The 55,849-nt window shown below is 69.0% G+C and carries 49 protein-coding genes, 1 other RNA gene and 3 pseudogenes (1 of these 53 cut by a window edge); 22 read left to right on the top strand and 31 right to left on the bottom strand.

Going from position 1 to position 55,849, the window contains the following annotated elements; translation table 11 throughout:
* From EDC34_RS05090 to sucC, 3 genes are all read right to left on the bottom strand, one after another.
* Positions 1-397, bottom strand: partial view of a nucleoside hydrolase gene (locus EDC34_RS05090; RefSeq protein WP_114959807.1) — the 5' portion only. The gene continues 539 nt to the left of window position 1, outside the view; 397 of the gene's 936 nt are visible here — the first part of the coding sequence; its start codon is at positions 395-397; its stop codon lies off the left edge, out of view.
* Between the two features lie 100 nt (positions 398-497).
* Positions 498-1,373, bottom strand: coding sequence for a succinate--CoA ligase subunit alpha (gene sucD / locus EDC34_RS05085; protein WP_114959808.1), 876 nt, complete (start codon positions 1,371-1,373; stop codon positions 498-500).
* A 22-nt stretch (positions 1,374-1,395) separates the two neighbouring features.
* A complete protein-coding gene (sucC, locus tag EDC34_RS05080) occupies positions 1,396-2,565 on the bottom strand; it encodes an ADP-forming succinate--CoA ligase subunit beta (protein WP_114959809.1) in 1,170 nt (389 codons plus the stop codon).
* A 133-nt stretch (positions 2,566-2,698) separates the two neighbouring features.
* Between sucC and EDC34_RS05075 the strand changes: the two genes are divergently transcribed.
* The 6 genes and pseudogenes from EDC34_RS05075 to EDC34_RS05050 all read left to right on the top strand — a co-directional run bounded on the left by EDC34_RS05075 (position 2,699) and on the right by EDC34_RS05050 (position 10,442).
* Complete coding sequence (locus EDC34_RS05075; protein ID WP_114959810.1) at positions 2,699-4,303, top strand: sensor histidine kinase; 1,605 nt, start codon at positions 2,699-2,701, stop codon at positions 4,301-4,303.
* A 76-nt stretch (positions 4,304-4,379) separates the two neighbouring features.
* Positions 4,380-5,798, top strand: a complete 1,419-nt coding sequence (locus EDC34_RS05070) for a sigma-54-dependent transcriptional regulator (RefSeq protein ID WP_114959811.1) — start codon at positions 4,380-4,382, stop codon at positions 5,796-5,798.
* A gap of 400 nt (positions 5,799-6,198) precedes the next feature.
* Positions 6,199-6,297, top strand: a pseudogene (locus EDC34_RS12305) (prepilin-type N-terminal cleavage/methylation domain-containing protein); the annotation flags it as partial.
* Positions 6,298-6,701: 404 nt separating this feature from the next.
* Positions 6,702-7,028 (top strand): prepilin-type N-terminal cleavage/methylation domain-containing protein, encoded by a 327-nt coding sequence (locus EDC34_RS12520; protein WP_114959813.1) that lies wholly within the window; start codon positions 6,702-6,704, stop codon positions 7,026-7,028.
* Between the two features lie 110 nt (positions 7,029-7,138).
* Entirely contained in the window at positions 7,139-8,995 is a 1,857-nt protein-coding gene (locus EDC34_RS05055; protein WP_114959814.1) for a hypothetical protein, read from the top strand.
* Between the two features lie 205 nt (positions 8,996-9,200).
* Positions 9,201-10,442, top strand: coding sequence for a lipopolysaccharide biosynthesis protein (locus tag EDC34_RS05050; RefSeq protein WP_114959815.1), 1,242 nt, complete (start codon positions 9,201-9,203; stop codon positions 10,440-10,442).
* 2 nt (positions 10,443-10,444) lie between these two features.
* On the opposite strand, the gene EDC34_RS05045 is transcribed toward EDC34_RS05050, so the two are convergent.
* The 5 genes from EDC34_RS05045 to EDC34_RS05025 all read right to left on the bottom strand — a co-directional run bounded on the left by EDC34_RS05045 (position 10,445) and on the right by EDC34_RS05025 (position 15,551).
* Positions 10,445-11,506, bottom strand: a complete 1,062-nt coding sequence (locus tag EDC34_RS05045) for a glycosyltransferase family 4 protein (protein ID WP_165921016.1) — start codon at positions 11,504-11,506, stop codon at positions 10,445-10,447.
* Positions 11,507-11,661: 155 nt separating this feature from the next.
* Entirely contained in the window at positions 11,662-12,492 is an 831-nt protein-coding gene (locus tag EDC34_RS05040) for a glycosyltransferase (protein ID WP_114959817.1), read from the bottom strand.
* Entirely contained in the window at positions 12,489-13,517 is a 1,029-nt protein-coding gene (locus EDC34_RS05035; protein ID WP_240311069.1) for a glycosyltransferase family 4 protein, read from the bottom strand. Before EDC34_RS05035 ends, EDC34_RS05040 begins: the two co-directional genes overlap by 4 nt.
* A complete protein-coding gene (locus tag EDC34_RS05030) occupies positions 13,514-14,692 on the bottom strand; it encodes a glycosyltransferase family 4 protein (protein WP_114959818.1) in 1,179 nt (392 codons plus the stop codon). Before EDC34_RS05030 ends, EDC34_RS05035 begins: the two co-directional genes overlap by 4 nt.
* Positions 14,685-15,551, bottom strand: a complete 867-nt coding sequence (locus EDC34_RS05025) for a glycosyltransferase family 2 protein (RefSeq protein WP_114959819.1) — start codon at positions 15,549-15,551, stop codon at positions 14,685-14,687. The genes EDC34_RS05030 and EDC34_RS05025 overlap by 8 nt, the downstream gene beginning before the upstream one ends.
* A gap of 214 nt (positions 15,552-15,765) precedes the next feature.
* On the opposite strand from EDC34_RS05025, the gene pilB reads away from it, so the two are divergent.
* From pilB to coaE, 4 genes are read left to right on the top strand one after another with little or no spacing between them, the layout of a single operon-like run.
* Positions 15,766-17,490 (top strand): type IV-A pilus assembly ATPase PilB, encoded by a 1,725-nt coding sequence (gene pilB / locus EDC34_RS05020; RefSeq protein ID WP_114959820.1) that lies wholly within the window; start codon positions 15,766-15,768, stop codon positions 17,488-17,490.
* A gap of 11 nt (positions 17,491-17,501) precedes the next feature.
* Complete coding sequence (locus tag EDC34_RS05015; protein ID WP_114959821.1) at positions 17,502-18,770, top strand: type II secretion system F family protein; 1,269 nt, start codon at positions 17,502-17,504, stop codon at positions 18,768-18,770.
* A gap of 18 nt (positions 18,771-18,788) precedes the next feature.
* Positions 18,789-19,652, top strand: coding sequence for a prepilin peptidase (locus EDC34_RS05010; RefSeq protein WP_114959822.1), 864 nt, complete (start codon positions 18,789-18,791; stop codon positions 19,650-19,652).
* Positions 19,653-19,683: 31 nt separating this feature from the next.
* On the top strand, positions 19,684-20,298 hold the full coding sequence (gene coaE, locus EDC34_RS05005; RefSeq protein WP_114959823.1) for a dephospho-CoA kinase: 615 nt from the start codon (positions 19,684-19,686) through the stop codon (positions 20,296-20,298).
* Between the two features lie 46 nt (positions 20,299-20,344).
* Here coaE and EDC34_RS05000 read toward each other — a convergent pair.
* The 3 genes and pseudogenes from EDC34_RS05000 to EDC34_RS04990 form a co-directional block, all read right to left on the bottom strand.
* A pseudogene (locus EDC34_RS05000) lies at positions 20,345-20,725 on the bottom strand (NUDIX domain-containing protein); the annotation flags it as partial.
* Positions 20,726-20,779: 54 nt separating this feature from the next.
* Positions 20,780-23,491, bottom strand: a complete 2,712-nt coding sequence (gene secA / locus EDC34_RS04995) for a preprotein translocase subunit SecA (protein ID WP_114959825.1) — start codon at positions 23,489-23,491, stop codon at positions 20,780-20,782.
* Between the two features lie 147 nt (positions 23,492-23,638).
* Entirely contained in the window at positions 23,639-24,580 is a 942-nt protein-coding gene (locus EDC34_RS04990; protein ID WP_114959826.1) for a M23 family metallopeptidase, read from the bottom strand.
* A 6-nt stretch (positions 24,581-24,586) separates the two neighbouring features.
* Here EDC34_RS04990 and EDC34_RS04985 point away from each other — a divergent pair, with 6 nt between their 5' ends.
* Positions 24,587-25,015 (top strand): DciA family protein, encoded by a 429-nt coding sequence (locus tag EDC34_RS04985; protein ID WP_114959827.1) that lies wholly within the window; start codon positions 24,587-24,589, stop codon positions 25,013-25,015.
* A 132-nt stretch (positions 25,016-25,147) separates the two neighbouring features.
* Here the strand turns inward: EDC34_RS04985 and lpxC are convergent, their stop codons facing one another.
* The 15 genes from lpxC to EDC34_RS04910 all read right to left on the bottom strand — a co-directional run bounded on the left by lpxC (position 25,148) and on the right by EDC34_RS04910 (position 41,979).
* Entirely contained in the window at positions 25,148-26,065 is a 918-nt protein-coding gene (gene lpxC, locus EDC34_RS04980; RefSeq protein WP_114959828.1) for a UDP-3-O-acyl-N-acetylglucosamine deacetylase, read from the bottom strand.
* A 332-nt stretch (positions 26,066-26,397) separates the two neighbouring features.
* On the bottom strand, positions 26,398-27,642 hold the full coding sequence (gene ftsZ, locus EDC34_RS04975; protein ID WP_114959829.1) for a cell division protein FtsZ: 1,245 nt from the start codon (positions 27,640-27,642) through the stop codon (positions 26,398-26,400).
* Between the two features lie 71 nt (positions 27,643-27,713).
* Complete coding sequence (gene ftsA, locus EDC34_RS04970) at positions 27,714-28,949, bottom strand: cell division protein FtsA (protein WP_114959830.1); 1,236 nt, start codon at positions 28,947-28,949, stop codon at positions 27,714-27,716.
* The gene (locus EDC34_RS04965; protein ID WP_114959831.1) at positions 28,946-29,707 is read right to left on the bottom strand and encodes a cell division protein FtsQ/DivIB; all 762 of its coding nucleotides are present in this window, start codon (positions 29,705-29,707) and stop codon (positions 28,946-28,948) included. The genes ftsA and EDC34_RS04965 overlap by 4 nt, the downstream gene beginning before the upstream one ends.
* Positions 29,704-30,669, bottom strand: a complete 966-nt coding sequence (locus EDC34_RS04960; protein ID WP_114959832.1) for a D-alanine--D-alanine ligase — start codon at positions 30,667-30,669, stop codon at positions 29,704-29,706. The genes EDC34_RS04965 and EDC34_RS04960 overlap by 4 nt, the downstream gene beginning before the upstream one ends.
* The gene (gene murC / locus EDC34_RS04955) at positions 30,666-32,108 is read right to left on the bottom strand and encodes a UDP-N-acetylmuramate--L-alanine ligase (protein ID WP_114959833.1); all 1,443 of its coding nucleotides are present in this window, start codon (positions 32,106-32,108) and stop codon (positions 30,666-30,668) included. The genes EDC34_RS04960 and murC overlap by 4 nt, the downstream gene beginning before the upstream one ends.
* Positions 32,105-33,190 carry an undecaprenyldiphospho-muramoylpentapeptide beta-N-acetylglucosaminyltransferase gene (gene murG / locus EDC34_RS04950; RefSeq protein WP_240311070.1) on the bottom strand — a complete coding sequence of 362 codons (1,086 nt, stop codon included), beginning with the start codon at positions 33,188-33,190 and terminating at the stop codon, positions 32,105-32,107. Before murG ends, murC begins: the two co-directional genes overlap by 4 nt.
* Positions 33,187-34,533, bottom strand: a complete 1,347-nt coding sequence (gene ftsW / locus EDC34_RS04945) for a putative lipid II flippase FtsW (RefSeq protein WP_114959835.1) — start codon at positions 34,531-34,533, stop codon at positions 33,187-33,189. Before ftsW ends, murG begins: the two co-directional genes overlap by 4 nt.
* Before the next feature lies 1 nt (position 34,534).
* Positions 34,535-35,623, bottom strand: a complete 1,089-nt coding sequence (gene mraY / locus EDC34_RS04940) for a phospho-N-acetylmuramoyl-pentapeptide-transferase (protein WP_114959836.1) — start codon at positions 35,621-35,623, stop codon at positions 34,535-34,537.
* Positions 35,613-36,998, bottom strand: coding sequence for a UDP-N-acetylmuramoyl-tripeptide--D-alanyl-D-alanine ligase (locus EDC34_RS04935; RefSeq protein ID WP_114959837.1), 1,386 nt, complete (start codon positions 36,996-36,998; stop codon positions 35,613-35,615). The genes mraY and EDC34_RS04935 overlap by 11 nt, the downstream gene beginning before the upstream one ends.
* Positions 36,995-38,470, bottom strand: a complete 1,476-nt coding sequence (locus EDC34_RS04930) for a UDP-N-acetylmuramoyl-L-alanyl-D-glutamate--2,6-diaminopimelate ligase (protein ID WP_114959873.1) — start codon at positions 38,468-38,470, stop codon at positions 36,995-36,997. The genes EDC34_RS04935 and EDC34_RS04930 overlap by 4 nt, the downstream gene beginning before the upstream one ends.
* Before the next feature lie 20 nt (positions 38,471-38,490).
* Complete coding sequence (locus EDC34_RS04925; RefSeq protein ID WP_114959838.1) at positions 38,491-40,329, bottom strand: peptidoglycan D,D-transpeptidase FtsI family protein; 1,839 nt, start codon at positions 40,327-40,329, stop codon at positions 38,491-38,493.
* On the bottom strand, positions 40,326-40,592 hold the full coding sequence (gene ftsL, locus EDC34_RS04920; RefSeq protein WP_425477451.1) for a cell division protein FtsL: 267 nt from the start codon (positions 40,590-40,592) through the stop codon (positions 40,326-40,328). Before ftsL ends, EDC34_RS04925 begins: the two co-directional genes overlap by 4 nt.
* Positions 40,589-41,536, bottom strand: coding sequence for a 16S rRNA (cytosine(1402)-N(4))-methyltransferase RsmH (gene rsmH / locus EDC34_RS04915; RefSeq protein ID WP_240311071.1), 948 nt, complete (start codon positions 41,534-41,536; stop codon positions 40,589-40,591). Before rsmH ends, ftsL begins: the two co-directional genes overlap by 4 nt.
* Positions 41,533-41,979, bottom strand: a complete 447-nt coding sequence (locus tag EDC34_RS04910) for a division/cell wall cluster transcriptional repressor MraZ (RefSeq protein ID WP_114959839.1) — start codon at positions 41,977-41,979, stop codon at positions 41,533-41,535. Before EDC34_RS04910 ends, rsmH begins: the two co-directional genes overlap by 4 nt.
* 315 nt (positions 41,980-42,294) lie before the next feature.
* On the opposite strand from EDC34_RS04910, the gene EDC34_RS04905 reads away from it, so the two are divergent.
* On the top strand, positions 42,295-43,050 hold the full coding sequence (locus EDC34_RS04905) for an NRDE family protein (RefSeq protein ID WP_114959840.1): 756 nt from the start codon (positions 42,295-42,297) through the stop codon (positions 43,048-43,050).
* Positions 43,051-43,085: 35 nt separating this feature from the next.
* Here EDC34_RS04905 and EDC34_RS04900 read toward each other — a convergent pair whose 3' ends face one another.
* Positions 43,086-43,931, bottom strand: coding sequence for a ChbG/HpnK family deacetylase (locus tag EDC34_RS04900; protein ID WP_205388048.1), 846 nt, complete (start codon positions 43,929-43,931; stop codon positions 43,086-43,088).
* A 31-nt stretch (positions 43,932-43,962) separates the two neighbouring features.
* Here EDC34_RS04900 and EDC34_RS04895 point away from each other — a divergent pair, with 31 nt between their 5' ends.
* A complete protein-coding gene (locus EDC34_RS04895; protein WP_114959842.1) occupies positions 43,963-44,361 on the top strand; it encodes a GtrA family protein in 399 nt (132 codons plus the stop codon).
* Here the strand turns inward: EDC34_RS04895 and EDC34_RS04890 are convergent.
* From EDC34_RS04890 to rsmI, 4 genes are all read right to left on the bottom strand, one after another.
* A complete protein-coding gene (locus tag EDC34_RS04890) occupies positions 44,306-45,880 on the bottom strand; it encodes an ArnT family glycosyltransferase (RefSeq protein ID WP_114959843.1) in 1,575 nt (524 codons plus the stop codon). The two genes, EDC34_RS04895 and EDC34_RS04890, sit on opposite strands and share 56 nt — an antisense overlap.
* Complete coding sequence (locus tag EDC34_RS04885) at positions 45,877-46,890, bottom strand: glycosyltransferase family 2 protein (protein WP_162797682.1); 1,014 nt, start codon at positions 46,888-46,890, stop codon at positions 45,877-45,879. Before EDC34_RS04885 ends, EDC34_RS04890 begins: the two co-directional genes overlap by 4 nt.
* Positions 46,891-47,088: 198 nt before the next feature.
* Positions 47,089-47,541: RNase P RNA component class A (rnpB, locus tag EDC34_RS04880), an RNA gene on the bottom strand.
* Positions 47,542-47,702: 161 nt separating this feature from the next.
* Complete coding sequence (gene rsmI, locus EDC34_RS04875; RefSeq protein WP_114959845.1) at positions 47,703-48,527, bottom strand: 16S rRNA (cytidine(1402)-2'-O)-methyltransferase; 825 nt, start codon at positions 48,525-48,527, stop codon at positions 47,703-47,705.
* 71 nt (positions 48,528-48,598) lie between these two features.
* Between rsmI and EDC34_RS04870 the strand changes: the two genes are divergently transcribed.
* The 9 genes and pseudogenes from EDC34_RS04870 (at position 48,599) to EDC34_RS04835 (ending at position 55,738) form a co-directional block, all read left to right on the top strand.
* Positions 48,599-49,933: a penicillin-binding protein activator gene (locus EDC34_RS04870; RefSeq protein ID WP_114959846.1), complete on the top strand. Its 1,335-nt coding sequence runs from the start codon at positions 48,599-48,601 to the stop codon at positions 49,931-49,933.
* On the top strand, positions 49,920-50,303 hold the full coding sequence (locus tag EDC34_RS04865) for a YraN family protein (RefSeq protein ID WP_114959847.1): 384 nt from the start codon (positions 49,920-49,922) through the stop codon (positions 50,301-50,303). The genes EDC34_RS04870 and EDC34_RS04865 overlap by 14 nt, the downstream gene beginning before the upstream one ends.
* 5 nt (positions 50,304-50,308) lie before the next feature.
* Positions 50,309-51,682 (top strand): FAD-binding oxidoreductase, encoded by a 1,374-nt coding sequence (locus EDC34_RS04860; RefSeq protein WP_114959848.1) that lies wholly within the window; start codon positions 50,309-50,311, stop codon positions 51,680-51,682.
* Positions 51,683-51,997: pseudogene (locus EDC34_RS04855) on the top strand (integrase core domain-containing protein); the annotation flags it as partial. It abuts the gene before it with no gap.
* Positions 51,998-52,040: 43 nt separating this feature from the next.
* Positions 52,041-52,541, top strand: a complete 501-nt coding sequence (locus tag EDC34_RS04850; RefSeq protein ID WP_132982857.1) for a hypothetical protein — start codon at positions 52,041-52,043, stop codon at positions 52,539-52,541.
* A 251-nt stretch (positions 52,542-52,792) separates the two neighbouring features.
* Positions 52,793-53,482, top strand: coding sequence for an RHS repeat-associated core domain-containing protein (locus tag EDC34_RS04845; RefSeq protein WP_114959849.1), 690 nt, complete (start codon positions 52,793-52,795; stop codon positions 53,480-53,482).
* Positions 53,483-53,679: 197 nt separating this feature from the next.
* Entirely contained in the window at positions 53,680-53,802 is a 123-nt protein-coding gene (locus EDC34_RS12445) for a hypothetical protein (RefSeq protein WP_275895183.1), read from the top strand.
* Positions 53,803-54,379: 577 nt separating this feature from the next.
* Positions 54,380-55,531 carry an RHS repeat-associated core domain-containing protein gene (locus EDC34_RS04840; RefSeq protein WP_114959850.1) on the top strand — a complete coding sequence of 384 codons (1,152 nt, stop codon included), beginning with the start codon at positions 54,380-54,382 and terminating at the stop codon, positions 55,529-55,531.
* Complete coding sequence (locus tag EDC34_RS04835) at positions 55,532-55,738, top strand: hypothetical protein (protein WP_132982856.1); 207 nt, start codon at positions 55,532-55,534, stop codon at positions 55,736-55,738.
* Positions 55,739-55,849 lie beyond the last annotated feature (111 nt).

Below are 55,849 nucleotides of genomic sequence, written 5' to 3'. Positions count from 1 at the left end.
CCAGGTTGGTCAGCGGCCCCAGCGCCACCAGCACCAGGCGCCCGGCATGCGCGTGCGACAGGCGCAGGATCGCCAGCGCCGCGTGCTCGGCCTCGGCGCTGCGCGCGGCCGGCGCATAGCCGGTATCGCCGAAGCCGTCGCGGCCGTGGACATAGGCGGCGTCGCGCGCCGGGTGCACCAGCGGCGCGTCGGCACCGGGGAACACGGGCACCTCGACACCCGCCACCTCGCACAGCTTGAGCGCGTTGGCCACGGTATGGCGCAGGCCGACGTTGCCGGCGGCGATGGTCAGGCCGACCAGCCGGTGGCGCGGATCGGCGAAGGCCATCAGCAGGGCCAGCGCGTCGTCCACGCCGGGGTCGGTATCGATGAGCAGCGGGATGCGGGTGTCGTTCATCGCCGGATTATGCGGCGCCGACGCAGCAGACGCATACCCCGGATGCGACGACGCCCTCCCCGCGCACGGGAAGGGCGTCGCAGGCACGCGCCGCGGTGGCTCAGCCGGCCAGGCGCTTGGCGATCGCCGCGCCGAGGTCGCCCGGCGAACGCACGGTGGTGACGCCGGCCTTCTCCATCGCCGCGAACTTGCCCTCGGCGGTGCCGGAGCCGCCCGAGGCGATCGCGCCGGCATGGCCCATGCGCTTGCCCTTGGGCGCGGACGCACCGGCGATGAAGCCGACCACCGGCTTGGTGACGTACTTGGCGATGAACTCGGCCGCCTCTTCCTCGGCGCTGCCGCCGATCTCGCCGACCATGATGATGCCTTCGGTCTGCGGATCGTCCTGGAACCAGCGCAGGGCGTCGATGAAGCTGGTGCCGTTGATCGGGTCGCCGCCGATGCCGATGCAGGTGCTCTGGCCGAGGCCGACATCGGTGGTCTGCTTGACCGCTTCATAGGTCAGGGTGCCCGAGCGCGACACGATGCCCACCTTGCCCGGCATGTGGATGTGGCCCGGCATGATGCCGATCTTGCATTCGCCCGGGGTGATCACGCCGGGGCAGTTGGGGCCGATCAGCACGGTGTGCGGGTGGCCCTTGAGCACGTTCTTCACGCGCAGCATGTCCAGCACCGGGATGCCCTCGGTGATGGCCACGATCACGCGGATGCCGGCGGCCGCCGCTTCCAGGATGGCGTCGCCCGCGAACGGCGGCGGCACGTAGATCACCGAGGCATCGGCGCCGGTGGCGTCCACCGCCTGCTGCACGGTGTCGAACACCGGCAGGCCGAGGTGCTGGGTACCGCCCTTGCCGGGGGTGACGCCACCCACGACCTGGGTGCCGTAATCCAGCATCTGCTGGGCGTGGAAGGTGCCCTGCGAGCCGGTGAAGCCCTGCACGATCACCTTCGTGTTCTTGTTGATGAGGACGGACATGGAATGCTTCCTTCGTGCGTGGTCAGGCGGCGGACTTGACGGCGGCAACCGCCTTCTTCGCGCCATCGTTGATGTCGTCGGCCGGGATGATGGCCAGGCCGGAGTTCGCCAGCAGGGCCTTGCCGGCCTCCACGTTGGTGCCCTCCAGGCGCACGATCACCGGCACCTTCACGTCCACTTCCTTGACCGCGGCGATGATGCCCTCGGCGATCATGTCGCAGCGGACGATGCCGCCGAAGATGTTGACGAAGATCGCCTTCACCTTGTCGCTGGACAGGATCAGCTTGAACGCCTCGGTGACACGCTCCTTGTTGGCGCCGCCGCCGACGTCGAGGAAGTTGGCCGGCTCGCCGCCTTCCAGCTTGATCACGTCCATGGTCGCCATCGCCAGGCCCGCGCCGTTGACCATGCAGCCGATATTGCCGTCCATGGTGACGTAGTTGAGGTCGTGCTGGCTGGCCTTGACCTCGGTTTCGTCCTCCTGGCGGATGTCGCGCATCGCGGCCAGTTCCGGATGGCGGAAGCCGGCGTTGTCGTCGGAATTGATCTTGCCGTCGAGCACCGCCAGGCTGCCGTCGGTGAGGATCGCCAGCGGGTTCAGCTCGACCAGCGCCAGGTCCTTGTCGTTGAACAGCTTGAACAGGCCCAGCATGATCTTGGTCAGCTGGCCGACCTGCTTGGCGTTCAGGCCGAGCGCGAAGCCGAGGTTGCGGCACTCGTACGGCTGCAGGCCCTGGACGTAGTTGACGTGCAGGGTCTTGATCGCCTCGGGCTTCTCGTGCGCGACCTGCTCGATGTCCATGCCGCCTTCGGCCGAGGCGATGAAGGTGATCGACTTGCTGGCACGGTCCACCAGCACCGACAGGTACAGCTCCTTGGCGATGTCGGTGGCCTGGGTCACCAGCACCGCATCCACCGGCAGTGCGACGCCCGCGGTCTGGTAGGTGGCCATGCGGGTGCCCAGCATCGCCTTGGCGTACTCGCGCACCTCGTCGAAGGTCTTGGCCAGCTTCACGCCGCCGGCCTTGCCGCGGCCGCCGGCATGGATCTGGGCCTTGACCACCCAGAAGTCGCCGCCGATCGCCTTGGCCGCATCGACGGCCTCCTCCGGCGTGCGCGCGACGCGCCCGGCCGGCACTGCAATGCCGTAATCGGCAAACAACTGTTTCGCCTGGTACTCGTGGAAGTTCATGGATCACCCGGGGAGAGGATGGGGACGCCGGGCCGCCGGCACTACCGGCCCGGCCCGGGCAGACGCCCATTTTAGCGTGTTGCGCCGCATCATGCCTCGCCCCCGGGAGCGCTTGCCGCATACTCGGCCCACGATGGCCCCCGATCACACCCCGGACGACCCGCCCGCCCTGCAAGCGGCCATGCGCCGCGAACTGCACTTCTTCGCCCTGTACCGGGTGTTCGAGGCGGCCCTGCTGTGCCTGACCGTGTTCAGCCCGGTGGCCGGGCTGTTCGCCGAGCCCCGCCACCCGCGGCTGGCGATGGCGGTGGCGGTGGGCTACCTGCTGCTGGCCTGCGGGCTGTTCGTGCTGCGCCGGCGCGGCGCGATCGCCGCCCAGGTGGCGGTGGGGGTGGCGATCGACATCGTGGTGACCGCGCTGGCGATGCACGCCCTGCCCGACCTCGCCTCCGGCATCGCGATGATGCTGCTGTTCAACGTCGGCGCCGCGGCGCTGCTGCTGCCGCTGCGCGGCGGGCTGGCGGCAGCCGGGCTGGCCGGGCTGGCGCTGGCGCTGGAATACGCCTGGAGCGCGCTGGCCGACGTCCCGCAGCGGCCGGCCGCGGAAGTACCGATGTTCGTGGTCAGCTACCTGGCGATCGCCACCCTGACCAGCCTGCTCGGCCGCCAGCTGCGCGCCAGCGAGGCACTGGCCGAGCAGCGCGGCAGCCAGGCCGCGAACCTGGCCGAGATCAACGAACTCATCATCCGCCGCATGCGCACCGGCGTGCTGCTGGTGGATGGCGACGACGAGATCCGCCTGGCCAATGAGGCGGCCATGCTGCAACTGGGCGAGGCCGGCGAAGGTCGGCGCCTGCTGGCCACCGCCGCGCCCGCGCTGGAGGCCCGCCTGCGCCGCTGGTTGCGCGACGGCCAGCACGACCCGACCCCACTGCAACTCTCCCCGGATCTGCCGGAGGTACTGCCCCGTTTTGCCCGCCTGCTGGCCGGAGGGGAGCAGGTGCTGGTGTTCCTGGACGACGCCGAGCTCGCCTCGCGCCGCGCCGAGACCCTGACCCTGGCCACCCTCGGCCGGTTCTCGGCCAGCCTGGCCCACGAGATCCGCAACCCGCTGGCGGCGATCAGCTACGCCACCCAGCTGCTGGAGGAATCGCGCGAGATCCCCGAGTCCGACCGCCGCCTGCTGGAGATCATCTACCAGCAGACCCGGCGCATGAACGGGATCATCGAGAACGTGCTCGGGCTGGCCCGGCGCGAGCGCGCCCAGCCCGAGCCGGTGGAGCTGGGCGAGTTCGCCCGCCAGTTCGTGGCCGACTACCGCCAGAGCCATCCGCTGGAAGACGACCAGCTGGACGCGCGCACCCCGGCGCAGCCGGTGCACTGCCTGGTGGACCGCCGCCAGCTGCAGCAGGTGGTGACGGTGCTGGTGCACAACGCACTGATCTACGGGCGGATGCCGAACGAGCCGGCGCGGGTGGCCCTGCACGTCCATCGCGACGAGCGCGGGGTGCCGCTGCTGGACGTGGTGGACCACGGCCCCGGCATCCCGGAAGGCGTCGCCAGCCAGCTGTTCCGGCCATTTTTCACCACCTCCGGCCACGGCACCGGGCTGGGCCTGTACATCGCCCGCGAGATCTGCACCACCAACCAGGCCGACCTGCGCCACGTCCCGCTGCCGGCCGGCGGCGCCTGCTTCCGCATCCGCCTGGCCGGCGCGCGCGCGATCGCCACCGCCTGACGCCCCTCCCGGCACCCGCCTGCCGCTGCGCGTCGCACTTGGACGCAGCGCGGCAAGCGGGTATCGTGATTCCGCCATGAATTCCCCCGCCCGCAGCCCGCAACCCGCCCGCGTCCTGATCGTCGATGACGAGCGCGACATCCGGGACCTGCTGGTCCTCACCCTCGGCCGGATGGACCTGCACTGCGATACCGCCTCCTCCCTGCAGGATGCGCGCGCGCTGCTGAAGCGCCACCAGTACGCCCTCTGCCTGACCGACATGCGCCTGCCCGACGGCTCCGGGATCGAGCTGGTACAGGAAATCGCCCAGCTCTACCCGCACACCCCGGTGGCGATGATCACCGCGTTCGGCAACCAGGAGGCGGCGGTGGACGCCCTCAAGGCCGGCGCCTTCGATTTCGTCAGCAAGCCGGTGGACCTGGCCGTGCTGCGCGGGCTGGTGCAGCACGCCCTGAAGCTGGCCCCGCCGCGCCTGCCTGGCGACACCCCGCCCGGCGGCAGCGCCGCCGCCCGCCTGCTCGGCCAGTCCGCGGCCATGCAGGCGCTGCGCGCCACCCTGGCCAAGGTCGCGCGCAGCCAGGCCCCGGTGTACATCACCGGCGAGTCCGGCAGCGGCAAGGAACTGGTGGCGCGCACCATCCACGCCGAGGGCGCGCGCGCCGCCGGCCCGTTCGTGCCGGTCAACTGCGGCGCGATCCCGGCCGAGCTGATGGAAAGCGAGTTCTTCGGCCACAAGAAGGGCAGCTTCACCGGCGCCCACGCCGACAAGACCGGCCTGTTCCAGGCCGCGCAGGGCGGCACCCTGTTCCTGGACGAGATCGCCGAGCTGCCGATGGCCATGCAGGTGAAGCTGCTGCGCGCCATCCAGGAAAAATCGGTGCGCCCGGTCGGGGCCAATGCCGAAGTGCCGGTGGACGTGCGCATCCTCTCGGCCACCCACAAGAACCTCGCCGCCCTGGTCGAGGACGGCCGCTTCCGCCACGATCTCTACTACCGCATCAACGTGATCGAACTGCGGGTGCCGCCGCTGCGCGAGCGCCGCGAGGACCTGCCGGTGCTGATCGATGCCATCCTCGGCCGGCTGGCGGCGGCCCAGGGCCGCCCGCGCCCGCAGCTGCACCCCGACGCGATGGAGGCGCTGGCGCACTACGCCTTCCCCGGCAACGTGCGCGAGCTGGAGAACATCCTCGAGCGCGCATTCGCCCTGGCCGACGACGACGGCATCCGCGCCAGCGACCTGCACCTGCCCGAACACCGCCCGGCGCCGCCGCTGCCCGCGCAGGCCGCCGCCGCGGCCGCCAGCCTCGACCCGAGCAAGATCGACCCGCGCGAATCCGCCGCCAGCGCCCTGCCCAGCTTCATCGAGGAAATCGAGCGCAAGGCCATCGAACAGGCGCTGCAGGACAACCGCTACAACAAGACCAAGACCGCCGCCCAGCTCGGCATCACCTTCCGCGCGCTGCGCTACAAGCTGAAGAAGCTGGGCATCGATTGAGCCGCGGCTTCGCCGCCGGCGCCACCCACCCCTGCAGGCAGCCCCCGGGAACCCGGCGCGATCATCGGGCATCACGTCGCGGCCACGTGGAACCCCTCCGGCACGGCGCGCGCCACGCCGCAACCCGCACCCGCCACCGGGCGCTTCGTGACAGTTCCGGCCATATCGGCAACAGCTGACGCAAAGCGTCAACAACTGACGCAGAGTGTCGTAAACTTCGGTGGCGTCACCCCCGCCACTGCGTGACGGATGTCGCAAATGCAAGCGCGGCGCGGGATTGGCCGCTTTTGGCACGGTTCATGCGTTATAACTCCCGCACGTGAGGCCGCCCCGTGTCGGGACCGGTACCGGCGGGCAACGCAGCACGTGAACCACCCAACCACACCCTAGGGGATACACCATGAACAAGCAGCAAGGCTTCACCCTGATCGAACTGATGATCGTGGTCGCGATCATCGCCATCCTGGCCGCCATCGCGCTGCCGGCCTACAACAACTACCGCATCCGTTCGGCCGAAGGCGCCTGCCAGGCCGAGGCCAAGGCCTATATGAACTCGGCGGTGTCGGCCCTGATGTCCAGCATGACCGTTGCCGCCCCGGAGCATAAGGCCTGCACCTCTCCGACCACCGCCATCAGCTCCATCACCGGTACCACCAACTTCGTCCCAAAGAGCCCGGGCACTGCCAATACTGTGTGCAGCAACTCGACCGCCACCTGCACGATGACCCCGTCGGTCTAATCCGACCGGCACATCGCATCAGGCTGTTCTAAAAGAGGCCCCGCAACGGGGCCTCTTTTTTTGCGACGAACGCCACATTTCAAACCGCGGAACCATCCGAAACCCCGGAATAGGTTCGCTTCTTGCTTCAGCCGGACTGAAGACACCCCAGGGGGTTACCTGCCATGCGCCACCTTGCCCGCGGCTTTACCCTGATCGAACTGATGATCGTGGTCGCGATCATCGCGATCCTCGCCGCCATCGCGCTACCAGCCTACAACCGGTATCGCATCAAGTCCGCCGAGAGTGCCTGCCTGGCAGAAATGAAAAACTATGCGCAATTCGCACTGGCCGCCATTTACACCAGCTCCCCAATTCCTGCACCACCGCGTCAAGCGTGCCGAATTGCAGACACGGCCACCGGCATGGCCACGCCGATCACCGGCACGCCCAAGCCCCCCGGCATCGCCGTGACGACGTGCGACATGCACACGGCCAACTGCTCGCTCTGAGCATGCCATGAGGCACGGGCCGGGCACGCCCGCGCCCATCGCAACCCCTGCAGAAGCGCATCGGATCGACCATACTCGCGATTCCCGCCGGCATCGCCATCGGTTCGCACATGACGCAGTCCCCGCGCGGCTTCCTTCTTCTTAGCCTGCTGCTTGCCGCACTGGCGGCCGCCACTTTCCTGCCGGGCCTTCCTGGCGGCTTCGTGTTCGACGATGCCTACAACATCGTGCAGAACCCCGGGATCCAGCTGCAGTCGCTGCAGCCCTCCGCGGTGATGGACGCCGCGTTCAGCTCGCAACCGGGCAGCGCGACGCGCGTCCTCCCGATGCTGACTTTCGCCCTGGATTACTACCGGGCGGGAGGCATGGACCCCGGCACCTTCAAGGCCACCAATATCGCCATCCATGCCCTCACGGCGATCGTGCTGGCCTTTTTCCTGCGCGCCCTGCTCATTGCGGCCGGCGCTTCCCGCACGCGCGCGCACTGGATGGCGCTCGCCGTGGCATTGGCCTGGGCGGTGCACCCGCTGCAAGTGTCGGCGGTGCTGTACGTGGTCCAGCGAATGCAAACGCTGTCCACGCTGTTCCTGCTCCTCGCGCTGTGGAGCTACCTGCACGCCCGCCAGGCCCAGATGCAGGGGCGCCCGGGACGCTTCGGCTGGCTGCTGGCAGGCCTGCTCTGGGCAGCCGCGTTCAGCTGCAAGGAGGATGCGATCGCATTGCCCGCCTACACGCTGGCACTGGAACTGACCGTACTGCGCTTCGGCGCGCGTGACCCCGCATTGGCGGCCGCGCTGCGCAAGGGGTATCTGGTGGCCATCCTCCTCGGGGCCGCGCTCTACCTGCTGTTGGTCGTCCCCTATTTCTGGTCCTGGGGCAATTATCCGGTCCGTGATTTTTCCAGCATCGAGCGCCTGCTCTCGCAAGGCCGCGTGCTGTGCATGTACCTCGGGGAGATCCTGATTCCCCTGCCTGCGCACATGCCGTTCTACTACGACTGGCTGCAGCCATCGCGCGGATTGCTCTCGCCATGGACCACCCTTCCCGCACTTGCCTTGCTCGGCATCCTGCTGGCGACGGCATGGAAGCTTCGCCGGCGCCGCCCGGTCTTTTCCCTCGGCATCTTCCTGTTCTTCGCCGGACACTTCGTCACCAGCAACGTGATTGGCCTGGAGCTGGCGTTCGAGCATCGGAACCATTTCCCGATGATCGGCATCCTGCTGGCCGCAGCGGACCTCCTGTCGCTGGCCGCCAGCCGGGTGAAGCTCGGGAAAGCCCCCGCCATCGCCGTCTGTTCGCTGGGACTGGCGGCACTGATGGCCACGACCATCGTACGTGCGCGCTCCTGGGACAGCGAACTGGCGCTGGCCATGACCAGCACGGCGCTCGCCCCCGGCTCCGCCCGGGCATGGAACTCGCTCTGCGTGAGCTACTTCGAACTCGGCGGAGGCGCGAAGGCTGACAACCCGAACCTGGACAAGGCCATCGCCGCCTGCGACAAGGCCGCGGAGGCCGGACAGGATTCGATCAAGAGCCTCACCAATATCATCGCCTTCAAGGCCCTGCGCGGGCCGGTGCCGGACGCGGACTGGGACCGCTACCTGGCCCGGCTGCGCCACGTGACGATGACGCCGGACAACGCTTCCTCGGTCTGGGTCATCCTGAATAGGGCGCGTGACGGGATGCCGGTCAACGGGGACAAGATGCTGGAGGCCATCGGCATCATCAACCAACGCGCCCGCTTCAAGCCCATCGAAGCCGCTGCGATGGGCTATTTCATCCTCGGCCACACCCAGGCCCCCGACCAGGCCTATCCTTACTTCGCACAAGCCGTGCTGGAAACCCGGGACCCCGCATTCGCCGCCAGCCTGATCGACGATCTCCGCAAAGAAGGCCATCCGGGATGGGCGGATAAGCTCTCCCAGGAACTGCGCATCCGGGTCGCAGCCGACACACACTCCCGCTAACCCGGCGCGCAAGAGCATCCATCCCCGTGGGCACCAAGCAGATCCGTACCCCCGCCGACCTCGCCATCCACGGCGCCCCCTGCCTTCGAGGCGCCGCTGCATGTCGGCCGGCCCAACCTCTGCAACCGCGATGAATGACTAAGTCCACGGCGCTAGTGATTGTGACCAGCCATCGCCAGCCACTGGCCGGCACCGAAGACGGAACATGACGCGCTTGCTTGATCGCAGCCTGTCGATTCTCCAGTGGCGGCCAGGCAGGCTGGCACGCCATGGCGGGGTCACGCTCGGATGGATGCTTCTGCGTGCGGCAGCGCAGGCGGTGACCGTGCTGCTACTTGCACGGGGATTGGGTGCGACTGCCTATGGCCAAGTCGTTGCGATACTGGCCACGACATCCTTCGTCGCCCCGTTCGCTGGGCTCGGCCTTTCCCACATTGTACTGCGCAATGCCGCGCGCGATCCTGCGCACGAAGCGGTGTACTTTGGAATTGCGCGGCGATGGTGGTGGCTCACACTCGCACCCAGCGCCATGGCTGCCATCGTCGCTGCTGCCATGCTACTCCCAGGCAACCTCCCCACCTTTGCCGCCTGCATCGCCATCGCAGCGGAGATTGCAGCCACCTCGTTCACGGAACTCGGCGCGCGCCACCGCCAGGCACAGCAGGACATGCATGCCTTCGGGGCTATCCAGGCCGGCCTGCCGCTCTTGCGTCTCTTGGCACTGATAGTACTTTTTCTGTCACTCCATGAGGTTTCAGCAACGGCGGCACTGTGGGCCTATGCGACGAGCGGCCTGGCCTACACCGGCTTTCTCTATTGGTGTCTGAGCGCCACCACAGATACCAAGACCGAGACTGCCTCGGAAGCGATGGCCGCTACCAGCGGATTGCCCTTCAGTCTGGCCGTGTTCGCCTCCAGACTCCAGGCCGAGTTCAACAAGCCCGTGCTGGCCCAGACTTCGTTCGGCCTAGCCGGCAATTACAACGTCGCACAGCGCTTGGTGGATATGGCCAGCCTGCCCTTGATGGCATTGCAGGAAGCCTTATGGCCGCGGCTGCATGCGCAGCCGGATCCGATGCGTCAATTGCGCCGGACCGGGCTTGTGCTGATCGCCATGGCACTGGCGTTGGGCGCTGCCATATGGCTGGCCGCACCGCTATTGCCCTTGCTCTTGGGCGGAAGCTTCACTGATACGGTTGGTGCTCTGCGCTGGCTGGCTTGGCTGCCCGCGCTGCAGGCATTCCGTGCGCTGCTGAATTTCCAGGCCATCCACCACGCGCGCATGCAGTTGATCGGATGGGCCTACGCCTTTGGCGCTACGGCCAGCGTGGCAGGCGTGTCAGCCCTAGTTCCCATTTTTGGCATCAACGGCGCCGTAATCGCCGGCTATGCTGCAGAAGTTGCGATGATCGCAACCCTGAGCCGCCAAAAGTGGAGAGGCAAATAAGACTAGATAAGACCCAGCAAAATGCGCTCCATTTGACCGGTGGCAACATCCCAAGAGTGCCTTTTCGCTTCTTCCATTGCGGCAGCCCCAAGTTTGTGCCGTAACTCCCTATCCCGCGCCAGCCCAATCAGCGCATCGGACAGCGCATCTGGATCTTTGGGAGGTACAACCCAAGCTGTTCTCATATGCTCCGCGAACGCCTCCGTTCCAGGCTGGGTGGTAATGACTGCCAATCCGGAGGCCATCGCCTCCAAAGGAAAAAGAGGAAAGCTCTCGTACCAAGATGCACTCAATAGCACCTGCGACTGACGATAGGCCGCCGCGAGCTGGGCAGGCCCTAGGAACCCCAAATGCCTAAAGTTGGCGACTGAGTTTTCCGGGGAGAGCGCACAGTCCCCATAGACAGCCCAGTCAATCTCAACCCCCTGCGCCCGCGCCCTCTTGACTCCCTCCGCCATATCATCGAAGCCTTTCCAAACAGCACCTCGGCCGCCGTAGCTGATGACGCGCAAGGGCCCTTCTTCGGGAATGACATGGGGCTTATCGATATACATGACATCATCGATTGCATTGCCTGCAACCGCATGCACGCTGGCGCCTGTCTCGGCCGAGATCGTCGCCTCAAGCCAGGCCGAGTTGGTGATGATTTTCAAAGGCAATGAATAGCTCAGGCGCGCCATCGTCTCGGCAAAACCGGGATCATCGAATTCATTCTTGAAGTACGGCTCGAAATGCTGGGCGTAATAAGCAAGGACACCTCTTCCATAAAGATGCACGGGCAATGCGGTCTCGAATGAAGTCGCGACCGTTATGTCAGCCTCAGGCAATAACAAGCGCGCCCGCTCGCACATCACCGAGTGCCGCAGTGAAAACGGGAGAACTCTGGGCTCGACCATGGTCATGCCTGAAGCAGAAGCCTGCAACATGGCTTCTAGCGACCGCTTTTGCCAGCCAGATCGCAGGGCCCGCCATGCCAAACCCCATTTCCTTTCAAGCTTCAGTTCAAACTGGAAATCCTTGAACCAGTCCGGCCGAGATGAGTCCAAGATCGGCACTACCGTCACGCAGTGCCCTCTTCGCGCGAGGCCATCCGCATGCCTCAATATGCAATAAATCCCGCCCGAAAATTTGCGCCTTTTTATTTTTGGGACAACCCAGCATATCCTCGCCATCTACGCACTCCAACGCTAAGAAATCAGGCGACCTGCCAACCTACCGTCTACCTCTTGCAGACCTCTCCCAACGACTTGAGCGGCACGCAAGATCGATACCGCAAAGCCCGCACACAAGCACGCAAGAATAGGGCAGGCAAACGCGAAGCGCGCATGAGCAGCGTCGTAAATCTATTTCCGGCGAACTTCCCAGCCAAACACCAGTGCGAACGCACCAGGTATCGCTCGTAGCCCTCGCTCGCCTGCCCGCTACTCGCTGACCCCTCATGCCGGACATGCACCCGATCCAGCAGCACCAGGCGCCCCCCACTCCTGCGCCAGCGCCAAGACAGCTCCACATCCTCGCCGTACATGAAGAAGTCTCCATCGAACAGCGGCTGCGCGTTGTCCGGGCGTGCCACCAGCAGACAGCAGCCGCTGAGATAGGCGAAACTGCCCGGCAGCGGCCGCTCGGTCACCAACGCCAGCCACGGCTGGTAGTACAGCCAACCATGCGCACGTCCATCCTGCAGGATCCGAGGCGCCACCAACGCCGGGACGGCATCATCGCAGGGCAGGGCTGCAAGCATCGCCTCGCGCATGCCGGGCAATACTTCCGCATCGTTGTTGACCAGCAAGACGGGGCCGGCGTAGCCCCTGCGCGACAGCTCGGCCAGGGCGGCATTCATGCCCTTGCCGAACCCGATGTTGACTGGATTGCCCACAAGCTGCACGCGCGGCTCCCCGGCACAGCGGGCGGCCAGCGCCTGCAAACTGCGCCCTTCGTCCGCAGAGTTGTCCCAGACCAGCACCGGCGTCCACCCATCCGCCAACAAGCTGTCGATGCACCTTGCCGTCAGCTCCGGTTTGCGGAAGTGGATGGTGATGGCGGCGGTCATATCTTTCCATCCAGAAGGTCGTGATACATCTGGATATAGGCATCGACCATCCTGCTTTCCCGGAAACAGCTCGCGACCATTTCGCGCGCAGCCGCACCGCACGCAAGGCGCAGCTGCCGATCCGTCGCCATGGCGCGCGCGGCCTCTGCGAATGCCAGAACGTCTTCCCGCTTGCACAGCAGACCTGTTCTCCCATGCGTAACCGCCTCTCCCACAGACGTTCCCTCCATCGCAATGACAGGCAGACCGCAAGCCATGGCCTCAATGGCTACCAGCGGCAGCCCCTCGCTGCGCGACGGAAACAGGAATGCATCGGCATTCTGCATGGCAGTGATGACTTGATGGATTGACAGACGCCCCAAATCACGCATGTTTCCCGGCATGGAGTGCCGTTCTTTTTCGGCAGCCACACCGCCGGTGTACTGCAACTCAAAGCCTTCACCCAGCTCGCGCATAATCGGCGCCAGAAGATCCACGCCCTTGCGCGCCATCCAGCTGCCGACATAGAGCAGCTTGAACGGCCCACCCGGTTGCCGCGCGCGGTTTCCGGGCCGGAACATCTCCGTATCGATCCCGTTATAGATGACCTCCATCGGCACATCGCACAAAGTCAGGCGGGCCATATCGGCCACGAAACGGCTAACAGCCACGACCCGGTCTACTCGGCGCAAGACACGACGTTCAATGGGTGCAATCCACCAGCGATGGTAGGCAGAACGCAACCATCCCTTGTAAGGCCTCAATGCCGGGTCGTGGATTGAGTGGTGCAGCGTCGCCACGACCGGTAATTGCCGAGGGATAAAACGGGGATGCAGCCAGGTATTGATGTGACAGACAGTCGCCCATTCCGGCGCCTTGGGCACGCGCACCGTCCAAGGCTCGTACTCCGCGCGCAGCGGCAACCAGGTGATTTCGGCACGCAGGCCACGCGCCTGCAGTCCCGCCACCAACCGCTCGGTGAACGCGTCGGTGCCGGTGCCGGTGCGAATGGCGGGAAACCAGATGGCGGGAACATGATCGCTCACCGCCCGACCTCGCGATTGGCATCCCCCACCCTCAGGCATGCCCGGAGTGCGCTCCCGAACCGCGGCCAAACAAATTGGCGCGCAAAATCCTGCGCCCGCATGCGCCATGCGCCTTCGCCATCGCGCAACACGGCGAGGGCGCCGTCACGCAAGCCATCGTAATCGCCGGGGGGCACCAGCCGCCCGGTTACCCCGTCCTCGACCGCATCCACCACTCCCCCGGTCGCAAACGCGACGGTCGGCAAGCCGTGTGCTGCGGCCTCGATGGCCACCATGCCGAATCCTTCGGGATCGCCCGGGATCTCACGCACCGGGAAAACATGCACGCTGGCAGCTTCGTAGGCGCACGCCAGCTGCTGTGGATCGGTGATGACGCCTAGGAAGCGAAGATGGGCACCGATGCCGGCGGCATCGGCTTCGGCCTGGATGCTCTCGGGGCTCTGCACGCCTGCAAGCAGCGAGTCCGTCGGTGCATCCCCGATCACCACCAGCAGGACGTCGGGAGCCTGGCTGATGATGGCGGGCAGCGACTCGCGCACGAATTCACGCAGCCCCTTGCGCGTAGTCAAGCGGCCGATGGAGAGCAGCAGCCTGGCATCGCCAAGTCCATGCCGCTCGCGGAATGCCCGCAACGCCTCCGGCGACTGCGGCGCTTCCGGAAGCGACACCCCGGGCGGGACGACACGTATCTTCTCCGGGGAGACGCCGATACCGCGCACGAGCGCCTTCGTCGGATGGCTGTTCGCCACCACCACATCCATCCGCCGCAATACCGGGTGCCAGAGCATGCGGTAGACCGGATGTCTGACCGCGACATCCAGCCCGTGCACATAGACCGCGGCGCGCGCGCCACATGCGCGCGCCGCCAGCCACGCCGCAGGTGCGGTCAAGCCGCTGCCGGCCAGCACGAGCTGCGGATGCTGCCTCCGCGCCAGCCGCAGCGCCCGCCATGCAGACGTCAGCAGGAAACGCGGCAGCGGGCGCAGCGGGACTTCGCTCAATTCGACGTTCGCAGGCTTGAGCGCAGCAGCCCCGCGCGGGCCGATGACCTGCACCTGCGCCTGCCGCGACAGCTCATCGGCAATGTGCCAGTTCAACCGTTCCATGCCGCCCACCAGCGGCGGCAGGTTGCGGGTGATGTGAAGAATGCGGGGCAGCGAAGCGTTATCACCCATCTCGCCGATACATCAGGTTGGTGATCTGCTCGGACACCAGGCCAATCAGGAAGACGATCACCGCCGCGCTGATCAGCAGCATGCTCATGTTGGTGAAGCGGCCGGTCTCGTGGAACGTCCAGGCATACCAGCCAAGGCCGGCAAGAAAGAACGCGGCAGCTGTCGGCGCAAACAGTTTTAGCGGCGAATACAGGCTGGCGATCTTGAAGATGATCAGCAGGAAGCGAATGCCATCCTTGAACGGACGGATATGGCTGCCGTTGCCGACCCGCCTGGCGACCGGGATGGGCACGTAGGCCACCGGGTAGGCGCTGCGGAAGAACGCCATGGTGCAGGTGGTGGGGTAGCTGAACCCGTTGGGCAGCAAGTACAGAAACTCACGGAACTTGTCGGCGCGCACCGCGCGGAACCCCGAGGTGAGGTCCGCGATGCGATGGCCGGTCATCCAGCTGGCCAGCCGGTTGTAGAAGGCATTGGCCAGCCCGCGGTGCAGGCTCGCCTGCCCGCTGCTGTCGCGCGCGCCCACCACCATGTCATACCCCTCGTCCAGCCTGGCCAGCAGGGCGGCGACATGTTCGGCCCCGTGCTGGCCATCGGCATCCATGAACACCAGCACCTCGCCGGCAGCCGCACGCGCACCACGCTTGATCGCTGCGCCGTTGCCCATCGAATACGGGGACGACAGCACGCGCGCGCCCGCCTGCACGGCCACGCTTGCCGTGCCATCGGTGGAGCCGTCATCGACCACGATCACCTCGGCCTGCGGGAACCGCTCGCGCAACGCCGGCAGGGTGCGCCGCAGCCCCTCGGCTTCGTTCTTGGCAGGCAGGATGATGCTGAGTGAGCGCGGATTCCCCATTCCCGCAAGGTAGCCCGAACGCCGCACCGGGGGAAGATCATTGCCGCGGTCGCGGCTGCTTCCGGCCATTCCCTCCAGATCGCCACCGGCCAGCCCGCGGCGCCACCGGGCGCCCCGGCCCGGCGGCGCCAGCTGGCTTATCCCCACCCTCCCGGATTCGCCGCCAGCCGCGTTTAGGCTAAAGTCTCGCCATTCCCGGGGAGTCCGCCTACCGATGAACACCGCCGCTACCCCCAACCTGATGGGCATCACCGGCATCGCCCGCCGGCTGGTGCTGGACGGCTCGCTGGACGAGGCCACCGCGCGCCGCGCAATGGAGGCCGCCACCGCCGAGCGCACGCCGCTGGCGATCTACCTGGCCCAGCACCGTCTGGCCACCCCTTCCGCGCTGGCCGCAGCGAACTCCATCGAGTTCGGCATGCCGCTGGTGGACGCGCTGGCCATCGACCCCGCGCAATCCGCGATTTCCCTGGTCAAGGAGGAGCTGCTGCGCAAGCACCATGTGCTGCCGCTGTTCAAACGCGGCAACCGGCTGTTCGTGGGCACGGCGGACCCGACCAACAACCAGGCGCTGGAGGAGCTGAAGTTCCACACCAACCTGACGGTGGAACCGATCCTGGTGGACGCCGACCAGATCAAGCGCTGCCTGGAGCAGTGGCAGGAGGCGGCCGAGGCGCTGGGCGATGACCTCGACGATGCCGAAGGACTGGAAGGGCTGGAAGTCAGCGGCGGCGAGGATGAGTTCGCGAACGACACCGGGGTGGACGCCAAGGGCGAGGACACCCCCACGGTCAAGTTCGTCAACAAGGCGCTGGTGGATGCGATCCGCCGCGGCGCCTCGGACATCCATTTCGAACCCTACGAAAATGAATACCGGGTGCGCTACCGCATCGACGGCATCCTGAAGGTCTTCAAGAAGGTGCCGGTGAAACTGCACGCGCGCATCGCCGCGCGCCTGAAGGTGATGGCGCAGCTGGACATCGCCGAGAAGCGGGTGCCGCAGGACGGCCGCATCAAGCTGAACATCAGCAAGGGCAAGCAGGTGGACTTCCGCGTCAGCACCCTGCCCACCCTGTTCGGCGAGAAGGTGGTGCTGCGCATCCTGGACGGCAGCGCGGCCAAGATGGGCATCGAGAAACTGGGCTACGAGCCGGCCCAGCAGAAGCTGTTCCTCGAGGCCATCCACAAACCCTACGGGATGGTGCTGGTCACCGGCCCCACCGGCTCCGGCAAGACGGTGAGCCTGTATACCGCGCTCGGGATCCTGAACGACGAGACCCGCAATATCAGCACGGTCGAGGACCCGGTGGAAATCCGCCTGCCGGGCGTCAACCAGGTGCAGCAGAACGCCAAGCGCGGCATGACCTTCGCCGCCGCCCTGCGCAGCTTCCTGCGCCAGGACCCGGACGTGATCATGGTCGGCGAAATCCGTGACCTTGAGACCGCCGAGATCGCGGTCAAGGCCGCCCAGACCGGCCACATGGTGCTGTCCACCCTGCACACCAACGACGCCCCGCAGACCATCGCCCGCCTGATGAACATGGGCATCGCGCCCTACAACATCACCAGCTCGGTCAACCTGGTGATCGCCCAGCGCCTGGTACGGCGCCTGCACGACTGCAAGCGCGCGGTGCACCTGCCGGAGCACGCCCTGCTGGCGGAAGGGTTCACCGCGGACGAGGTCCACGCCGGCATCACGGTGTACGAGGCGGTGGGCTGCCCGGACTGCACCGAAGGCTACAAGGGCCGCGCCGGCATCTACCAGGTGATGCCGATGACCGAGGAAATCCAGCAAATCGTGCTGGCTGGTGGTAATGTCCAGCAGCTGACCGAGGCATCGGCGCGCAGCGGCGTGCGGGACCTGCGCCGTTCCGCGCTGGACAAGGTGAAACAGGGGATCACCAGCCTGGTCGAGATCAACCGCGTCACCAAGGATTGAAGGGGAGCCCCATGTCCGCACGCAGAGCCGCGATCAACAAGGCCCGGGAGAAAGCCGACACCCGCCGCCTGAACCCCCTGGAAGAGTTCGTCTGGCAGGGCCGCGACCAGCGCGGCAAGGTAATGAAGGGCGAGCAGCTGGCGCGCAACGCCAACCTGCTGCGCGCCGAGCTGCGCAAGCAGGGCATCAACCCCACCATGGTCAAGCCCAAGCCGAAACCGCTGTTCGGCGGCGCGGCCAAGAAGATCTCCTCGCGCGACATCGCGGTGTTCAGCCGCCAGATCGCGACCATGATGAAATCCGGCGTGCCGATCGTGCAGGCACTGGAGATCATCGGCGGCGGCAACAAGAACCCGGCCATGAAGAAGATGGTCAACAGCCTGCGCAACGACATCGAGGGCGGCGCCTCGATCTACGAGGCGATGAGCCAGTTCCCGGTGCAGTTCGACGAGCTCTACCGCAACCTGGTGCGCGCCGGCGAGGCCTCGGGCGTGCTGGAGACGATCCTCGAGACCATCGCCAACTACAAGGAAAACATCGAGAGCATCAAGGGCAAGATCAAGAAGGCGCTGTTCTACCCGGCGACGGTGATCGCCGTGGCGATCCTGGTCTGCGCGGTGCTGATGGTGTACGTGGTACCGATCTTCAAGTCCACCTTCGCGGACTTCGGCGCCGACCTGCCCGCCTTCACCAACCTGGTGTTCGGCATCTCCGACATCATGGTGAAGTGGTTCTGGCTGATCGGCATCATCGTTGGCGCCGGCATCGGCTTCTTCATTTTCAGCTACAAGCGCTCGAGCAAGCTGCAGCACACCGTTGACCGGCTGCTCCTGAAGATCCCGGTGATCGGCAAAGTCCTGCACGAATCCGCCATCGCGCGCTTCGCGCGCACGCTGGCGGTCACCTTCAAGGCCGGCGTGCCGCTGGTGGAAGCACTGGACAGCGTGGCCGGCGCCACCGGCAGCATGGTGTACGAACAGGCCGTGCTGAAGATGAAGGACGACGTGGCCGTGGGCTACCCGGTCAACGTGGCGATGAAGCAGGTCAACCTGTTCCCGCACATGGTGGTGCAGATGACCGCGATCGGCGAGGAAGCCGGCGCGCTCGACACCATGCTCTACAAGGTGGCCGAGTTCTATGAGGAAGAGGTCAGCAACACGGTGGATGCGCTCTCCAGCCTGATCGAGCCGATGGTGATGGTGGTGATCGGCGGCCTGGTGGGTTCGATCGTGATCGCCATGTACCTGCCGATCTTCAAGATCGCGATGACCGTGATGTAAGCGGGGCGATCGCGACAGATGGCATTCCTCGACGCGCATCCCGGCCTCGGCTACCCCGCCGCGGCCGGGCTCGGGCTGCTGGTGGGCAGCTTCCTCAACGTGGTGATCCTGCGCCTGCCGCGCCGGCTGGAGTGGCAGTGGAAGCGCGAGGCGCGCGAGATCCTGGAGATCCCCGAGCTGTACGAGCCACCACCGCCCGGGGTGGTGGTGGAGCGCTCACACTGTCCGCACTGCGGCCATCAGCTGGCGTGGTACGAGAACATCCCGCTGCTGAGCTGGCTGGCGCTGGGCGGCAAGTGCCGCAGCTGCAAGGCGCCGATCTCACTGCAGTACCCGCTGGTCGAGCTGCTGACCGGGGTGCTGTTCCTGGCCTGCGTCTGGCGCTTCGGGTTCGGCTGGAAGGGGTTCGGGGCGCTGCTGTTCACCAGTTATCTAGTCGCGCTGGCCGGGATCGACCTGCGCACCCGCCTGCTGCCCGACCAGCTCACCCTGCCGCTGCTGTGGCTGGGCCTGGTGGCGGCGATGGAGCACCTGTACGTGCAGCCCAAGCCGGCCGTGCTGGGGGTGATGGCCGGGTATCTGAGCCTGTGGTCGGTGTACTGGCTGTTCAAGCAGCTGACCGGCAAGGAAGGCATGGGCCACGGCGACTTCAAACTGCTGGCCGCGATCGGGGCCTGGACCGGGCTGGCCGGCGTGCTGCCGACGATCCTGCTGTCCTCGCTGGTGGGGGCGGTGGTCGGCTCGCTGTGGTTGGCCGCCAAGGGCCGCGACAAGGCCACCCCGATCCCGTTCGGCCCCTACCTCGCCCTCGCCGGCTGGATCAGCTTCATGTGGGGCAACGATCTGGTCCGGCTGTACCTGCACTGGGCCGGGCTGGCATAAGCACGCCGACGCGGCGCGCCATAATCCCGGCATGAGCGACACCATCATTGGCCTCACCGGCGGCGTGGCCTCAGGCAAGAGCCTGGCCGAATCCGTATTCCGCGATCTCGGCATTTTCGTGGCCGATGCCGATGCCGCCGCGCGCGCGGCGCTGGCCGCGGGCAGCAGCGGGCTGGCCGAGGTGGTCGCGGCCTTCGGCGCGGGCGTGCTGGCGGCCGATGGCACCCTGGACCGCGCCGCGATGCGGCGGCGGATCTTCGCGGATGCCGGGGCCAAGCGCGTGCTGGAGGGCATCGTTCACCCGCGTGTGCGCGCTAGCCTGCAGGCCGCCTGCCAGGCTGCCGATAGCCCTTATGCGGTGGCCTCGATCCCGCTGCTGGCCGAGGTCGGCGGACGCAGCGCCTATCCGTGGTTGCGCCGCATCCTGGTGATCGATGCCGCCGAGGCCACCCGGCTGGCGCGCCTGCAGGCGCGCGACGGGATCGAGGCCGGGCTGGCGCGGCGGATGCTGGAGGCCCAAGCCAGCCGCACCGAACGTCTGGCCATCGCCGACGACGTGATCAGCAATGACGGCCCGCCGCAGGCCCTGGCCACGCAGGTGGCCGCGCTGGACCGGCTGTATCGCCGGCTGGCTGCCTCCGCCTGAGCGCGGCAGGCACGCGCCCGATGGCTTAATCCGCGGCGGCGCCCAGCAGGATTTCCACCACCGGCAGGTCCGCCGGCGGCATCGGGTAGTCGGGCAGCTTGTGCAGCGGCACCCAGGCCAGCGCCTGGCCCTCGGCGCCGCGCGGCTTGCCGCGGAAACGCACCTCGCGCACGTCCAGCCGCACCCGCTTGCCGGGGCTGTCGGCCTCCACGCAGGCCACCTGCCCACCGACCTCGGCCTCGATCTCCAGCTCCTCGCGCAGCTCGCGCGCGAGCGCGGCCTCCGGCGCCTCGCCGGGCTCCACCTTGCCGCCGGGAAATTCCCACAGCCCGGCCAGGTCGCGCCCCTCGGTGCGCCGGGTCAGCAGGATGCGCCCGCGCGCATCCCGCAGCACCGCGGCCACCACGTGTACCGAGGGCGCGCTCATCGCGGCCGCCCGCGCCCCCGGCATGGCGCCGGGCGCATCCGCATGGCCCGTGGCTCAGGCCAACTGTCCATGGCAGTGCTTGAACTTCTTGCCGCTGCCGCAGGGGCAGGGATCGTTGCGCCCGATCCGGCCGGAGGCGATCAGCCGCTGCAGCTGGACATCCGCCGCTTCCTCGTCGGCGCCCAGCCCGCCCATGTCGGGATGCTGGAACTGCATCTGCCGGGCCACCGCCTCGGCGCGGGCGCGCTCCTGCGCTTCGGCCTCGGCCACTTCCTGCTCGCTGCGCACGCGGATGCGCGCCAGCAGCGAGATCACCTCGCGCTTGACCCGCTCCAGCAGCTCCGAGAACAGCTCGAACGCCTCGCGCTTGTACTCCTGCTTGGGCTGCTTCTGGGCATAGCCGCGCAGGTGGATGCCCTGGCGCAGGTAGTCCATGCGCGCCAGGTGTTCCTTCCAGTTCTGGTCCAGCACGTTGAGCATCACGTGCTTTTCCAGCATGCGCATGGTCTCGCTGCCGGTCTGCGCTTCCTTCTCGGCAAACAGCGCGTCCATCGCCTCCTGCACGAACTCCAGCACCTGGCCGGCGTCCAGCTCCTCGCGCCCCTTCTGCAGGCCCACCAGGTCCAGCTGCAGCCCGAATTCGGCGGCCAGCTCGGCCTCCAGCCCCGGCAGGTCCCACATCTCGTCGATCGACTCCGGCGGCACGAAACGCGCCACCGTGTCGGCCACCACGTCGCGGCGGATGCCTTCGATGTTCTCCTGGATGCTGTCGGCTTCCAGCAACTCGTTGCGCTGCTGGTAGATCACCTTGCGCTGGTCGTTGTTGACGTCGTCGAAGTCCAGCAGGTTCTTGCGGATGTCGAAGTTGTGGGCCTCGACCTTGCGCTGGGCATTGGCGATCTGGCGGGTCACCAGCGGCGACTCGATGATGTCGTCCTCCTTCAGGCCCATGCGCTCCATCACCTTCTTCACCCAGTCGGCGGCGAAGATGCGCATCAGGTTGTCTTCCAGCGACAGGTAGAAGCGCGACGACCCCGGGTCGCCCTGGCGCCCGGAACGGCCGCGCAGCTGGTTGTCGATGCGGCGCGACTCGTGGCGCTCGGTGCCGATGATGTGCAGGCCGCCGGCGGCCACCACCGCGTCGTGGCGCTGCTGCCATTCGGCCTTCACCCGCTCCTTCTCGGAGACCGGGGCATCCTCGCCCAGCGCCGCCAGCTCCGCTTCCAGCGAGCCGCCGAGCACGATGTCGGTACCACGACCGGCCATGTTGGTCGCAATGGTCACCGCACCCGGGCGGCCGGCCTGCGCCACGATGTGCGCCTCGCGCTCGTGCTGCTTGGCATTCAGCACCTCGTGCGCGATCCCGGCCTTGGCCAGTTCGTTGCTGAGCAGCTCGGACACCTCGATCGAAGTGGTGCCGACCAGCACCGGCTGGCCACGCTCCACGCACTCCAGGATGTCGCGAATCACCGCGCGATACTTGCCGGCCTTGTTGAGGAACACCAAATCGGAATGGTCCTTGCGGATCATCGGGCGGTGGGTGGGGATCACCACCACTTCCAGCCCGTAGATGTTCTGGAACTCGTAGGCCTCGGTGTCGGCGGTGCCGGTCATGCCCGAGAGCTTCTTGTACATGCGGAACAGGTTCTGGAACGTCACCGACGCCAGGGTCTGGTTCTCGCGCTGCACCGGCACGCGCTCCTTGGCCTCCACCGCCTGGTGCAGGCCGTCCGACCAGCGCCGCCCCGGCAGGGTGCGGCCGGTGAACTCATCGACGATGATCACCTCGCCGTCGCGCACGATGTAGTCCACGTCGCGCTGGTAGATCGAGTGCGCGCGCAGCGCCGCGTTCAGGTGGTGCACCACGTGGATGTTCTGCGCGGCGTACAGGCTCTCGTCCTCGCCCAGCACGCCGGCCTGGCGCAGCAGCGCCTCGGCGTGCTCCTGGCCGGCTTCGGACAGGTGGACCTGCTTCTGCTTCTCGTCCACCCAGTAGTCGCCTTCGGACTCCTCGGTCTCCTGGCGCTTCAGCGCCGGGACGATGGCATCCACCTTGATATACAGCTCTGGGGATTCATCGGCAGGACCTGAAATGATGAGCGGCGTACGCGCCTCGTCGATCAGGATCGAGTCCACCTCGTCCACGATCGCGAAGTTGAGGCCGCGCTGGAAGCGGTCCTCCTTGGCCAGCGCCATGTTGTCGCGCAGGTAGTCGAAGCCGAATTCGTTGTTGGTGCCGTAGGTGATGTCGCAGGCGTAGGCCGGGCCCTTGTCGGCATGGCTCATGCCGGGGTAGATCACGCCGACCGACAGCCCCAGCCAGTTGTAGAGCTTGCCCATCTGGGCGGCGTCGCGGCGGGCCAGGTAGTCGTTCACGGTGACCACGTGCACGCCCTTGCCTTCCAGCGCGTTCAGGTACACCGCGAGGGTCGCGGTCAGGGTCTTGCCCTCGCCGGTGCGCATCTCGGCGATCTTGCCGGCGTGCAGGACCATGCCGCCGATCAGCTGCACGTCGAAGTGGCGCATGCCGAACACGCGCACGGACGCCTCGCGGCAGACCGCGAACGCCTCGGGCAGCAGCTTGTCGAGCGACTCGCCCTTGCCGATGCGCTCCCGGAACTCGGCGGTCTTGGCCTTCAGCGCCTCGTCGGACAGCGCCTGCATCTGCGGTTCCAGCGCGTTGATCTTCCTGACCACGGCGCCGTACTGCTTGAGCAGGCGCTCGTTGCGGCTGCCGAAAATACTAGTGAGCAAACTATTGAGCATCGGTTGGGCAATCCCTGCGGGATGGGCGCCTGCGGCGCGGCATCGTAGATGTGGACGGCAACGCGCCCGACCGCGGGAGGCCCGGCGATCGGGAATCGTCAAGTTTAGCTGGTGGCGGCCCGCCGTGTTGGCAAGCCCCGGCCGTTGTCAGCCGCGGGCGGGCCCGTGCCGGGCCAGAGCATCGTTGTGGCCCAGGAACTTGCGCGGATTGCGCACCACCCCGTCCTGCCACAGCTCGAAATGGACGTGGGCACCGGTGGAGCGGCCGCTGGAGCCGGCGCGGGCGATCTCCTGCCCGGCGCGCACCAGATCGCCCACCTGCTGGGTCAGGCGCGAATTATGGGCATACCGGGTGACGTACCCGTTGCCATGGTCCACCTCGATGGTGTTGCCGTAGCCGTTGCGGACCCCGGCGAAGCTGACCATGCCGTCGGCGACCGCCAGCACCGGATCGCCGACGTTGGCCTGGAAGTCGATGCCTTTGTGGAACTGGCCGCCACCACCGAACGGATCGGCGCGGTCGCCGAAGCCGGAGGTGACGTAGCTGCCGGCGATCGGCAGGCGCGAGGGCAGCGCGTTGCGGTCCAGCTGACGGTTGAACAGCAGGGCCTCGAGCACGCCCAGCTGGGTGTCGGCGCGGCGGTAGTCGGCCTCCAGCGCGGACAGCCGCGCCTGCAGCTCGGCCGGCGGCATGTCGTGCGCGGCCTCGCCGCCGCCCTGGCCCGGTTCCTGGTCGAAATCGAACTCGCCGTCGTCCAGCTGGCCGGCGCGCGCCAGCCGGCTGCCCAGTGCGTTCAGGCGGTTGGCCTGCGCCTGCAGCTCGGCCAGGCGTGCCGCCAGTGCGTTGACCTCGCGCTGGGCATCGCGGCGCAGCTTGTCCAGTTCGGCCTGGCGCGCGGAATCCGCGGCCTGCAGGGCCTCGACCTCGGCCAGCCCGATCGCGCTGCGGACCGCGGCGCCGCACAGCATGCCGGCGCCCAGCAGCAGGGCCAGGGTGGCCCACGGCCTGCGCCGCATCCATGCGCGCAGGCGGTACGCCTGCGCGATCGCGCGCCGCGGAGTATCGTGTGGGTGGTCCGTTCCTGCCATGCCTCGATGCCTGATTCCCGCTCCGCCCCCGGCGCCGGCCCGCGCGTCGCGCTGGACGCGCTGCTCGCCGGCCCCTCCGGGGGGACGTTGCGCCGTGCCCAATGGCTCGCCGCGGTCGATCAACTGCTGCGTCCCCACCTGCCGGCGGGGCTGGCGGCGCATGCGCGCCTGGCCAACGTCCGCGGACGCCGGCTGGTGTTCCTCGTCGATGCCCCGGCCTGGCATGCCCGGCTGCGGCTGGCCTCGCCCGGCCTGATCGACGCCGCCCGTTCCCTCGGGCTGGAGGTGGAGGCGGTGGGCATCAAGGTGGCCGCCCAGCCGCTGGACCCGCCCGCCGCGCCGCGCCCGCCGCCGGCCGCTGGCCCTTCGCCGGGCCTGCAGGCGGCATTGGCGCTGCTGCGCTCCGGTGCGGACGACGCGCCGGAGCCGCGCTGAGCAGGGCCCGCCGCAGGGACCCCCGGTCCGCCGCGGCGAGGGGGCATCCTAGCGGCACAAGCCGGTGATTTTGTTAAGGAATGCGTAGCAGCACCGAGGAAACCGTGACTGCGGTCACGGCAAGGGCCGCACTCAGGCGGCGCTGGCGACCAGCCCGTAGCCCAGCGTCGGGGCCGGCAGCGCCGGATCGGTGAAGCTCACCTCTTCCCAGGCCTCGGCATCGGCCAGCAGCGCGCGCACCAGCTGGTTGTTCAGCGCATGCCCGGACTTGTAGCCCTCATAGGCGCCGAGGATGGGGTGCCCGGCCAGATACAGATCGCCTACCGCATCGAGGATCTTGTGGCGCACGAACTCGTCCGCGTAGCGCAGGCCGTCCTCGTTCAGCACCCGGAAGTCGTCCAGCACGATGGCGTTGTCCATCGAGCCGCCCAGGCCCAGGTTGCGCTCGCGCATGTACTCGAGGTCGCGCATGAACCCGAAGGTGCGCGCGCGGCTGATCTCGCGGATGTAGTCGCCGGTGGAGAAGTCCAGGGTGGCGCGCGAGAGCGCCTCCGGGATGGCCGGATGGTCGAACTTGACCGTGAACTCCAAGCGGAAGCCATCGTACGGGGTGAAGCGCGCGAGTTTGTCGCCGTCGCGCACCTCCACCGGCTTGCGGATGCGGATGAAGCGCTTGGGCGCGTTCTGTTCGACGATCCCGGCCGATTCCAGCAGGAACACGAACGGGCCGGCCGAGCCGTCCATGATCGGGACTTCCGGCGCGGTCAGCTCCACGTAGGCGTTGTCGATGCCCAGCCCGGCCAGCGCCGACAGCAGGTGCTCGACCGTCTGCACCTTGGCGCCTGCGCAGCTCAGGCCCGTGCACAGGGTGGTCTCGGCCACCAGGGTGGCGCGCGCGGGGATTTCCACCACCGGCTGCAGATCGACCCGGCGGAACACGATCCCGGCATCCACCGGCGCCGGGCGCAGGGTCAGGAAGACTTTTTCGCCGCCATGCAGGCCCACGCCGGTGGCGCGGATGACGTTCTTGAGGGTGCGCTGGCGCAACATCGGCGCAATTTACCACGCGCCAGGCTGAACCTGAACGTAAACACTGCGTTGCGCGGATGGCGTGGCAGCGCGCGGTGGCGGCACGCGCCGGCGCGGAAAAGGCCGGCCAGCACGCAGCTGGCCGACCGCAAGCCGGCCGGGGTGGCACCCCCGGCGGGCGATCGGACACGGAACCGGCGCCCCGCGGGACGCCGCGGCGGCCTTCAGTCCGCCGGCCGGCGCAGGGCGAGGACACGCGCTCGTGGGGCATTGCCCCGCGCGTGGCCGAGCGCCCGGCCACGGATGGCCGGGCGGGGCCATCCGGAGTCGATTGCCTGCGCCATGGAGGGCCTTCAGTCCGCCTGCCGGCGCAGGAAGGCCGGGATGTCCAGGTAATCGTCCTTCGGCAGCTCGGCCGCCACCGGCGCGGCATCCGCGTTGCGGCGCAGGCTGCCGGCGAGGCTGGACGGGGGCAGCGTGGCGTAGCCGTCGGCGACCGCATCAATCGGCAGGCCGGTGGTGCCGTCGCGCTTGGCCTGGGTACGCACCAGTTCCACCTGCGGCCGGCGCAGCGGCTCCTGGCTGGCCTCGAACCGGTTGCCGCGCGTCGCGTCCACCGGCGCCTGGCGCACCGCGGCGCGGCTGAGGCCAGTGGCGACCACGGTGACCTTCACTTCGTCCTGCATCGACGGATCCAGCGAGGTGCCGATGATCACGGTGGCATCCTCGGAAGCGAACTCGCTGACCACGCGGCCGATCTCGTCGAACTCGGCCATGGTCAGGTCGGTGCCGGAGGTGATGTTCACCAGCACGCCGTTGGCGCCGTGCAGGTTGACGTCGTCCAGCAGCGGGTTGCGGATCGCCGCCTCGGCCGCGGCCTGGGCGCGGTCGTCGCCACGTGCCTTGCCGGTACCCATCATGGCCAGGCCCATCTCGCTCATCACCGTGCGCACGTCGGCGAAGTCCACGTTGATCAGCCCCGGGCTGACGATCAGGTCGGCGATGCCCTGCACCGCGCCCTGCAGCACCTCGTTGGCGGCCCGGAAGGCCTGGATCATGGTCGCGTTGCGGCCGAGCACGGTGATCAGCTTCTCGTTCGGGATCGTGATCAGCGAATCGCAGTGCTGGCTCAGCTCTTCGATGCCCTTCTGCGCCACCTGCATGCGGCGACGGCCCTCGAACGGGAACGGCTTGGTCACCACCGCCACCGTCAGGATGCCCATCTCCTTCGCCAGCTGCGCCACCACCGGCGCCGCGCCGGTGCCGGTGCCGCCGCCCATGCCGGCGGTGATGAACACCATGTCCGCGCCCTGCAGCGCGTCCATGATCGCCTCGCGGTCCTCCAGCGCGGCCTGGCGGCCGACCTCCGGGTTGGCGCCGGCGCCGAGGCCCTTGGTGACGTTGCAGCCGAGGGTCAGCTGCAGGTTGGCGCCGCAGTTCTTGATCGCCTGCGAGTCGGTGTTGGCGGTGATGAACTCCACGCCCTCCACCCCGCTGTTGACCATGTGCGCCACGGCGTTGCCGCCGCCGCCGCCCACGCCCACGACCTTGATGACCGCATTGGGTGCCACTTGGTTGATCAGTTCGAAATGTGCCATGTCCGTGTCCTTTGTTGTTGTAGATGCCTTGCCAATCCCTGACCCGCCTGCCGTCCGTCGAGCGCGTGCGCTCAGAACTCTCCGCGGAACCACTTCAACGCCTTGCCCAGAACCCCGCCCACCTTGCCGGTGGGCAACACCGCGCGCTTCGGGCTCTCCATGCGCGCGCCCATCAGCAGCAGGCCGACGCCGGTGGCGTGCACCGGGTTGCCCACCACCTCGCCCAGCCCGCCGACGTGCTGCGGAATGCCAACCCGTACCGGCATCTGCAGCATTTCCTCGGCCAGCTCGACCACGCCCTCCATCTTCGCGGCGCCGCCGGTGAGCACCATGCCGGCGCGCACCCGCTGCTCGAAGCCGCTGCGTCGCAGCTCCGCCTGCACCATCTCGAAGATCTCCTCGTAGCGCGCCTGCACCGCCTGCGCCAACGCGTGCCGCGGCAGCCGCCGCGGCGGGCGGTCGCCCACGCTTTCCACCTGGATGCTTTCCTCCGCGCGCGCCAGCTGCGCCAGCGCGCAGGCGTACTTGACCTTGATGTCCTCGGCGTGCGGCGTGGGCGTGCGCAGCATGTGCGCGATGTCCTCGGTCACCTTGTCGCCGGCGATCGGCAGGCTGGCGCTGTGCGCGATCGCGCCGCCCACGAACACCGCGATGTCGGTGGTGCCCGCGCCCATGTCCACCAGCACCACGCCCAGCTCGCGCTCGTCGTAGGTCAGCACCGCGTGGCTGGAGGCCAGCACGCCCAGCAGCAGCTCGTCCACCTGCAGCCCGCACTTCTGCACGCACTTGCTGATGTTGGCGGCCGCGGCGGCGGCGCAGGTCACCAGGTGCGCATGCACCTCCAGGCGCACGCCGGTCATCCCGATCGGGTTGCGGATGCCTTCCTGCGAGCCGTCCAGCACGTAGTCGCGCGGGACCGCGTGCAGGATCCGCTGGTCGGCCGGGATCGCCACCGCCTTGGCCGCGTCCAGCACGTGCGCGAGGTCGGCGTGGGTCACCTCGCCATCGCGCACCGGGGCCACGCCCTGCGAATTGCGGCACTGGATGTGGCTGCCGGAAATGGAGACGTAGGCGCTGCTGACCTCGCAGCCGGCCATCAGCTCGGCCTCCTCCACCGCGCGCTGGATCGACTGCACGGTGGAATCGATGTCCACCACCACGCCGCGGCGCAGGCCACGCGATTCGTGCGAACCGATCCCGATCACCTCGACCGGCTCGCCGGGCGCGTATTCGCCCACCAGCGCGGTCACCTTGGAGGTGCCGATGTCGAGTCCGACGATGAGGGTCTTGTCGCCTTTGCGGTTCATGTCTTGGAGCCAGTATTCGGAAGGGGGAGGGGCGCACGCGCGGGAGCGGCCGGCGCCGCCGGCGCGGCCGCCCAGCTCAGCGCGAAGCCGTTGGTGTAGCGGAGGTCGGCGCGCAGCAGGCGGCGCTGCGGGTTCTGCGCGGCCAGCTGCGGCAGCAGCGCGGCGAAGCGCTCCAGCCGGGTGGAGGGATCGTCGCGGCCGAGCACCACTTGGGTGCCGTCGGCCAGGGTGATCGACCAGCTGCCGCGCTTGTCGATCGCCACCCCGCGCACGCCGCCGGCGTTGGCCAGCTGCTCGCGCGCCTGGTTGTACAGCGCCACCACCTCCGGCACCCGCGTCTCCGGGCCGTCCAGCAGCGGCAGCCCGGCAGGCACCTGCACCTTGCCGGCCGGGAACAGGTGGCCATGCTCGGACAGCAGCCGGGTCGCGCCCCAGCGCGCGAACGGCCGGTATTCGCTGATACGCAGTTCCAGCACGTCCGGCCAGTGCTTGCGCACCTGCGCCTGCTCGACCCACGGCAGCTGGCCCACCGCGCGCTGCACCTGGCCCAGGTCCACCGCGAAGAAGCCGCGCTGCGCGTACGGCAGCACGGTGGCGCGCAGCTGCGCCCGATCCACGCGCTGCAGCTCGCCCTGCACGCGCAGGGTGCGCAGCGGGAAATGCGCGGTCAGCCACCAGCCGTCCACCACGCCCACCACCGGCAACGCGACCAGCGCCAGCGCCAGCAGCCAGGCCACCGGATGCAGCAGCGCCTTCATGGCGTGCCCCCTGCCGACGGCGCCAGCGTCTGCTCCAGGATCCGCCAGCACAGCTCCTCGAACCCCACGCCGACCTGGCGCGCGGCCTTCGGCACCAGCGAGTGGCTGGTCATGCCCGGCGCGGTGTTGACCTCCAGCAGCAGCAGGCGGCCATCGGCGCGCGCGCGCATCACATCCACCCGGCCCCAGCCGCCGGCGCCGGCGGCGCGGAACGCGGCCAGCGCCAGCGCGCGGATCGCGTCCTCCTCGGCGCCATCCAGCCCCGGGCACAGGTACTGGGTGTCCTCGGCCACGTACTTGGCCGCGTAGTCGTACCAGCCGCCCTTGGGGACGATGCGGATCGACGGCAGCGCGAGGTCGCCGAGAATACCCACGGTCAGCTCGTCGCCAACCACCATCTCCTCCATCAGCATCTCGCCGCCGTAGGCGCGCGCGACCGCTTCGGCGGCGGCGATGTCGGCCTCCGCCTGCGCCCGGGCCACGCCCACGCTGGAGCCTTCGCAGGACGGCTTGACGAACACCGGCAGCCCCAGCTTCAGCGCCGCCGCGCGCAGGTCGGCGCCGGGCGCCAGCCGCACGAAGCGCGGAGTGGGCAGGCCGGCGGCGATCCACACCTGCTTGGTGCGGATCTTGTCCATGGTCAGCGCGCTGCCGAGCACGCCCGAGCCGGTATAGGGAATGCCGAACGCCTGCAACAGGCCCTGCAGCACGCCGTTCTCGCCCTCGCCGCCGTGCAGGATGTTGAACACGCGGTCGAAGCGCTGCTGCAGCAGGCCCTCGCGCAGGGCGGCGATGCCGTCCACCGGCTGCGCGTCGATCCCACGCGCGCGCAGCGCCTCCAGCACGTTGCGGCCGGAGTCCAGCGATACCGCGCGCTCGCTGCTGGTGCCGCCCAGCAGCAGCGCCACCCGCCCGAAAGCGGCCGGGTCATGGGTGCGCAGCGGCGGCAGCGGCAGGCTCATGCGCCACCTCCAGCCAAACCGTCGCGCGCCAGTTGCTGGGCCGCCGCACCGATGTCGCCGGCGCCCATCATCAGCAACAGGTCGCCGTCGCGCAGCACGCCCGGAAGGGCCGCCGCCAGCTCGGCCGCGCTGCCCACCAGCACCGGATCGACCCGCCCGCGGGTGCGGATCGAGCGGGCCAGCGCCTTGCCGTCGGCGCCGGCGATCGGCGCCTCGCCGGCCGGATACACCTCGGTCAGCAGCAGCGCGTCCACCCCGGACAGCACCGCCGCGAACTCATCGAACAGGTCGCGCGTGCGGGTGTAGCGGTGCGGCTGGAACGCCACCACCAGGCGCCGCTCCGGCCAGCCGCCGCGCGCGGCCTCGAACACCGCCGCCAGCTCCTTCGGATGGTGGCCGTAATCGTCCACCAGCACCGCCTGCCCGCCCTGCGGCAGCTGCAGCGTCGCCAGCTGGTTGAAGCGGCGGCCGATGCCCTGGAAGCCCTCCAGCGCGCGCGCGATCGCCGCGTTCGGCACGCCCAGCTGCCACCCGATGGCAGCCGCGGCCAGCGCGTTCTGCACGTTATGGCGACCCGGCAGGGCCAGCGTGCAGGCGGTGCGGCTGCCGTCCGGCAGGCACAGGGTGAAATGCATGTTCGCGCCCTGCTGGCGCACGTCGGCGGCACGCACGTCGGCCTCCGGCGCGAAGCCGTAGGTCACCACGTGGCGCGGGGTCTTGCGCGCCAGCTGCGCGACCTCTTCGTCGTCGATGCAGAGCACGGCCAGGCCGTAGAACGGCAGCCGGTGCAGGAACTCGGAGAACGCGTCCTTGACCCGCTCGAAATCACCGCCGTAGTTCTCCAGGTGGTCGGCGTCGATGTTGGTGATGATCGCCGCCACCGGGTTCAGGCGCAGGAAGCTGCCGTCGCTCTCGTCGGCTTCCGCCACCAGCCAGTCGCCCTTGCCCAGGCGCGCGTTGGCGCCGGCTGCGAGCAGCTTGCCGCCGATCACGAAGGTCGGGTCCAGCCCGCCTTCCGCCAGCACGCTGGCGGTCAGCGAGGTGGTGGTGGTCTTGCCGTGGGTGCCGGCCACCGCCACCCCGCGCTTGAAGCGCATCAGTTCGGCCAGCATCTCCGCGCGCGGCACCACCGGGATGCGCTGCGCACGCGCCTCCAGCAGCTCCGGGTTGTCCTCGCGGATCGCGCTGGAGACCACCACGCAGTCGGCGTCGAGCACGTTGGCCGAGGCATGGCCCTTGTAGAGGGTGATGCCGAGCGAGGCGAGGCGGCGGGTGGTGGCGTTTTCGGCGCTGTCGGAGCCGCTGACCTGGTAGCCCAGGGTCTGCATCACCTCGGCGATGCCGCTCATGCCGACGCCGCCGATGCCGACGAAATGCACGCGCGGCAACGCCCGCGCAGGATCATCGAGTTGCCGCAGATACAAACGCTGTGCGCTCATCGAGCGTCCTCATGGGAAATTTCCGACAACACCGCCGCAGCCACGCGGTCGGCGGCATCGGGCAGCGCCAGCGCGCGCGCCGCGCGCGCCATCGCCAGGCGCCTGCCGGGATCGGCGGCCAGTTCGGCCAGCACCGCGCGCAGGCGCGCGGCCAGCTGTTCGGATTGCGGCAGCAGCACGGCGGCGCCGCGCTCCACCAGGTACTCGGCGTTGCGGGTCTGGTGGTCGTCCACCGCTTGCGGGAACGGCACCAGCACGCTGCCGACGCCGACCGCGCACAGCTCGGCCAGGGTCAGCGCACCCGCGCGGCAGACCACCAGGTCGGCCCAGGCGTACGCCGCCGCCATGTCGGCGATGAACGGCTCCACCTGCGCCGGCACCGCGGCCTCGGCATACGCGGCGCGCGCCTCGTCCAGCAGCTTCTCGCCGGCCTGGTGGCGCACGTCCACCGGCACGCCCAGCGCCGCCACCGCCGCCGGCACCGCCGCGTTCAGCGCACGCGCGCCCTGGCTGCCGCCCAGCACCAGCAGGCGCAGCGGGCCGGAATGGTCGAACCCGCGCTGCTCCGGCGGCGGCACCGCGGCGATCGCCTCGCGCACCGGATTGCCGACATGCACTTCGCGCGCGAAGGTCTGCGGGAAGCCGACCAGCACCTGCCGCGCCAGCCGCGCCAGCACTTTGTTGGTCAGACCCGCCGCCCGGTTCTGTTCGTGCACCAGCAGCGGGATGCCGGCCAGCCGCGCCGCCAGCCCGCCGGGACCTGCGGCATAGCCGCCGAAGCTGACCACCGCATCCGGCGCGCGGACGCGCAGCAGCGCCGCCGCCGCGCGCACCGCACGCAGCACCCGCAGCGGCGCGCCCAGCAGGGTGGCTAGGCCCTTGCCGCGCAGCCCCTTCACCGGCAGGGTGTCGATGGCGATTCCGTGCGCCGGCACCAGCCGGGTCTCCATGCCGCCGTCCGCCCCCAGCCAGCACACCTGCGCGCCGCGCGCGCGCAGCGCCTGCGCCACCGCCAGGCCTGGGAAGATATGGCCGCCGGTGCCGCCGGCCATGATCATGACGTTCGGTGCGCGTGCGTTCATCGCGCCCTCCGCAGTGCCGCCAGCGCCGGCGACTCCGGGCGCGCCGGCTTGCCCAGCACCGGCTCCACCCGCGCACGCGCAGGCTCCACCCGGGCGGAAGCCGCCGCGTACGCGGCGCCGGCCGTCCCGCCAGCGTCCGCCGCCGCCACCGGAGCCAGTGCGCCGGCGGCCTTGCGCCGCGCCACCTGGCGCACGGCGCGCTCGTATTCGTAGGAGACCCGCAGCAGCAGCCCGAGCGCGGCGCAGGTCATCACCACCGAGGAGCCGCCGTAGGACACCAGCGGCAGCGTGAGGCCCTTGGTCGGCAGCAGGCCGAGGTTGACGCCCATCGAGATGAAGCTCTGCATGCCCATCCACAGCGCGATCCCGAACGCCAGGTAGCCGGCGAAGTGGCGGCGCAGCTCGATGCACTTCAGGCCCAGCCAGAACGCGCGCCCGACCAGCAACCCGTACAGCCCAATCACCAGCGCGACGCCGACCAGCCCCAGCTCCTCGGCCACCACCGAGAAAATGAAGTCGGTATGCGCCATCGGCAGGTAGGACAGCTTCTGCACCGAGCCGCCGAGGCCCACGCCCAGCCACTCGCCGCGGCCGATCGCCATCAACGCGTTGCTGAGCTGGTAGCCGGCGCCGAGCTGGTCCTGCCACGGGTCCATGAACGAGGTGACCCGGCGCATGCGGTACGGCTCCAGGATCACCAGCGCCACCACCCCGGGCAGCAGCAGCAGGATCGGCAGGACCAGGCGCTTCAGCGGCGCCCCGCCCAGCACCAGCATCCCCACGGTGATGCCCAGCAGCAGCATCGAGGAGCCGAAGTCCGGCTGCAGCATCAGCATCCCGACCAGCAGCAGGGCCATGCCGGCCGGCTTGATCATCGCGTACCAGCGCTCGGCCACCTCCTCGCTGTAGCGCTTGAGGTAGCTGGCCAGCCACACCAGGTAGAACACCTTCACCAGTTCCACCACCTGGAAGCTGGCCGGCCCGAGGTTGAGCCAGCGGCGCGCGCCGTTGATGGTCTTGCCCACGTGCGGCAGCCACAGCACCAGCAGCAGCAGGAAGCAGGCCAGCAGCAGCCACTGCGCGTACTGCTCGACCTGCTTGAGCTCCATTCGCATCACCACCAGCGCGATCGCGATGCCGATGCCGAGATAGACCGCGTGCCGCACCAGGAAGTACCAGGGGCCGACGTTCTGGCCACCGCCGGCGATCGCGGCCGAGCCGACCATCACCACCCCCAGGCAGGCCAGCGCGACCACCGCGCCCAGCAGCCACGGGTCGAAGCGCCCGCCGATCTCGTCGATGCGGGTGGCCTGGCCGGAGACGTCGTAGCCGATCGCCGCCATCTCAGCGCACCTTCAACGTCGCCAGCCCGACCAGCACCAGCACCACGCTGATGATCCAGAAGCGCACGATCACCCGCGGCTCCGGCCAGCCCTTCAGCTCGAAGTGGTGGTGGATCGGCGCCATCCGGAACACGCGCTTGCCGGTGAGCTTGAAGCTGGCCACCTGGATCATCACCGACAGGGTCTCGACCACGAAGATCCCGCCCATCAGCACCAGCACCAGCTCCTGGCGCACGATCACCGCGATCGTGCCCAGCACCGCGCCCAGCGCGAGCGCGCCGATGTCGCCCATGAACACCATCGCCGGGTAGGTGTTGAACCACAGAAAGCCCAGCCCGGCGCCCGCGATCGCGGTGCAGATGATGATCAGCTCGCCGGCGCCCGGCACCCGCGGGATCTGCAGGTACTGCGCGAAGGTGGCGTTGCCGGAGGCGTAGGCGAACACGCCCAGCGCGCATGCCACCAGCACGGTGGGCATGATCGCCAGCCCGTCGAGGCCGTCGGTCAGGTTGACCGCGTTGGAGAAGCCGACGATCCAGAAATAGGCGATCGCCACGAAGCCCACGCCGGCCAGCGGCAGCGCCACCGTCTTGAACAGGGGCAGGTAGAAGGTGGTGGCCGCGGCGACGTCGGCGTTCACGTACAGGAAGATGCCGGCCGCCAGCCCCAGCAGCGACTGCAGCGCGTACTTGGTGCGCGAGCGCATGCCGTTGGGGTCGCGCTTGACGATCTTGATCCAGTCGTCGGCCCAGCCGATCGCGCCGAAGCCCAGCATCACCGCCAGCACCACCCACACGTACTTGTTGCGCAGGTCGCCCCATAGCAGCACGGAGGCGGCGATCGACAGCAGGATCAGCGCGCCGCCCATGGTCGGAGTGCCGGCCTTGGAGAAATGCGACTGCGGGCCATCCTTGCGGATCGGCTGGCCGCCGGCCTTGAGCCCGGCGAGGTAGCGGATCATCCCCGGGCCCCACCACAGCGACAGCGCGAGCGCGGTCAGCGCGGCCAGGATGGCGCGGAAGGTGAGGTAGTTGAACAGGTTGAAATGCCCGTGCAGCTGTTCCAGCCAGCGGGTGAGCTCAAGCAGCATCGGTTCCCTCCTCACTGCCGCATGCGGCATCCCGCGCCAGCAGCGCGGCCACGATCGTGTCCATCGCGCTGCCGCGCGACCCCTTCACCAGCACCCGCACGCCCGGGCGCAGCGCCGGCGCCAGCGCCTGCAGCAGCGCTTCATGCGTCTCGAAATGCGCCGCGCCGCGCCCGAACGCCGCGCTGGCATGTGCGCTCAGCGGCCCCAGCGTGTACAGCCGCGTGATCCCTGATTCGCGCGCACGCGCGCCAGCCTCGGCATGCAGCGCGATTTCATGCTCGCCCAGCTCGCGCATGTCGCCCAGCACCAGCCAGGCCTCGCCGCCGCCCTCGGCCAGGGTGTCGATGGCGGCCGCCAGCGAGTTCGGATTGGCGTTGTAGCTGTCGTCGATCAGCAGCGCGCCGCTGCGCAGCGGGCGCGCGACCAGCCGCCCGGCCACCCGTTCGCTGGCTTCCAGCCCGGCGCGGATCTGGTCGGGCCCGGCGCCGACCGCCAGCGCCATCGCCGCCGCCGCCAGCGCGTTGCGCACGTTGTGGCGGCCCGCCAGCGGCAGGGCGACCTCCACCTCGCCCGCGGGCGTCACCAGCACGAAGCGCGAGCCGTCGATCCCGGCCTGGATCGCGCGCGCGCTGACCTCGGCCGCGGCCTCGATCCCGAACCGGATCATCCGCCGCCCGCGCAGGCGCTCGCTGAAATACACCGCGAACGCATCGTCCGCGTTCACCACCGCCACCCCGTCGTCGGGCAGCGCCTGGTAGATCGCACCCTTGGTCTGGGCCACGCCGAGCAGGCTGCCCATGCGCTCCAGATGGGCGGCGCCGACGTTGTTGACCAGCGCCACGTCGGGCCGCGCGATCGCGCACAGGTAGGCGATGTCGCCGGGCTTGCCGGCGCCCATCTCGTACACCGCGAAGCGCGCGTCGTCGGGCGCTTCCAGCACTGCCAGCGGCAGCCCGATTTCGTTGTTGCGGTTGCCGGGATTGGCGTAGGCCCCACCGAGCTGGCGCAGGATCGACAGCAGCAGGGTCTTGACCGTGGTCTTGCCGTTGCTGCCGGTGACCGCCAGCACCTTGGTGGCACGGCCCATCTGCACCGCGGCGGCCAGGCTGCCCAGCGCGCGCTGGGTGTCGGCCACCACTACCTGCGGGATGTCGACTTCCTGCACCTGCGCCACCAGCGCGGCCACGCAGCCGCCATCGACCGCGGCCTGCACGTGCGCATGCCCGTCGAAGCGCTCGCCCTTGAGGGCGACGAACAGCGCGTCGCCGCCCGGCAGCGCGCGGGTGTCGGTGGCGATCGCATCCACCGTGCGGTCGGCGCCGTGCAGGCGGCCGCCGGTGGCCTGCGCGATCCAGCTGAGCAGGCGCGGGGTCATGCCGCATCCTCCCCGCCGCGCCGGCGCAGGCACTCGCGCGCCACCGCGGCATCCTCGAACGGGTGCTTCACGCCCGCGATCTCCTGGTAGGGTTCGTGGCCCTTGCCGGCCACCAGCACCACGTCACCGGGCGCGGCCTGGGCGATCGCACTGGCGATCGCGGTGGCGCGGTCGCGCTGCACCACCACCGCCTGCGGGGCGAGGAAGCCGGCGAGGATGTCGGCCACGATCGCATCGCCGTCCTCGCCGCGCGGGTTGTCGTCGGTGACGATCACCACGTCGGCCAGGCGCTCGGCGATCGCCGCCATCTGCGGGCGCTTGCCGGTGTCGCGCTCGCCACCGCAGCCGAACACGCAGACCAGGCGCCCGGCGGCATGCGCACGCAGCGAGGCCAGCGCCTGCTCCAGCGCGTCCGGGGTGTGCGCGTAGTCCACCACCACCAGCGGTTGCCCCGGCGCGCCGCCCAGCCGGTTCATGCGGCCGTCCACCGGCAGCAACTGCGACAGGGTCTCGGCGATCAGCGCCGGCGCCATGTCCAGCGCGAACAGGGTGGTCGCCACGCCCAGCAGGTTGTCCACGTTGAAGCGCCCCAGCAGCGGCGAGCGCACCGGGTGCGCCTGGCCGCCGGCATGCAGCAGGAAGCCGATGCCGCCGGCGTCCAGCACCAGCTCCTCGGCGCGCACGCTGGCGCCGGGTGCCCCGCGCGAGGAGAACCCCAGCGCGCGCACCTTGCCCTGCACCGCCGCGAACAGCTCGCGCCCGAACGCATCGTCCAGGTTCACCGCCGCCGCGCGCAGCCCCGGCCAGTCGAACAGCTTCGCCTTGGCTGCGCCGTAGCGCGCCATGTCGCCGTGGTAGTCCAAATGATCGCGGGTGAGGTTGGTGAACACCGCGACGTCGAAATGCACGCCGTCCACCCGGCCCTGGTCGAGCGCATGCGAAGAGACTTCCATCGCCACCGCCGAGGCGCCCTCGTCGCGCAGCTCGGCTAGCAGGGCGTGCAGGCGCAGCACCAGCGGGGTGGTGAAGCCGGTCGGCACCGCCTTCGGCCAGATCCCGGCCCCCAGCGTACCCAGCGTGCCCGCCTTCTGCCCGCGCAACGTCCAGGCCTGGGCTAGCAGCTGCACGGTCGAGGTCTTGCCGTTGGTACCGGTGACGCCGACGGTGGCCATTGCCGCGCTGGGATGGCCGTGGAAGGTGTCGGCCAACGCGCCCATGCGCGCGCGCAGGCCCGGTACCGGGATCGCGTCGGCGGGCGCCGGCAGATCGTCCGGAGCCGGTGGTTCGTACAGCACGGCGGCGGCGCCAGCGGCCTTGGCCGCGTCCGCGAAATGCAGCCCATGCGCACCGAAGCCGCCGATCGCCACGAACGCATCGCCCGGGCGCACTTCGCGGCTGTCCTGCACCAGCCCGGTGATGGCCAGCTCGGCGGATAGCCCCTCGAGCTCGGGCAGCAGCTCGCCCAGCAGCATCCGGCGCACGTGTTCGGCACTCATTGCGCACCTCCCGCCGCCGCAACCGGCGAGGCCACCGCGGCGGTGGCCAGCACGGCGCGACCGTCGCCCTTCTGGCGCCGGGCCTCGGCGGCCTGCTGCGCGGCCAGCCAGGCCGGCAGGTCGTCGGGCGCCACGTCCATCAGGCGCAGCGCGCCTTCCATCACGTTGCGGAACACCGGGCCGGCGACCACGCCGCCGTAATAGCCCTTGCGCGACGGATCGGGGTCGTTGATCGCCACCGCCATCGCGAAGCGCGGATGGTCCACCGGCACCAGCCCGGCGAAGTAGCCGATGTAGCGGCGCGAGTAGCCGCCGGCGCTGGCCTTGCGCGAGGTGCCGGTCTTGCCGGCCACGTGGTAGCCGAGGATCGCCGCCTGGGTGGCGGTACCGCCCGGCTCGGTGACGGTCTGCATCATCTGCAGCACTTCGTGGGCGATCCTCGCATCCAGCACCCGCCGCGGCGGGTTGTGCTGGCCCTTCACGAAGGTCGGCTGGTGCAGCAGGCCGCCGTTGCCCAGCGCCGCATAGGCGGTGGCGATCTGCAGCGGGGTCGCGCTCAGTCCATAGCCGTAGCTCATGGTCTGCTTGCTGGTGCCGCTCCAGCGGTCGGGCGTGGGGAACAACCCGGCCGCCTCGCCGGGGAAGCCGCTGCCGGTGGACCGGCCGTAGCCGAAGCGGCGCACGAATTCGTTGAACTGCGCGTTGCTCAGGCGGCGCGCGATCAGGGCGGCGCCGACGTTGGAGCTCTTGCGGATGACGCCGGTGGTGTCCAGCACCCCGTAGTTGTGGGTGTCGGTGGTGCGGTAGGTGCCGTTCGGGATCCAGCCGGGATTGGTGTCGAACAGGGTGGCCGGGGTGATGACGCCCGCTTCCAGCGCCGCCGCCACGGTGAGCGGCTTCATGGTCGAGCCCGGCTCCATCAGGTCGGTGACGGCGCGGTTGCGGTGGGCGTCGCGCGGGCTGGCGCCAACCGCGTTCGGATTGAACGAGGGAATGTTGGCCATCGCCAGCACTTCGCCGGTGGCCACGTCCAGCACCACCGCCGAACCGCTGCTGGCGCCGGTCTCGGCCACCGCGTTGCGCAGCTCGCGGTAGGTCAGGTACTGGATGCGGCGATCGATGCTCAGCACCAGGTCGTGCCCCGGCTGCGCGGGTCGCACCAGGTCCACGTTCTCGACGATCCGGCCCTTGTTGTCGCGGATCACGCGCTTGGCGCCCGGGGTGCCGCTCAGCCAGTCGTCGAACGCCAGCTCCAGCCCTTCCTGGCCGCGGTCGTCGATGTTGGTGAAGCCCAGCACGTGCGCCAGCACCTCGCCCTGCGGGTAGAAGCGGCGGTATTCGCGCTGGCCGGCGACCCCGGGGATGTCCAGCGCGAGGATGCGCGCGGCTTCGTCCGGGTTGATCCGGCGCTTGAGATACACGAACTCGCGGTCGGCGCGCGCGCTCAGGCGACTGGCCAGCTCGTCCTGCGGCATGCCCAGCGCCTGCGCCAGCTGCGGCAGGCGCTCGGGCGACTTCAGCAGCTCCTTCGGGTTGGCCCAGATCGATTCCACCGGCGAAGAGATCGCCAGCGGCTCGCCGTTGCGGTCGGTGATCATCCCGCGCGAGGTGGCGATCGGGATCTCGCGCACGAAGCGTGCATCCCCCTGCTTGCGGTAGAACGCCTGGTCCACCACCTGCAGGTTGAACGCGCGCGCCAGCAGCGCCATCGAACCCGCCCCCAGCAGCACGCACACCAGCAGCAGGCGCTTGCGCAGGTCCAGCTGCAGGCGCGCGCGCTCGCGGCGCTCGCCGCTGCCGGCCACCCGCGGACGCTGTTTGCCGAAGCGGGTCATCGCCGCACCACCACGACGTCTTCGGTGCGCGGGAAGGCCATGCCCAGCTGTGCGCGCGCCACCTGGTCCACGCGGTTGCTCTCCGCCCAGGTGGCCTGCTCCAGCTGCAGCCGGCCGAACTCGATGTTGAGGTCGTCGCGCGCCTTCTCCAGCCGGGTCAGCGCGATGAACGCCTGCCGGTGCTCGTGGCGGTCGCGCACGATCAGCAGTGCGCTGGCGACGTTGGCCAGCACCAGCGCGGCGACGAGCAGGCCACGGATCATGCCGCCACCTCCAGCTTTTCCGCGACCCGCAGCACCGCGCTGCGCGCGCGCGGATTGGCCGCCAGCTCCGCCGCGCCGGCCTTCTGCGCGCCGCCGACCAGACGCAGGATCGGGGTGAACGCCACCGCCACCGGCATCCGCCGGTTGGCCGGCGGCGCCTTCGCGTGGCGGGCCATGAACTGCTTGACGATGCGGTCTTCCAGCGAATGGAAGCTGATCACCACCAGCCGCCCACCGGGCTTCAGGCGCGCCAGCGCGGCGTCGAGGCCGGCCTCGAGATCGGCCAGCTCGCGGTTGATGTGGATGCGGATGGCCTGGAAGCTGCGGGTGGCCGGATGGGTCTTGCTGTCGCCGCGCGGCATCACCTGCGCGATCAGCTCAGCCAGCTGCGCGGTGCGGGCGATCGGCTGCTGGCTGCGGCGGGCCACGATCGCGCGCGCGATGCGGCGGCTCTGGCGCTCTTCGCCGTAGGTCCACAGCACGTCGGCGATCTCCTGCTCGGAGGCGCGCGCCAGCCAGTCGGCCGCGCTCTCGCCGGCCTCGGGGTCCATGCGCATGTCCAGCGGGCCGTCTTTGCCGAACGAGAATCCGCGCGCGGCCACGTCCAGCTGCGGCGAGGACACGCCCAGGTCCAGCAGCACGCCGTCGAGGCCCGAGGCGGTTTCCTCCCAGCCGGCCAGGGTGGCGAAGCTGCCGCGCCGCCAGTGCAGGCGCGCATCGGCCGCGGCCATCCGCATGGCCTCCGCGATCGCTTCCGGGTCCTTGTCCATCACCAGCAAACGCCCTTGCGGCCCCAGCCGCTGCAACACCCCGCGCGCATGCCCGCCACGCCCGAACGTGCCATCCAGATAGCGTCCATCCCCTTTCACCGCCAGACCGTCCATGACCTCGGCAAACAGCACCGGGAGGTGGGCGGACGCGCTGTCCGCGCCACCGCCCGTCACAACGGCAGGCCCAGCAGGTCGTCGTCCATGTCCTCGTCCCCGAGGATCTGGTGGACCTGGCCCAGATGCGCCTGCTCGCTGCGCAGCTCGAACTTGTCGCCACTGCCTTGCAGGACCACCCGGCGGTCGATCCCGACCGCGCTGCGGTGGCTGGCCGGCAGCGAAATGCGGCCGCTGCCGTCCGGCTCGACGAAGGTCGCCGCGCCGACCAGCTTGAACTGCAGGATGCGGTTGGCGCGCTTGGCCTTGGGCAGCGCGTTGACCTTCTCGCGCAGCGCCTCCCACACGTGGTGCGGGTAGATGTAGAGCGCGTCGGTGTCGAACGGGCTGTAGGTCACCACCAGGCGGTTGCCGCACGCACGCGCGACCAGATCCCGGTAGCTGGTCGGGATCGCCAGCCGGCCCTTGTCGTCGATGGTGATGGCGGTTTCGCCGTGAAACATTGCCTGTCGCCTGCCCCGTCTGCCGCGGAGTTCGCCCCGGGAAAACCACTTTTTTCCCGGTTTTCCCACGAAGCGCCACATTAGCAGGCCCTACCCGCCTGTCAACAACTTCGCGCTGGAAATTTCCCAAGCCCGGTCAAGGACTTGCAGCAAACTTCAAGAAGTTGTTCAAGCTTTATCCACAAGCTTATGTTCCGTCTCAAATTTTGAGACAGCGCACGCTTCCGGAGCTGGCCGCATTCAGGCGCTTTCGCCATTTCGAAGGATTGCTGCGCCGCAGCAAATCCCGTCACCACACGCCGGCACAATGCGCGGATGTGCCTGCTCGCACTCGCCTGGAACACCCATCCCCACTGGCGACTGGTGCTGGCCGGCAACCGCGACGAGGCACACGCGCGGCCGGCGGCGGCGCTGGCGGCCTGGCCGGACGCCCCGGTGCGCGCCGGGCGCGACCTGCGGGCCGGCGGCACCTGGATGGGCCTGGGCGCGGACGGCCGCGCCGCGGTGGTAACCAATGTGCGCGACGGCCTGCCGCGCCCGTTCGACGGGCCCTCGCGCGGCGACCTGCCGGCGGCGTTCCTGGCCGGCTCGCTGGCCGCCGCCGACTACGCCGCGCAGCTGGCCGCGCAGGCCGGGCGCTACGCCCCGTTCAACCTGGTGGTGGCCGATGCGCGCGGCTGCTTCTACATCGGCAACCATCCCGCCGCCGGCGTGCAGGCGATCGCGCCGGGCGTGCACGGGCTGTCGAACGGCGCCTTCGATGCCGACTGGCCCAAGGTGCGTCGCCTGCGCGCGGTGCTGCAGGCCTGGGTGGACGCCGGCGACGACGACCTGCAGCCGCTGTGGCAGGCACTGGCGGACGAAACCCCGGCCGCGGACGCGGAGCTGCCGGAGACCGGCGTTGGACTTGCGCTGGAGCGGCAGCTGTCGCCCTGCTTCATCCGCGGCCCGCGCTACGGCACCCGCGCCAGCACCCTGCTGCTGGTGGACGCCGCCGGGCGCGGGCGCATCTGCGAGCGCCGGTTCGGGCCGGACGGGGTGTTCCTGGGCGAAACCACGCTGGCCGACTGAACGCACGCAGGCGGGCGGCGGCGGCAAGCGCCCACTCAGGCCGCGAGCAGGCGGCGCATCGGCAGCAGCCGCACCCGCGCCTGCGCGAGCCAGTCGTCCAGCGCGGGCGCCGCCAGCACCGCGAATTCGGCCTGGCGCGCCGCGGCCAGCGCATCGCCGGCGCCATCGCCGGGATGGCACATCAGCAGGTCCCCGGGGCGTGCCGCCGCCAGCCAGCCGCGCAGCAGCCGGGCGTAGTGCGCCTGCCCGCCGGCGAAGCCGTACACGCCGAGGAAACCGCGGTTCTGGCGGAACCCGGCAGCGCGCGCGCCGGCCGCCAGTGCCCGCGCGCCCAGCGCCGCGATGACGCCGGCCTTGGCCGCATCCTGCAGGCCCGCCACCCGCATTCCCGCCCAGCGCCCGCGGGTGTCGCGCAGCCAGGGCCGCGGGCCGGAGGCCGGATAGCGCCGCGCCAGTTCCTCCAGCAGCGCGCGCCGGATCACCGGCAGCTGGTGCACGTGCTGGTGGCCATCGACGAAGGCCGGGGCCCGCCCGAGGCCATCCTCGAACGCGTCCAGCTGGGCACGGATCTCGGCGCGCACCATCGCGGCATCGAGCGAACCCACGTAGGATTGCGCGATCAATGCCGGCAACCGGTGGCGCGCCCCCGGCGTCAGCGGCGCCTCGGTGAAGTCCAGATGCAACCCCACCTCCAGCCCGCCGTCAGCGCCGCCGCGCAGCCAGTGCAGGCCCTGCCGCCAGGCCGGCGCGCCCACCAGCGCCCCGGTGGCCTGCAGGCGGCCGCGCCCGGCCAGCTGCGCCACCGCGGCATTGACCCCCGCATCCAGCCCGTAATCATCGGCGCAGATGCACAGCCCCACCTCCGGCAGTCCCTCGACCATCCGCATCGTCTCTTCAAGCCCTGACCCCGCCATGGTGCACCACATCCCGCGCCCCTTGCGCTTCATCGCCGTCGGCTGCGCCGCCGCCGCCGTGCACTGGCTGGTGGTGGTGGCGCTGGTGGAACACGCCGGCCTGCCGCCGCTGGCGGCGAACGTGCTGGGCTGGCTGGTGGCCTTCACTGTGTCGTTCGCCGGCCACCATCACCTCACCTTCCGCGGCCACGGGGTGCCGGTACGCGATTCCGCGCGCCGGTTCTTCCTGCTCTCGGCCTTCGGCTTTGCATTGAACGAAACCACCTACGCGCTGGCGCTGCACCTGAGCCGGATCGGCTACCAGCTGCTGCTGGGCGCGGTGCTGGTGTTCGTGGCCGGGATCACCTGGCTGCTGAGCCGGCTATGGGTGTTCCGGGACAGCCCAGCGCGGCCCTGACCGAAGGCGTCTCCGGCGTGATCCGCCACAGCGCGGCCTCGTCGTTGGCCGCCACCTGGCGCGCCTGCCCCAGCAGCGGGAAGGCCTGCGGCGCGGTCTTCGGCCCCACCAGCCAGGCCACCGGCACCCGGCACAGCGCCAGCGCCAGCTGCGGCGGGCGCAGCAGCAACCGGGCCGCCAGCGCCGGGTCGAAATCGCCGGCATCGGCCAGTTCCTTGCGCCAGGTGTCGCGGCGGCGGATCGCCGGGTCGTCCCAGTCCAGCACGTAAACTTCAGGCTGCTCCAGGCGCGCGTAGATGGGCAGGTCGAAGTAGTACTCGCCCAGCAGGAATACCGGCTCGCCGGCCTGGCGCTGGGCGCGCAGCTCCAGCCCCAGTTCCTTGCTCGAATTCGGGGTGCGCGCCGCCAGCAGGCCGATCGCCAGCACGCAGAGCGCCACCGAGACGCCCGCGCTCACCCAGATCCCGCGCCCGAGGTGGCCATGGCGCTGGCGATGCGCAGCGATGCCATCCGCCAGCAGCACCGCCAGCGGCGGGATGGCTGGCAGGATGTAGCCCACCAGCTTGGACGCCGGCAGCGAGAAGAACGCGGTCACCACCACTACCCACAGCCACATCAGCCGGCGCAGGTCGGCGCGCAGCGGATCCACGGCCTGCCCGCGGGCCAGCAGCGGTTTCAGCCAGGGCAGCCACGGCAATGTGGCCAGCACCAGCACCGCCGGGTAGAACCAGAACGGCTGCACGTTGTTGAAGCCGGTCTCCGCGAAACGCTGGAAGTGCTGGACCACGAAGAAGTAGTGCAGGAATTCCGGGAACCGCTGCTGCATGGCGATGAACCACGGCGCGGCGATCAGCGCGAACAGCACCAGCCCCGGCAGCGACAGCAGGTGCAGCCAGGTGCGCCAGCGCCCGCCCGAGAGCAGCCAGGCGGTCACCACCAGGCCCGGCAGCACCATCCCGATCAGGCCCTTGGCCAGCACCGCCAGCGCGGCCGCCACGTACGCGCCCAGCAGCGCGCCGCGGTACGGCAGGCCGCGCTCCAGCGCCAGCGCCGCCTGCGCCAGCAGCGCGATGGTGACGGTGATCGCGCCGGCCACCAGCATGTCGAGGTTGGCGAACTGCGCCCCCAGGTAGAACGCCGGCTGCAGCAGCAGCACCCACAGCGCCAGGCGCGCATCGCGCTCGCCCCACCAGCGCCGCAGCAGCGCGAACACCGCCAGCGCGCCGGCCCAGGCGCCGAGGATGGAAGCCAGCCGCGCCGGCCACTCCCACACCCCCAGCAGCTTCATCGCCGCCGCGGTGATCCAGTAGAACAGCGGCGGCTTGTGGAAATACGGCAGCCCGTCCAGGGTCGGGGTCAGCCAGTCGCCGCTGCGCAGCATGCCCCAGGCCACGCCGACATAGCGGCCCTCGTCCGGCAGCATCAGCGGCCGCGCCCAGGCCAGCAGGCCCAGCCACAGCAGCGCCAGCAGCGCGACCCTGGCCAGCCCGCGACGGTCATCCTGCAGGCGCGTGCTCACTCGCCCAGCCCCTGGCCGCGGCGGCGTTTGACGATATACAGCGGGCGCCGCTTGACCTCCTCGAAGATCCGCCCGACGTATTCGCCGACCACCCCCAGCGACACCAGCTGCAGCCCGGCGGAGAACATGATGCCGACCACGATCGTGGTCCAGCCGCTGACCCGGTGCCCGTGCAGCAGGTACTCGACCACCAGGAACAGGCCATAGCCGAACGCCAGCAGGGCCAGCGCGAAGCCGGTCAGGGTGAGCAGGCGCAGCGGCCAGGTGGAGAAGCCGATCAGCCCATCGAGGGCGAAGTTCACCAGCCGCATCGGGCGGAAATGGGTGCGCCCGGCGGCGCGCGCGGCCGGCATGTAGGGCACCGCCACCGCGCGGAACCCGACCCAGGCGTACAGCCCCTTCATGAACCGGTTGCGCTCGGGCAGAGCCAACAGCGCTTCCACCACCGCGCGGTCCATCAGCCGGAAATCGCCGGCGTTGGGCGGGATCTCCACGCGGTCGCCCGCGTTCACCAGCGCGTAGAACCCGCGCGCGCCGAGCCGCTTGAACAGGCTTTCGTCGGCGCGGCTGCTGCGCACGGCATACACGCTGTCGGCGCCTTCCCGCCACTTTTCCAGCAGGGTCGGGATCAGCTCCGGCTCGTGCTGGAGGTCGGCATCCAGCATCACCACCACCTCGCCGCGCGCGGCCTGCAGCCCGGCGGTCAGCGCCGCCTCCTTGCCGAAGTTGCGCGACAGCTCGACCGTGCGGATGCCGGCGCGGCGGGTCCACGCCGCCAGCCGCTGCGGGGTGTCGTCGGTGCTGCCGTCATCCACCAGGATCACCTCCCACGCCGGCGCCAGCGGCTCCAACACGGCCAGCAGCCGCGGCAGCAGCAGGTCGAGGTTGCCGGCCTCGTTGCGGCACGGGATCACGCAGGAGATGCTGGGCCGCGCATGCGCGCGCGCCGCCAGCGCGGCATCGCCGGCGGCCGGCTCCAGGGGCGGGGACGATTCGGAAACGGGGTGCATGCGCCAAGCCTCATCCAGCGCCGGACCCCCGACGCGACCGGCAATAGCATGATCGATCCGGCGTAAACCTGGCTCAGCCGAAACACAGCCAAGTGTTAAAGCGCGCCGGGTGTCCGCAAGAACGGCCGCGCGCGGCGCACCTGTCATCGCGTTCGTGGCGAGCCTGTCGAACCGCGGGCGCAAGGCCCGGCCCGAAGGCGGCGGAGCCGGCCGATAAGCCGGGTTCTGTCGGCGCTTGCGCGCCGTGGCAGCCATTCCTCTAGGCGCAGCGTCACCGCTACGCTCGAGCAACCTACCCGGAGACTCGGCGGGCCGCCTCATCGTCTCCCTATTTGGTCTTGCTCCCGGTGGGGTTTGCCGTGCCGGCCTGTTGCCAGGCTCGCGGTGCGCTCTTACCGCACCATTTCACCCTTGCCTGTGCCCTGCCACCCCTTTGCCGCCTCCGAAAGAGACTTGGTCGGCTGCGCCGACAAGTCCGATGCCGGGCCGCGTCGGCCGCGGCGGCAAAGGGGTGACAGGGCCATCGGCGGTATCTTTCTGTTGCACTTTCCGTCGGCTCGCGCCGCCCAGGCGTTACCTGGCACCGTGCCCTGTGGAGCCCGGACTTTCCTCGGCATCCCCGAAGGATGACGCGACTGCCTGGCCGACTCCGCCGCGTGCATTTTACGGCTTTCGCCGTCAAATGACCCCGACGTTTGCAAGAGCACGAACTTTGGGCTCCGCTCCATTGCTTCCGATCCCCTGCCGCTGTCGCGGCGCCCCCCCTTGCCAAGGGGGGCTATGGCAGGCCTGTTGGCACGCAAAATTCAACGCTACTCGGCGCCGTAGAGCGCCTTGCGTGGTGCGCCGGAGAGTTCCGCCGCCAGCTTCGCCGCGGTGGAGGGCGGCAGGTGCTCCTTGAGCTTCGCGTACAGGCGCAGGCCTTCCGCCACCTTGGCGTCACCGTCCTCGGCGGCACCCTGCACCAGCAGCACGAACTCGCCCTTGCGCTGGTCGGGATCGGCCTCAACCTGCGCCAGCAGGCCGGACAGGCTGCCGTCCCGCACGGTCTCGAACAGCTTGGTCAGCTCGCGCGCCAGCACCGCGGGACGGTCGCCGCCAAACGCGGCCGCCATGTCGGCCAGGGCCTCGACGATGCGGTGCGAGGACTCGTAGAAGATCAGGGTGCGCGCCTCGCCGGCCAACGCCTGCAGGCGTTCGCGCCGGGCCGAGGCCTTGGCCGGCAGGAAGCCCTCGAAGACGAAGCGGTCGCTAGGCAACCCGGCCACGCTGAGCGCGGCGATGAGCGCGCTGGCGCCCGGCACCGGGCTGACCTTCACCCCCGCCGCGCGCGCCGCGCGCACCAGCCGGAAGCCGGGATCGGACACCAGCGGGGTGCCGGCATCGCTGACCAGCGCCAGCGACTCGCCGCCGAGCAGGCGCGCCACGATCCGCTGCGCGATCGCGTCCTCGTTGTGCTCGTGCAGCGCCAGCAGTGGGGTGGCGATGCCGAAATGCGCCAGCAGCTGGCCGCTGCGGCGGGTGTCCTCGGCGCAGATCGCCGCCACCTCGCGCAACACCTGCTGCGCGCGCGGGGTGAAATCGCCCAGGTTGCCGATCGGGGTGGCGACGACGAACAGAGTGCCGGGAACCTGCATGGATGCCTTCAACGTGGGCGCGGGTAGAATCCTAGCCGGTTCCCCCAGCGAGCGCCCCGCCCGTGGCCCCGATGCGATCCTTCCTGCTCGTCCTGCTGCTGGCGCTGGCCGGCTGCGCGAACGTGGCACCGAAAGCCCCGCCGCCGCCGCCGTATGCCGAGGCCACCGTGCAGGCGCAGGCGCTGGCCGCCAACCACGCCGGCCTGGCCGGGCCGGCGCGGCGCGCCAATAGCGAGGCCATCGAGCACCTGCTGGCCGGGCTGGACGATGCCACCCTGGCGCGCGACGCCGCACGCCTGCCCGCGGGCGATCCGCTGTACAACTTCGCCGGGCGCGCGCTGCTGCGGCGCGGGCTGCCGCTGCCGCATGCGTTCGACCGCGGCGACATCCACTTTGGCGCGGCCAACCGTCCCGCGGCCGAGGCCGACGGCTACCGCCCGCCGTTGCAGGTGGCGGTGCTGCTGCCGCTGTCCGGGCCGCAGGCGCCCGCCGCGGCGGCCGTGCGCGACGGCTACCTGGCCGGCTACTACGCCGAGTCCCGCCGGCGCCCGCTGCTGCGCTTCTACGACACTGCCGGTGGTGCCCAGGCCGCGCTCGCGCGCGCGGCCGCGGACGGCAACGACTTCGCGGTCGGCCCGCTCGCGCGCGACGCGGTGGACGCGGTGTTCGCCGACGATCCGCCGCTGCCGCTGCTGGCACTGAACCGCGGCGACCGCGCGCCGGCGCCGGGCAGCGCCGCGTTCTCGCTGTCGCCGGAGGACGAGGGCATCAGCCTGGCGCAGGCGCTGGTGGAACGCGGCAGCCGCCACGTGCTGCTGATCGCCGGCGGCGAGGACGCCCAGCGCCGCACCGCCGCGGCCGCGCAGGCGCAGCTGGAGCGCCGCGGGGTGCAGGTGGTGGCGCGCCTGGACTACGCCCCGCAGCTGGATGCCGCGCTGGCCGGGCTGGGTACGCGCCCGGACGCGGTGCTGCTGGTGCTGAAGGGCGCGCAGGCGCGCACCGTGGTGCCGCAGCTGGCGCTGGCCAACCTCGGCCAGCTGCCGCGCTACGCCAGCTCGCAGATCACCCTTGGCACCGGCAAGCCGGGCGAGGACATGGCGCTGGACGGCACCATCTTCCCCACCGAACCCTGGCTGGTGGAACCGGTAGCCGGGCTGCCCAGCCAGAGCGCCGCCGCGGCGCGGGTGGCCACCGCGCAGGGCCCGGCGGCGCGCCTGTTCGCGTTCGGCTTCGACGCCTGGAAGCTCACCGGCTATCTCGAGCATCTGGCCCTGCAGCCGAACGCGGGCATCCGCGGCGCCACCGGGCGCCTCAGCCTCGACGGGTTCGGCAACGTGCTACGGCGGCCGGCGTGGTCGCGCTTCAGCGCCGGCGTGGCAGTGCCGCTGGCCGATGGCGCGCGCTGAGCCGGACCGACGCGCGCGCGGCGACGCGGTGGAAGCCGCGGCGCTGCGCTTCCTCGAAACACGCGGCCTGCACCTGCTGGCACGTAACGCCCACAGCCGCGGCGGCGAACTCGACCTGGTGATGGACGACGCGGGCACCGTCGTGTTCGTGGAGGTGCGCTACCGCGCCACCACCGGCTTCGGCGGCGGCGCGGCCTCGGTGGATGCCGGCAAGCAGCGCCGGCTGGTGCATGCCGCGCAGGCCTTCCTGCTTCGGCATCCGCAGCACGCGCAGGCGCCCTGCCGCTTCGACGTGGTGGCCGCCGCGGGCGACCCGGCCGCGCCCGCCTTCGAGTGGCTGCGCGATGCCTTCCGCGCCGACGGGGTGTGAGCCGCATGGCCCTGCCCGCCACCCTCGTCGTCGAGCTGTCCGCCTTGTTGGGCGATGGCTGGCGCATCGACGACGCCGCGCGTGACGCCCACGGCGGCGATGATTCGCGCCGCCACGCACGCCCCGATGCGGTGGCGCTGCCGCGCACGCGCGAGCAGGTCGTGGCCCTCGTTCGCGCCTGCCGTGCGCATGGCGTGCCGATCGTGGCGCGCGGCGCCGGCACCGGCACCACCGGCGCGGCGGTGCCGACGCACGGCGGCATCGCGGTCTCGTTCGCGCGCATGGACCGCATCCTCGCCATCCGCCCCGCCGACCGCTGCGCGGTGGTGGAACCGGGCGTCCTCAACGGCGCACTGCAGACCGCGCTGGCAGCGCACGGCCTGTTCTGGCCGCCGGACCCGTCCAGCGCGGAGTCCTGCACGGTCGGCGGCAACCTCGCCACCAATGCCGGCGGGCCGCGCGCGGTGAAATACGGCGCCACCCGCGACAACGTGCTGGGACTGGTTGCGGTCACCGGCACCGGCGAGCTGATCCGGGTCGGCGGTGCCTACACGAAGGCCTCCGCCGGCTATGACCTCACGCATCTGCTGGTCGGCAGCGAAGGCACGCTGGCGCTGATCGTCGAGGCCACGCTCAAGCTGGCGCCACGGCCACAGGCGCAGGCCGGCTTGCGCGCCTTCTACCGCGATGCCGCCAGCGCCGCGGCGGCGGTTTCGCGATTGATGGCGCAGCCGGTGGTGCCGGCGATGCTGGAATTCCTGGACCGCCGCAGCCTGATGCTGCTGCGGCGCAACGGCAGCGACGTGCCCGAGGCCGGCGCGATGCTGCTGGTCGAGGCCGATGGCAGCGCCGAGGCCTTGCCGGACATCCTGGCCGCGCTGGGTGCCGCGGCCGAGGGCGAGGGCCTGCTGGACATGGACGTCGCCCCCGATGGCGCCGCGCGCGACCGCCTGTGGGCGGCGCGGCGCGCGCTGTCGCCGGCACTGCGCACGATCGCCCCCGGCAAGATCAACGAGGACGTGGTGGTGCCGGTCTCGCGCATCCCCGAGCTGGTGGCCAGCGTGGAGGCGCTGGCGGATGCCTATGGGCTGACCATCGTCTGCTTCGGCCACGCCGGCAACGGCAACCTGCACGTCAACCTGCTCTACCACCCGGACGATGCCGACGAGACCGCGCGCGCGCAGGCCGCGCTGCCGCAGGTGTTCGATCTCGCGCTGGCGCTGGGCGGCACGCTCTCGGGCGAACACGGCATCGGCCTGTCCAAGCGCGAGTTCATGGCGCGCGCCTATGATGCCCCTACGCTGGCGGCGATGCGCGCGGTGAAGCACGCCTTCGACCCGGACGGCATCCTCAACCCGGGCAAGCTGCTGCCGCCCTAGGTAATCCGCACCGACAACGGCAAGGAGTTCTGCGGCAAGGCCATGGTCTCCTGGGCACACGAACGTGGCGTGCAACTGCGCCTGATCCAACCCGGCAAGCCGAACCAGAACGCCTACGTCGAATCCTTCAACGGCCGCCTGCGTGACGAGTGCCTCAACGAACACTGGTTCATCCACCTGCTGCACGCCCGGACCGTCATCGAAACCTGGCGCCGGGAATACAACGAGGAGCGACCGAAGAGAGCATTGGGCGGACTGACGCCGAGCGCCTATGCGAAGCAACTGGCATCCACTACCATCCACCCAGGACTCTAAATCGCCCCGCTACTGAAAGCGGGGGGACGTCGGCAGGTTGCTAATGAACATTTTCTTCTTCACTGTCACTCTGCTGTTTTGTCTCTTGGCCAGGGACGCCGACGCACAGGCGGTGCCACGAATTAAGTGCGAACTTGGGACTACAGCTTGGTGTATTGCCACTTTTGATGGTTCTATCAGTATGCAGGATGCTGACAACTCAAGGGTTTGGAGTTTGCAGGCCCGAACCGCAGACGGCGCCTCTCCAATGAAAATCATTGAGTCAAAGGCGTGCTCAGACGATGCAGATGAAGAGCTTAGAATCATCAAAAGTGATGTACCTGCTGGCGTGTCGTCTGCCGATAAGCAGGTAACCGAATACGCGCTCAACTCCAATGGTTGCAAGCTGCGTTTTGAGATTCCGCAGGGCAAGAGTGCTGCCACGTACAGGCAGGTGATGTTGTATGGAATATTAGTTGGTGAGCAGAAGAGTACTCAGCTGTTTAAGGCTAAAGAAGGCCTGAGCAACTCCTCCACTGTCGGCGACAATGGTGCAGCGCGATAGGGATGCTGATTGATGCGAGTCACTGGCGCTTGACCGAGGCCACGGGTAATACGGTCGGTTAGCGGGGTCAAGTTCACTTTCTGATCGTCCATCACGCCCAAGTCACGCACCGCAAGTTGCGAGCCTTGTTGCTTGCGGAATTGTGGTGCGCGGCGACTGATGCGCGGCGATGGGCGATCAGCGGCTCAATCTGCTGCAAAAGCAAGGGCGCGGCTTTCCTTTGCTGTGCCCGCATCGGTTATCCTCGCCCCATGCCTCGCAGCGTGCTTGCAACTGCTCATTTGCGTCGCCGGCGCGATGGGCGTGGATCGCGCCACCGCCCGCGCCGCGCGGGAGGGCAGGACTACCGCTACGACGCCCAGGGCCGGCGGGTGCGCAGCGATGTGGGCGGGGCGCAGCGGCGCTACAGCCTGTACGCGCAGGACGGGCGCTTGCTGTGGCAGCGCGATGAGGTGGCCGGCACGCGCAGCGTGAACGTGTATCTGTCCGGCAGTCTGGTGGCGGAGTACCGCCGCCCGCTGTCCGGCACCACGGCGAGCTTGGGCTTTTTGCACACCGACCCGCTGGGCAGCCCGATTGCCAAGACCGACGCCGCCGGCGCGGTGGTCGAGACCAGCGAGTACGAGCCCTACGGCCTGCTGCTGAACCGCGCCAATGACGACCGCCCCGGCTACACCGGGCATGTGATGGACAGCGCGACCGGACTGACGTATATGCAGCAGCGCTATTACGATTCGCAGATCGGGTGGTTCCTGTCCGTTGATCCTGTAACAGCCGATACCGTCACCGGTTGGAACTTCAACCGTTACAACTACGCCGCGAACAATCCGTATAAGTTCAAGGATCCAGATGGGAGATGCATTTGGTGCATAGCGGAGATTATTGTTAGAAGCGCAATCGTCAGCATGATTGTTGACGTTATGGTGCAAAAAAAAAATTAAAGCGCCAGATCAGCCCATCAATAAAACACAAATAGCTATTTCTGGAGTGGTTGGTGCTGCGACTGCTGTGATACCTGGAGCTGCGGCGGCAAGGGTGGCGACAATTCCAGCGAAGGTGGCAGTTGCGGGCGGCACAGCTGCGGCTATCGGTAGTGCTGGAAACGCTGCGCAGCAAAAGATAGAAACAGGAAACGTTGATGGCCAACAAGCCGCTATTGCGGGTGCTGCAAATGCAGCGGGCCTTGGAGTCGGGAATACGGTTGGTGCTGCTGCAGGCAGAGCAATGGCAACTGAAACAGCACCGGCGATCCCTGGCGTAGTTGTAAGGTCGCTTAGGGGGCGGTAATTTACATTCGGTGGCCAGCCAGTCACAAAGACTGTCAATGAGGGCGTTCAGCGCACTCTGGAAGACGGCGTTGGCGAGGCCGGAGGCAAGGCCTCTGAGGAGGCGCTGGAAAGAAGTCGGCGAGAAGACAATTGAATAAATATTTTTTTACCGGCTGTTGCGATTGCCATCATGATACGAGCGGCGTGGTTAGTTTTTTCTTCTCTATGCTCGGGGACAGCGCAATGGGGTGGCTCCAACTTGGGGATTAGCGCAAAACGGATGGAAGACCCTAAAGGTTACTGGTCGATAGTTTTCTCCCATATTGCAACGCTTTTCTTATTTCTATGGGTTTTGATTAAGATCGTATGATTCGTAGAAAAGGTGCCAGGGACAATTAGCCAGCGCCCATAACGCACAAGGCCCGCACCGCAAGTTGCGGACCTTGTTGTTTGCGGCGTTGTGGTGCGCGGCGACTGATGCGCGGCGATGGCCGATCAGCGGCTCAATCTGCTGCAAAAGCTAAGGGCGCGGCTTTCCTTTGCTGTGCTCGCATCGGTTATGCTCGCCCCATGCCTCGCAGCGTGCTTGCAACTGCTGATTTGCGTCGCCGGCGCGATGGGCGTAGATCGCGCCACCGCCTGCGCAGCGCCGCTGGCCAGGGGTACCGCTACGACGCCCAGGGCCGGCGCGTGCGCAGCGACGTGGGCGGGGCGCAGCGCAGGTACAGTTTCTACGCGCAGGACGGGCGCTTGCTGTGGCAGCGCGACGAAGTGGCCGGCACGCGCAGCGTGAACGTGTACCTGTCCGGCAGCCTGGTGGCGGAGTACCGCCGTCCGCTGTCCGGCACCACGGCGAGCGTGGGCTTTTTGCACACCGACCCGCTGGGCAGCCCGATTGCCAAGACCGATGCCGCCGGCGCGGTGGTCGAGACCAGCGAGTACGAGCCCTACGGCCTGCTGCTGAACCGCGCCAACGACGACCGCCCCGGCTACACCGGGCATGTGCAGGACAGCGCGACCGGGCTGACGTATATGCAGCAGCGCTATTATGATCCGATGGGCGTTTTTCTATCGGTTGATCCTGTAAGTGCTGATACGGTCACGGGTTGGAACTTCTGCCGGTACTGCTACGCCGCGAACAATCCTTACAAGTTCAACGACCCGGATGGGCGCTTGGTTCAAGCCCTTTGGGGAGCCGCCGCTGGAGCGGGCGTCGAGATTTTCATTCAAGTCGCGATTCAAGGGAAATCCTTCTCCCAGATTGATAGGAGTGACGTATTGGTTGCCGCAGGCGTAGGTGCCCTAACTGGTGGAGTTGCCTCCGCTAGTGCCCTATTGGCGGCAAGGGGTACCATAAGCGTTGGTACAGCGGTGGCTCGCACGGCAGCCACTGGGTTCGCTGCTGGCGCGACTGGATCGGTGGTTAAAGATGTCGCTAACGGAAAAAATCCGAGCGCAACCAAGGCGACATTAGAGGGGGCAGGCGCAGCACTTGGCGGGGCTGTAGGTTCGAAGCTCGCTCTGGCGCCATTGGCGCGGCTTGAAGCCATGGCTGCCAAAGGTGGTTTGAATCCCCATGTCGCTAATGCTTCAAGATCCGCAATTGTGGGTTCCGATAAATCGGTGGTTGCAGCAGCGACATCGCAGTCTGGCGAGAGAGCAGGAGGAGCTTTGAACGCGGCTGCCGAAATTGCTAAGGCCAAGCGTGAGAAGGAAGATTAAATGTCTGCCAAGAAGATTGATTTGTTGAGGAGGGCTCAACAAGAGGTGTTTCGTGCACAAGGGCGAGCGATAGCAATTCTCGTCTTGGTGCTGTCATTGATCGCTTGGTGGCAACAAGGATTCATTAGGGCGCTCATCTGCGGAATCGCCCTCTATCTTTTCCTCATGGCAATCGTTGTTCTCTCTAATCGCTTCGAGCGGCGATGAGCTAACCAATATCGGGGTCACCATTTCGCCGCTCGTGTCAACAGGCACGAAAAAGATTCTCCCGCTCCCGGGCTGAAGGTATCGCCTTGACCTGTCCACCGGCTTCCGTTG

Origin of the sequence: Thermomonas haemolytica (assembly GCF_004346265.1) — a bacterium.
In the GTDB taxonomy this organism is placed as follows: Bacteria; Pseudomonadota; Gammaproteobacteria; order Xanthomonadales; family Xanthomonadaceae; genus Thermomonas; species Thermomonas haemolytica.
Note: the sequence above shows the minus strand (reverse complement) of the source record. Positions and strands in the feature narration are given on the sequence as shown.

What these genes read in the sequence shown, in the direction of transcription:
- sucD (WP_114959808.1), bottom strand. Translation starts at nt 1,373, where the DNA reads ATGTCCGTCCTCATCAACAAGAACACGAAGGTGATCGTGCAGGGCTTC.
- sucC (WP_114959809.1), bottom strand. Translation starts at nt 2,565, where the DNA reads ATGAACTTCCACGAGTACCAGGCGAAACAGTTGTTTGCCGATTACGGC.
- EDC34_RS05075 (WP_114959810.1), top strand. Translation starts at nt 2,699, where the DNA reads ATGGCCCCCGATCACACCCCGGACGACCCGCCCGCCCTGCAAGCGGCC.
- EDC34_RS05070 (WP_114959811.1), top strand. Translation starts at nt 4,380, where the DNA reads ATGAATTCCCCCGCCCGCAGCCCGCAACCCGCCCGCGTCCTGATCGTC.
- EDC34_RS12520 (WP_114959813.1), top strand. Translation starts at nt 6,702, where the DNA reads ATGCGCCACCTTGCCCGCGGCTTTACCCTGATCGAACTGATGATCGTG.
- EDC34_RS05055 (WP_114959814.1), top strand. Translation starts at nt 7,139, where the DNA reads ATGACGCAGTCCCCGCGCGGCTTCCTTCTTCTTAGCCTGCTGCTTGCC.
- EDC34_RS05050 (WP_114959815.1), top strand. Translation starts at nt 9,201, where the DNA reads ATGACGCGCTTGCTTGATCGCAGCCTGTCGATTCTCCAGTGGCGGCCA.
- EDC34_RS05040 (WP_114959817.1), bottom strand. Translation starts at nt 12,492, where the DNA reads ATGACCGCCGCCATCACCATCCACTTCCGCAAACCGGAGCTGACGGCA.
- EDC34_RS05030 (WP_114959818.1), bottom strand. Translation starts at nt 14,692, where the DNA reads ATGGGTGATAACGCTTCGCTGCCCCGCATTCTTCACATCACCCGCAAC.
- EDC34_RS05025 (WP_114959819.1), bottom strand. Translation starts at nt 15,551, where the DNA reads ATGGGGAATCCGCGCTCACTCAGCATCATCCTGCCTGCCAAGAACGAA.
- pilB (WP_114959820.1), top strand. Translation starts at nt 15,766, where the DNA reads ATGAACACCGCCGCTACCCCCAACCTGATGGGCATCACCGGCATCGCC.
- EDC34_RS05015 (WP_114959821.1), top strand. Translation starts at nt 17,502, where the DNA reads ATGTCCGCACGCAGAGCCGCGATCAACAAGGCCCGGGAGAAAGCCGAC.
- EDC34_RS05010 (WP_114959822.1), top strand. Translation starts at nt 18,789, where the DNA reads ATGGCATTCCTCGACGCGCATCCCGGCCTCGGCTACCCCGCCGCGGCC.
- coaE (WP_114959823.1), top strand. Translation starts at nt 19,684, where the DNA reads ATGAGCGACACCATCATTGGCCTCACCGGCGGCGTGGCCTCAGGCAAG.
- secA (WP_114959825.1), bottom strand. Translation starts at nt 23,491, where the DNA reads ATGCTCAATAGTTTGCTCACTAGTATTTTCGGCAGCCGCAACGAGCGC.
- EDC34_RS04990 (WP_114959826.1), bottom strand. Translation starts at nt 24,580, where the DNA reads ATGGCAGGAACGGACCACCCACACGATACTCCGCGGCGCGCGATCGCG.
- EDC34_RS04985 (WP_114959827.1), top strand. Translation starts at nt 24,587, where the DNA reads ATGCCTGATTCCCGCTCCGCCCCCGGCGCCGGCCCGCGCGTCGCGCTG.
- lpxC (WP_114959828.1), bottom strand. Translation starts at nt 26,065, where the DNA reads ATGTTGCGCCAGCGCACCCTCAAGAACGTCATCCGCGCCACCGGCGTG.
- ftsZ (WP_114959829.1), bottom strand. Translation starts at nt 27,642, where the DNA reads ATGGCACATTTCGAACTGATCAACCAAGTGGCACCCAATGCGGTCATC.
- ftsA (WP_114959830.1), bottom strand. Translation starts at nt 28,949, where the DNA reads ATGAACCGCAAAGGCGACAAGACCCTCATCGTCGGACTCGACATCGGC.
- EDC34_RS04965 (WP_114959831.1), bottom strand. Translation starts at nt 29,707, where the DNA reads ATGAAGGCGCTGCTGCATCCGGTGGCCTGGCTGCTGGCGCTGGCGCTG.
- EDC34_RS04960 (WP_114959832.1), bottom strand. Translation starts at nt 30,669, where the DNA reads ATGAGCCTGCCGCTGCCGCCGCTGCGCACCCATGACCCGGCCGCTTTC.
- murC (WP_114959833.1), bottom strand. Translation starts at nt 32,108, where the DNA reads ATGAGCGCACAGCGTTTGTATCTGCGGCAACTCGATGATCCTGCGCGG.
- murG (WP_240311070.1), bottom strand. Translation starts at nt 33,190, where the DNA reads ATGAACGCACGCGCACCGAACGTCATGATCATGGCCGGCGGCACCGGC.
- ftsW (WP_114959835.1), bottom strand. Translation starts at nt 34,533, where the DNA reads ATGGCGGCGATCGGCTACGACGTCTCCGGCCAGGCCACCCGCATCGAC.
- mraY (WP_114959836.1), bottom strand. Translation starts at nt 35,623, where the DNA reads ATGCTGCTTGAGCTCACCCGCTGGCTGGAACAGCTGCACGGGCATTTC.
- EDC34_RS04935 (WP_114959837.1), bottom strand. Translation starts at nt 36,998, where the DNA reads ATGACCCCGCGCCTGCTCAGCTGGATCGCGCAGGCCACCGGCGGCCGC.
- EDC34_RS04930 (WP_114959873.1), bottom strand. Translation starts at nt 38,470, where the DNA reads ATGCTGCTGGGCGAGCTGCTGCCCGAGCTCGAGGGGCTATCCGCCGAG.
- EDC34_RS04925 (WP_114959838.1), bottom strand. Translation starts at nt 40,329, where the DNA reads ATGACCCGCTTCGGCAAACAGCGTCCGCGGGTGGCCGGCAGCGGCGAG.
- ftsL (WP_425477451.1), bottom strand. Translation starts at nt 40,592, where the DNA reads ATGATCCGTGGCCTGCTCGTCGCCGCGCTGGTGCTGGCCAACGTCGCC.
- EDC34_RS04910 (WP_114959839.1), bottom strand. Translation starts at nt 41,979, where the DNA reads ATGTTTCACGGCGAAACCGCCATCACCATCGACGACAAGGGCCGGCTG.
- EDC34_RS04905 (WP_114959840.1), top strand. Translation starts at nt 42,295, where the DNA reads ATGTGCCTGCTCGCACTCGCCTGGAACACCCATCCCCACTGGCGACTG.
- EDC34_RS04900 (WP_205388048.1), bottom strand. Translation starts at nt 43,931, where the DNA reads ATGGTCGAGGGACTGCCGGAGGTGGGGCTGTGCATCTGCGCCGATGAT.
- EDC34_RS04895 (WP_114959842.1), top strand. Translation starts at nt 43,963, where the DNA reads ATGGTGCACCACATCCCGCGCCCCTTGCGCTTCATCGCCGTCGGCTGC.
- EDC34_RS04885 (WP_162797682.1), bottom strand. Translation starts at nt 46,890, where the DNA reads ATGCACCCCGTTTCCGAATCGTCCCCGCCCCTGGAGCCGGCCGCCGGC.
- rsmI (WP_114959845.1), bottom strand. Translation starts at nt 48,527, where the DNA reads ATGCAGGTTCCCGGCACTCTGTTCGTCGTCGCCACCCCGATCGGCAAC.
- EDC34_RS04870 (WP_114959846.1), top strand. Translation starts at nt 48,599, where the DNA reads ATGCGATCCTTCCTGCTCGTCCTGCTGCTGGCGCTGGCCGGCTGCGCG.
- EDC34_RS04865 (WP_114959847.1), top strand. Translation starts at nt 49,920, where the DNA reads ATGGCGCGCGCTGAGCCGGACCGACGCGCGCGCGGCGACGCGGTGGAA.
- EDC34_RS04860 (WP_114959848.1), top strand. Translation starts at nt 50,309, where the DNA reads ATGGCCCTGCCCGCCACCCTCGTCGTCGAGCTGTCCGCCTTGTTGGGC.
- EDC34_RS04850 (WP_132982857.1), top strand. Translation starts at nt 52,041, where the DNA reads ATGAACATTTTCTTCTTCACTGTCACTCTGCTGTTTTGTCTCTTGGCC.
- EDC34_RS04845 (WP_114959849.1), top strand. Translation starts at nt 52,793, where the DNA reads ATGCCTCGCAGCGTGCTTGCAACTGCTCATTTGCGTCGCCGGCGCGAT.
- EDC34_RS12445 (WP_275895183.1), top strand. Translation starts at nt 53,680, where the DNA reads ATGGCCAACAAGCCGCTATTGCGGGTGCTGCAAATGCAGCGGGCCTTG.
- EDC34_RS04840 (WP_114959850.1), top strand. Translation starts at nt 54,380, where the DNA reads ATGCCTCGCAGCGTGCTTGCAACTGCTGATTTGCGTCGCCGGCGCGAT.
- EDC34_RS04835 (WP_132982856.1), top strand. Translation starts at nt 55,532, where the DNA reads ATGTCTGCCAAGAAGATTGATTTGTTGAGGAGGGCTCAACAAGAGGTG.